Annotated in this window: 50 protein-coding genes and 1 pseudogene (1 of these 51 cut by a window edge); 28 read left to right on the top strand and 23 right to left on the bottom strand. The window is 68.7% G+C overall.

Going from position 1 to position 56929, the window contains the following annotated elements:
• Nucleotides 1-99: pseudogene (locus tag L0977_RS01900) on the top strand (IS110 family transposase); the annotation flags it as partial.
• Nucleotides 100-115: 16 nt separating this feature from the next.
• Here the strand turns inward: L0977_RS01900 and msrA are convergent.
• A complete protein-coding gene (gene msrA / locus L0977_RS01905) occupies nucleotides 116-652 on the bottom strand; it encodes a peptide-methionine (S)-S-oxide reductase MsrA (protein WP_234262960.1) in 537 nt (178 codons plus the stop codon).
• Complete coding sequence (locus L0977_RS01910) at nucleotides 649-1797, bottom strand: substrate-binding domain-containing protein (RefSeq protein WP_234262962.1); 1149 nt, start codon at nucleotides 1795-1797, stop codon at nucleotides 649-651. The genes msrA and L0977_RS01910 overlap by 4 nt, the downstream gene beginning before the upstream one ends.
• A 203-nt stretch (nucleotides 1798-2000) precedes the next feature.
• Between L0977_RS01910 and L0977_RS01915 the strand changes: the two genes are divergently transcribed.
• The 6 genes from L0977_RS01915 (at nucleotide 2001) to L0977_RS01940 (ending at nucleotide 9670) form a co-directional block, all read left to right on the top strand.
• Nucleotides 2001-3674 carry an OFA family MFS transporter gene (locus L0977_RS01915; RefSeq protein WP_234262963.1) on the top strand — a complete coding sequence of 558 codons (1674 nt, stop codon included), beginning with the start codon at nucleotides 2001-2003 and terminating at the stop codon, nucleotides 3672-3674.
• A 37-nt stretch (nucleotides 3675-3711) separates the two neighbouring features.
• A complete protein-coding gene (locus tag L0977_RS01920; RefSeq protein WP_234262964.1) occupies nucleotides 3712-4209 on the top strand; it encodes a formate dehydrogenase subunit gamma in 498 nt (165 codons plus the stop codon).
• Nucleotides 4206-5837, top strand: coding sequence for a formate dehydrogenase beta subunit (locus L0977_RS01925; RefSeq protein ID WP_234262965.1), 1632 nt, complete (start codon nucleotides 4206-4208; stop codon nucleotides 5835-5837). The genes L0977_RS01920 and L0977_RS01925 overlap by 4 nt, the downstream gene beginning before the upstream one ends.
• 22 nt (nucleotides 5838-5859) lie before the next feature.
• Nucleotides 5860-8757, top strand: a complete 2898-nt coding sequence (gene fdhF / locus L0977_RS01930) for a formate dehydrogenase subunit alpha (RefSeq protein WP_234262967.1) — start codon at nucleotides 5860-5862, stop codon at nucleotides 8755-8757.
• Nucleotides 8758-8819: 62 nt separating this feature from the next.
• Nucleotides 8820-9065: a formate dehydrogenase subunit delta gene (locus tag L0977_RS01935; protein WP_234262968.1), complete on the top strand. Its 246-nt coding sequence runs from the start codon at nucleotides 8820-8822 to the stop codon at nucleotides 9063-9065.
• Entirely contained in the window at nucleotides 9062-9670 is a 609-nt protein-coding gene (locus L0977_RS01940; RefSeq protein ID WP_234262969.1) for a nitroreductase family protein, read from the top strand. The genes L0977_RS01935 and L0977_RS01940 overlap by 4 nt, the downstream gene beginning before the upstream one ends.
• Nucleotides 9671-9686: 16 nt before the next feature.
• On the opposite strand, the gene L0977_RS01945 is transcribed toward L0977_RS01940, so the two are convergent.
• Entirely contained in the window at nucleotides 9687-10586 is a 900-nt protein-coding gene (locus L0977_RS01945; protein WP_234262970.1) for a LysR family transcriptional regulator, read from the bottom strand.
• A gap of 110 nt (nucleotides 10587-10696) precedes the next feature.
• Between L0977_RS01945 and L0977_RS01950 the strand changes: the two genes are divergently transcribed.
• From L0977_RS01950 to L0977_RS02005, 12 genes are all read left to right on the top strand, one after another.
• Nucleotides 10697-11896, top strand: coding sequence for an acyl-CoA dehydrogenase (locus L0977_RS01950; protein WP_234262971.1), 1200 nt, complete (start codon nucleotides 10697-10699; stop codon nucleotides 11894-11896).
• A gap of 210 nt (nucleotides 11897-12106) precedes the next feature.
• The gene (locus tag L0977_RS01955; RefSeq protein ID WP_370465316.1) at nucleotides 12107-13378 is read left to right on the top strand and encodes an MFS transporter; all 1272 of its coding nucleotides are present in this window, start codon (nucleotides 12107-12109) and stop codon (nucleotides 13376-13378) included.
• A 38-nt stretch (nucleotides 13379-13416) separates the two neighbouring features.
• On the top strand, nucleotides 13417-14085 hold the full coding sequence (locus tag L0977_RS01960) for a TetR/AcrR family transcriptional regulator (RefSeq protein ID WP_234262972.1): 669 nt from the start codon (nucleotides 13417-13419) through the stop codon (nucleotides 14083-14085).
• On the top strand, nucleotides 14082-15254 hold the full coding sequence (locus tag L0977_RS01965) for an efflux RND transporter periplasmic adaptor subunit (protein ID WP_234262973.1): 1173 nt from the start codon (nucleotides 14082-14084) through the stop codon (nucleotides 15252-15254). The genes L0977_RS01960 and L0977_RS01965 overlap by 4 nt, the downstream gene beginning before the upstream one ends.
• 15 nt (nucleotides 15255-15269) lie before the next feature.
• The gene (locus L0977_RS01970) at nucleotides 15270-18542 is read left to right on the top strand and encodes an efflux RND transporter permease subunit (protein ID WP_234262974.1); all 3273 of its coding nucleotides are present in this window, start codon (nucleotides 15270-15272) and stop codon (nucleotides 18540-18542) included.
• Nucleotides 18543-18582: 40 nt separating this feature from the next.
• Entirely contained in the window at nucleotides 18583-19278 is a 696-nt protein-coding gene (locus L0977_RS01975; RefSeq protein WP_234262975.1) for a protein-L-isoaspartate O-methyltransferase family protein, read from the top strand.
• A 2-nt stretch (nucleotides 19279-19280) separates the two neighbouring features.
• On the top strand, nucleotides 19281-19631 hold the full coding sequence (locus tag L0977_RS01980; RefSeq protein WP_234262976.1) for a rhodanese-like domain-containing protein: 351 nt from the start codon (nucleotides 19281-19283) through the stop codon (nucleotides 19629-19631).
• Between the two features lie 53 nt (nucleotides 19632-19684).
• A complete protein-coding gene (locus tag L0977_RS01985) occupies nucleotides 19685-21037 on the top strand; it encodes a TolC family outer membrane protein (RefSeq protein WP_234262977.1) in 1353 nt (450 codons plus the stop codon).
• Nucleotides 21038-21129: 92 nt separating this feature from the next.
• Complete coding sequence (locus L0977_RS01990) at nucleotides 21130-21873, top strand: glycosyltransferase (RefSeq protein ID WP_234262978.1); 744 nt, start codon at nucleotides 21130-21132, stop codon at nucleotides 21871-21873.
• 82 nt (nucleotides 21874-21955) lie between these two features.
• On the top strand, nucleotides 21956-23950 hold the full coding sequence (locus L0977_RS01995; protein ID WP_234262979.1) for a 3-deoxy-D-manno-octulosonic acid kinase: 1995 nt from the start codon (nucleotides 21956-21958) through the stop codon (nucleotides 23948-23950).
• A 39-nt stretch (nucleotides 23951-23989) separates the two neighbouring features.
• Nucleotides 23990-25024: a ligase-associated DNA damage response exonuclease gene (locus L0977_RS02000; RefSeq protein ID WP_234262980.1), complete on the top strand. Its 1035-nt coding sequence runs from the start codon at nucleotides 23990-23992 to the stop codon at nucleotides 25022-25024.
• Nucleotides 25025-25082: 58 nt separating this feature from the next.
• Complete coding sequence (locus L0977_RS02005) at nucleotides 25083-26786, top strand: ATP-dependent DNA ligase (RefSeq protein WP_234262981.1); 1704 nt, start codon at nucleotides 25083-25085, stop codon at nucleotides 26784-26786.
• Here L0977_RS02005 and L0977_RS02010 read toward each other — a convergent pair.
• Nucleotides 26774-27700 carry a LysR family transcriptional regulator gene (locus L0977_RS02010; RefSeq protein WP_234262982.1) on the bottom strand — a complete coding sequence of 309 codons (927 nt, stop codon included), beginning with the start codon at nucleotides 27698-27700 and terminating at the stop codon, nucleotides 26774-26776. The genes L0977_RS02005 and L0977_RS02010 overlap by 13 nt on opposite strands.
• Before the next feature lie 65 nt (nucleotides 27701-27765).
• Here L0977_RS02010 and L0977_RS02015 point away from each other — a divergent pair, with 65 nt between their 5' ends.
• On the top strand, nucleotides 27766-28674 hold the full coding sequence (locus L0977_RS02015) for a DMT family transporter (RefSeq protein WP_234262983.1): 909 nt from the start codon (nucleotides 27766-27768) through the stop codon (nucleotides 28672-28674).
• A gap of 88 nt (nucleotides 28675-28762) precedes the next feature.
• A complete protein-coding gene (locus tag L0977_RS02020; protein WP_234262984.1) occupies nucleotides 28763-29386 on the top strand; it encodes a glutathione S-transferase family protein in 624 nt (207 codons plus the stop codon).
• A 6-nt stretch (nucleotides 29387-29392) separates the two neighbouring features.
• Here the strand turns inward: L0977_RS02020 and L0977_RS02025 are convergent, their stop codons facing one another.
• Complete coding sequence (locus tag L0977_RS02025; protein WP_234262985.1) at nucleotides 29393-30562, bottom strand: iron-containing alcohol dehydrogenase; 1170 nt, start codon at nucleotides 30560-30562, stop codon at nucleotides 29393-29395.
• A 177-nt stretch (nucleotides 30563-30739) separates the two neighbouring features.
• On the opposite strand from L0977_RS02025, the gene L0977_RS02030 reads away from it, so the two are divergent.
• Complete coding sequence (locus tag L0977_RS02030) at nucleotides 30740-32365, top strand: gamma-glutamyltransferase family protein (protein WP_234262986.1); 1626 nt, start codon at nucleotides 30740-30742, stop codon at nucleotides 32363-32365.
• Nucleotides 32366-32384: 19 nt separating this feature from the next.
• Here the strand turns inward: L0977_RS02030 and L0977_RS02035 are convergent, their stop codons facing one another.
• Both L0977_RS02035 and L0977_RS02040 read right to left on the bottom strand, forming a co-directional pair.
• On the bottom strand, nucleotides 32385-33311 hold the full coding sequence (locus tag L0977_RS02035) for a bifunctional helix-turn-helix transcriptional regulator/GNAT family N-acetyltransferase (RefSeq protein WP_234262987.1): 927 nt from the start codon (nucleotides 33309-33311) through the stop codon (nucleotides 32385-32387).
• A 65-nt stretch (nucleotides 33312-33376) separates the two neighbouring features.
• The gene (locus tag L0977_RS02040) at nucleotides 33377-33787 is read right to left on the bottom strand and encodes an MAPEG family protein (RefSeq protein ID WP_234262988.1); all 411 of its coding nucleotides are present in this window, start codon (nucleotides 33785-33787) and stop codon (nucleotides 33377-33379) included.
• Between the two features lie 105 nt (nucleotides 33788-33892).
• Between L0977_RS02040 and L0977_RS02045 the strand changes: the two genes are divergently transcribed.
• A complete protein-coding gene (locus L0977_RS02045; RefSeq protein ID WP_234262989.1) occupies nucleotides 33893-34765 on the top strand; it encodes a plasmid replication/partition related protein in 873 nt (290 codons plus the stop codon).
• 560 nt (nucleotides 34766-35325) lie between these two features.
• Here the strand turns inward: L0977_RS02045 and L0977_RS02050 are convergent.
• The 14 genes from L0977_RS02050 to L0977_RS02120 all read right to left on the bottom strand — a co-directional run bounded on the left by L0977_RS02050 (nucleotide 35326) and on the right by L0977_RS02120 (nucleotide 50578).
• Entirely contained in the window at nucleotides 35326-35760 is a 435-nt protein-coding gene (locus L0977_RS02050; protein WP_234262990.1) for a hypothetical protein, read from the bottom strand.
• 595 nt (nucleotides 35761-36355) lie between these two features.
• The gene (locus L0977_RS02060) at nucleotides 36356-37402 is read right to left on the bottom strand and encodes a pirin family protein (protein WP_234262992.1); all 1047 of its coding nucleotides are present in this window, start codon (nucleotides 37400-37402) and stop codon (nucleotides 36356-36358) included.
• A gap of 115 nt (nucleotides 37403-37517) precedes the next feature.
• Complete coding sequence (locus tag L0977_RS02065) at nucleotides 37518-38864, bottom strand: FAD-dependent oxidoreductase (RefSeq protein ID WP_234262993.1); 1347 nt, start codon at nucleotides 38862-38864, stop codon at nucleotides 37518-37520.
• A gap of 82 nt (nucleotides 38865-38946) precedes the next feature.
• Nucleotides 38947-40047, bottom strand: a complete 1101-nt coding sequence (locus L0977_RS02070; RefSeq protein ID WP_234262994.1) for a sulfate/molybdate ABC transporter ATP-binding protein — start codon at nucleotides 40045-40047, stop codon at nucleotides 38947-38949.
• 14 nt (nucleotides 40048-40061) lie between these two features.
• Nucleotides 40062-41021, bottom strand: coding sequence for a sulfate ABC transporter permease subunit CysW (cysW, locus tag L0977_RS02075; protein WP_234262995.1), 960 nt, complete (start codon nucleotides 41019-41021; stop codon nucleotides 40062-40064).
• The gene (gene cysT, locus L0977_RS02080; RefSeq protein WP_234262996.1) at nucleotides 41021-41899 is read right to left on the bottom strand and encodes a sulfate ABC transporter permease subunit CysT; all 879 of its coding nucleotides are present in this window, start codon (nucleotides 41897-41899) and stop codon (nucleotides 41021-41023) included. The genes cysW and cysT overlap by 1 nt, the downstream gene beginning before the upstream one ends.
• 266 nt (nucleotides 41900-42165) lie before the next feature.
• Nucleotides 42166-43161, bottom strand: coding sequence for a sulfate ABC transporter substrate-binding protein (locus L0977_RS02085; protein ID WP_234262997.1), 996 nt, complete (start codon nucleotides 43159-43161; stop codon nucleotides 42166-42168).
• 169 nt (nucleotides 43162-43330) lie between these two features.
• Complete coding sequence (locus tag L0977_RS02090) at nucleotides 43331-44677, bottom strand: sulfatase family protein (protein ID WP_234262999.1); 1347 nt, start codon at nucleotides 44675-44677, stop codon at nucleotides 43331-43333.
• Nucleotides 44674-45768 carry an ABC transporter substrate-binding protein gene (locus L0977_RS02095; protein ID WP_234263000.1) on the bottom strand — a complete coding sequence of 365 codons (1095 nt, stop codon included), beginning with the start codon at nucleotides 45766-45768 and terminating at the stop codon, nucleotides 44674-44676. The genes L0977_RS02090 and L0977_RS02095 overlap by 4 nt, the downstream gene beginning before the upstream one ends.
• Nucleotides 45769-45802: 34 nt before the next feature.
• The gene (locus L0977_RS02100) at nucleotides 45803-46639 is read right to left on the bottom strand and encodes an ABC transporter ATP-binding protein (RefSeq protein WP_234263001.1); all 837 of its coding nucleotides are present in this window, start codon (nucleotides 46637-46639) and stop codon (nucleotides 45803-45805) included.
• A gap of 42 nt (nucleotides 46640-46681) precedes the next feature.
• Entirely contained in the window at nucleotides 46682-47482 is an 801-nt protein-coding gene (locus tag L0977_RS02105; protein ID WP_234263002.1) for an ABC transporter permease, read from the bottom strand.
• A gap of 24 nt (nucleotides 47483-47506) precedes the next feature.
• Nucleotides 47507-48334 (bottom strand): ABC transporter permease, encoded by an 828-nt coding sequence (locus tag L0977_RS02110; protein ID WP_234263003.1) that lies wholly within the window; start codon nucleotides 48332-48334, stop codon nucleotides 47507-47509.
• 176 nt (nucleotides 48335-48510) lie between these two features.
• Entirely contained in the window at nucleotides 48511-49449 is a 939-nt protein-coding gene (locus L0977_RS02115) for a TauD/TfdA dioxygenase family protein (protein ID WP_234263005.1), read from the bottom strand.
• A gap of 40 nt (nucleotides 49450-49489) precedes the next feature.
• A complete protein-coding gene (locus L0977_RS02120; RefSeq protein WP_234263006.1) occupies nucleotides 49490-50578 on the bottom strand; it encodes an ABC transporter substrate-binding protein in 1089 nt (362 codons plus the stop codon).
• 237 nt (nucleotides 50579-50815) lie between these two features.
• On the opposite strand from L0977_RS02120, the gene L0977_RS02125 reads away from it, so the two are divergent.
• Genes L0977_RS02125 through L0977_RS02135 form a run of 3 tightly spaced genes read left to right on the top strand, consistent with a single transcriptional unit; the run spans nucleotide 50816 to nucleotide 54276 of the window.
• Complete coding sequence (locus L0977_RS02125; RefSeq protein ID WP_234263007.1) at nucleotides 50816-51685, top strand: TauD/TfdA dioxygenase family protein; 870 nt, start codon at nucleotides 50816-50818, stop codon at nucleotides 51683-51685.
• Between the two features lie 26 nt (nucleotides 51686-51711).
• The gene (locus tag L0977_RS02130; protein ID WP_234263008.1) at nucleotides 51712-53064 is read left to right on the top strand and encodes an LLM class flavin-dependent oxidoreductase; all 1353 of its coding nucleotides are present in this window, start codon (nucleotides 51712-51714) and stop codon (nucleotides 53062-53064) included.
• Nucleotides 53065-54276: an MFS transporter gene (locus tag L0977_RS02135; RefSeq protein ID WP_234263010.1), complete on the top strand. Its 1212-nt coding sequence runs from the start codon at nucleotides 53065-53067 to the stop codon at nucleotides 54274-54276.
• Here L0977_RS02135 and L0977_RS02140 read toward each other — a convergent pair.
• Both L0977_RS02140 and cysK read right to left on the bottom strand, forming a co-directional pair.
• Nucleotides 54255-54818 (bottom strand): RBBP9/YdeN family alpha/beta hydrolase, encoded by a 564-nt coding sequence (locus L0977_RS02140; protein ID WP_234263011.1) that lies wholly within the window; start codon nucleotides 54816-54818, stop codon nucleotides 54255-54257. The two genes, L0977_RS02135 and L0977_RS02140, sit on opposite strands and share 22 nt — an antisense overlap.
• Before the next feature lie 78 nt (nucleotides 54819-54896).
• The gene (gene cysK, locus L0977_RS02145; protein ID WP_234263012.1) at nucleotides 54897-55874 is read right to left on the bottom strand and encodes a cysteine synthase A; all 978 of its coding nucleotides are present in this window, start codon (nucleotides 55872-55874) and stop codon (nucleotides 54897-54899) included.
• 166 nt (nucleotides 55875-56040) lie between these two features.
• Between cysK and L0977_RS02150 the strand changes: the two genes are divergently transcribed.
• Both L0977_RS02150 and L0977_RS02155 read left to right on the top strand, forming a co-directional pair.
• Complete coding sequence (locus tag L0977_RS02150; protein WP_234263013.1) at nucleotides 56041-56649, top strand: cysteine dioxygenase; 609 nt, start codon at nucleotides 56041-56043, stop codon at nucleotides 56647-56649.
• 27 nt (nucleotides 56650-56676) lie between these two features.
• Nucleotides 56677-56929, top strand: partial view of a rhodanese homology domain-containing protein gene (locus tag L0977_RS02155; protein ID WP_234263014.1) — the start only. It continues 1346 nt past the right edge of the window; only the first 253 of its 1599 coding nucleotides appear in the window; it begins with the start codon at nucleotides 56677-56679; its stop codon lies beyond the right edge, outside the window.

Genomic DNA, 56929 nt, shown 5'->3' on the forward strand with positions numbered 1-56929 from the left:
AAGGTCGCCTTGGTCGCTTGCATGCGCAAGCTGCTGACCACGCTCAATGCCATGGTCCGAACTGGCAAACCTTGGGACAAATCGCTTCACAGCGCTTGACTTCCAAGACGGTTACTCAGTCCTTGGCCAGCGCCGCGAAGGTCTTGCGGAATTTCGCCACCTTGGGCGCCGCCACCGCCATGCAGTAACCCTGGTACGGGTTGCGTTCGAAGAAGTCCTGGTGGTAGTCCTCGGCCGGCCAGTAATTCGCCAGCGGCAGCAGCTCGGTCACGATCGGCGCGCCGAAGGCGTTGTCGGCCGTCAGCTCGTCGATCAGTGCCTGCGCGGTGGCGCGCTGCTCCTCGGTGGTGAAGTAGATGCCGCTGCGGTACTGCGTGCCCACGTCGTTGCCCTGGCGGTTGAGCGTGGTCGGGTCGTGGACCACGAAAAAGATTTCCAGCAACTGGCGGGTGCTGACCTGGGCCGGGTCGTACACCAGCCTGACCACTTCGTTGCAACCGGTGCGCCCGGTGCACACGGCCTCGTAACTGGGCTGGGCCGCCTGCCCGTTGCTATAGCCGGATTCCACGTCCAGCACGCCGCGCACGGCTTTGTAGACGCTTTCCGTGCACCAGAAGCAACCGCCTCCGAGCACCAGGGTGGATGGATTCATGCCGATTTCCTTGAAGCCGAGGGAGTTCTTGGAGTCACCACCGAGAGCGCGGGTTCCGCGACCTCCACAGGCTCGGCCAGGGCCGGATACGCCTGGGCCAGCGGCATCGCCGTGCCGGCGGCACTGGGGTCGTAGCCGGGCAGGCTGGCCAGCGTCGCCTGGAAGCTCGGGTCGCGCAGCACCGCAAACACCTTCTGCGCCGCGGCGGTGGGCACCACATCGTTGCGGCAGAGCAGAAAGTAGCGCTCGGTCGCCACGGGCACGAAGTCGAGCCGGAAGTGGCGCGCTGGCGGCTCCAGCCCGAAGCCCACGTCGGCCATGCCGCTGGCCACGTAGGCGGCCACGGCCGCGTGGGTGTATTCCCCGTGTTCGAAGCCCGAAATCTGCATCGGGTCGACGTCCTGCGCCTGCAGCAGGCCTTCGAGCAGCAGCCGCGTGCCCGAACCGGACTGGCGGTTGATGAAGCGCACCTGCGGCCGCGCCAGATCGGCCAGCGCAAACAGTTCCTTGGGATTGCCGGGCCGCACCATCAGCCCCTGGCGCCGGGTGGCGATGTGGACCAGCGTCAGGCCCATGCCCTGCAGCCAGGGCCGGTAGTGCTGCACGGCCATGGCTTCCATGGCGCCGATGGGCAGGTGCATGCCCACCATGTCGCACTCGCCTTCGCGCAGCGCGGCGGCGGCGGCGGAACAACTGGCGTAGCTGAAGTTGAGCTTGAGGCCATCGTGCTCCAGCCGCTCGATCAGGCGCTCGATGGCGAAACCGTGGCTGGCGTGCAGGCGCAGCGCCGCCGGCGCTTCCTGCAGGGCGCTGCGCAGCTCCTCGGCCAGTTCGGACGACAGGCTCTCCAGCACCGGCCGCAGACGCGCGTGGATGCGCCGGTCGGCCCAGACGATGCGGGCCCCGAGATCGGTCAGGGTCGAGCCCCGGCCGCGCTCCATCAGCAGCAGCGGGGTGTGGAATTGCGCTTCCCCGTCGCGCACCAGGTCCCAGGCGCGGCGGTACGACAGCCCCAGTTGCCGCGCCGCCAGCAGCAGGCTGCCGGTTTCCGACACCTGCACCAGCAGTTCGATGAGCCGGGACGGCAGCGAAGGCCCGTCGGGGTCCTGGATGGTCCAGACCGGGCGAATGGAAACCTGCTTCATCGTGGGTCTATCTGTCAAAGTCGTGGATCGTGTCATTGCTGGGCTGGCGCACCTTACCGGGTTATCACTTAGGAAGTGGACTGCCATTGCACAGGGCGTCGGACTTCATATTGAGCAAACGCGCGACCCTTGCCAATATGCGCCCGCCGGCAGATACCGGCCGCATTCCCTCCCGAATGACGAACCCTTCAGCAGGAGACAAGATGTCAACAGTGAACATCCCCGGGGCTGGCACCCTGGACCATCCCGATGGCGGACTCCTTTCCAAGGAACGCATCATCGCAGCACCCGGCTTCAACCGCTGGCTCGTACCGCCGGCGGCCCTGGCCATCCACCTGTGCATCGGCATGGCCTACGGCTTTTCGGTGTTCTGGCTGCCGCTGTCCAAGGCGCTGGGCATCAAGGAATCGATCAAGTGCGGGCCGGAGGTCGGCTTCTTCGGCCAGTTGTTCACCACCCAGTGCGACTGGACCATCTCCACCCTGGGCTGGATGTACACCCTGTTCTTCGTGTTCCTGGGCCTGTCGGCCGCCATCTGGGGCGGCTGGCTCGAACGGGTCGGTCCGCGCAAGGTGGGCGTGCTGGCGGCCTTCTGCTGGGGCGGCGGCATGCTGTTCTCGGCCCTGGGCGTGTACCTGCACCAGTTCTGGATGATGATCCTCGGCTCGGGGATCATCGGCGGCATCGGGCTCGGACTGGGCTACATCTCGCCGGTGAGCACCCTCATCAAGTGGTTCCCCGACAAGCGCGGCATGGCCACCGGCATGGCCATCATGGGCTTTGGCGGCGGCGCCATGATCGGCTCGCCGCTGGCGGCCGAGCTGATGAAGCACTTTGCCACCCCGACCAGTGTCGGCGTGTGGGAAACCTTCGTCGTCATGGGCGTCCTCTACATCGTGGCGATGCTGATCGGCGCCTTCGGCTACCGCATCCCGGCCCACGGCTGGAAGCCCGCCGGCTGGACGCCGCCGGTGCAGGGCCAGAGCAAGGCCATGATCACCCACGGCCACGTGCACGTGAAGAAGGTCTGGGGCATTCCGCAGTTCTGGCTGGTGTGGATGGTGCTGTGCATGAACGTGTCGGCCGGCATCGGCGTGATCGGCATGGCCAGCCCCATGCTGCAGGAAGTGTTCGGCGGCTCGCTCATCGGTGAGGCCGCCAAGTTCGGCGAGCTCGACAAGGCCCAGCTCACCGCCATCGCGGGCGTGGCCGCCGGTTTCACCGCGCTGCTGAGCCTGTTCAACATCGGCGGCCGCTTTTTCTGGGCCAGCCTGTCCGACCGCTTCGGCCGCAAGATGACGTATTCGATCTTCTTCGTCCTCGGCGGCCTGCTGTACTTCAGCATCCCGGCCAGCGCCGGTGCCGGCAGCCAGCTGCTGTTCGTGGCCGCGTTCTGCATCATCCTGAGCATGTACGGCGGCGGCTTCGCCACGGTGCCGGCCTACCTGGCCGACCTGTTCGGCACGCAGATGGTGGGCGCTATCCACGGTCGCCTGTTGACCGCGTGGGCGACCGCAGGCATTCTGGGCCCCGTGGTGGTGAACTACATGCGCGACTATCAGCTCGGTCTGGGCATCCCCCGCGAACAGGTCTACAACCAGACCATGTACATCCTGGTCGGGATGCTGGTGCTCGGCCTGATCTGCAACCTGCTGATCCGCCCGGTGGCCGACAAGCATTTCATGACCGAGGCCGAACTCGCGCAGGAAAACCGCAAAGCCCGGGAACGCGCCGCCGCCAACGAGGTCGGAGAAAGCCATGCGGCCTACCACGCCACCAACCCGGTGTTCGTCTGGCTGGCCTGGGCCGCCATCGGCGTCCCGCTGGCCTGGGGCGTCTACCGCACCCTGCTGAGCGCCGCCAAGTTCTTCCACTGACCCCGACCACAGGCCGCCCCACGAGGCCCCGCATCGCATGAAGCTCATTCCCAGTTCCGCCCAAGACCTGGCCACGGTGTCCGCGCTGATCGCCGAACACCGCGACCAGCCTGGCGCCCTCCTGCCCCTGCTGCACGCGGTGCAGGACGCGCTGGGCCACGTGCCCGACGACGTGGTGCCCGCCATCGCGCGCGCGCTCGGCCTCTCGCGAGCCGAGGTGCACGGCGTCATCACCTACTACCACTTCTTCCGCCGCGAAGCGCCCGGGCGGCAGGTGGTGCAGGTATGCCGCGCCGAAGCCTGCCAGGCCTGTGGCGGGGAAGAACTGCTGGCACTGGCCGAACGCGTGCTGGGCTGCGAACGCCACAGCACCCGCGCCGACGGCGCGGTGACGCTGGAGCCGGTGTACTGCCTGGGCCTGTGCGCCTCGTCGCCGGCGGTGCAGATCGGCGAGAAGCTGCACGCGCGGGTGACCCCCGCGCGCCTGCAAAGCCTGCTGGCCCATGTGGCCGACACGGCGGAGGTGGCACCATGACGGCCGTGACCTTCTACGTGCCCTGCGACTCTGCGGCCCTGGCCGTGGGGGCCGACGAGGTGGCCGCCGCCATCGCGGCCGAAGCGCGGCAGCGCGGCCTGGCGGTGAGCATCGTGCGCAACGGCTCGCGCGGCCTGTTCTGGCTGGAGCCGCTGGTCGAGGTGGCCACACCGGCCGGCCGCGTGGCCTACGGCCCCGTGGCGCCTGAAGACGTGCCCGCCCTGTTCGATGCCGGCTGGCAGGACGGCGGCGCGCATGCGCTGCGCCACGGCGTCACCGAACAGATTCCCTTCCTGGCGCTGCAGGAGCGCCTGACCTTCCGCCGCATGGGCGTGACCGACCCGCTGTCGCTGGCCGATTACGAAGCCCACGACGGCTGGGCCGGCCTGCGGCGGGCGTCGGGCATGACCCCCGAAGCCATCGTCAACGAGGTCACGCACTCGGGCCTGCGCGGCCGCGGCGGCGCAGCCTTCCCGGCCGGCATCAAGTGGAAGACCGTGGCCGGTGCGACCGCGGCGCAGAAGTACGTGGTCTGCAACGCCGACGAAGGCGATTCGGGCACCTTCTCCGACCGCATGACGATGGAGGGCGACCCCTACATGCTGATCGAAGGCATGGCGATCGCCGGGCTGGCGGTGGGTGCCACCATGGGCTACGTCTACATCCGCAGCGAATACCCGCACGCGGTGGCCACCATGCGCGAAGCGATCCGGCGCGCGACCGCCGCCGGTTTCCTGGGCGACAACGTCTGCGGCCATGGCCGCGCCTTCCGCCTGGAAGTGCGCAAGGCCGCCGGCGCCTACGTGTGTGGCGAAGAAACCGCCATGCTCGAAAGCATCGAAGGCAAGCGCGGTGTGGTGCGCGCCAAGCCACCCTTGCCAGCGCTGGAAGGCCTGTTCGGCCAGCCGACGGTGATCAACAACGTCATCACGCTGGCCACCGTCCCGGTGGTGCTGGCGCGCGGCGCCGATTTCTACCGCCACTTCGGCGTCGGCCGCTCGCACGGCACGCTGCCCTTCCAGTTGGCGGGCAACGTGAAACAGGGCGGCCTGGTCGAAAAGGCCTTCGGCCTCACGCTGCGCGAGCTGCTCTACGGTTTCGGCGCGGGCACCCGCAGCGGCCGGCCCGTCAAGGCGGTGCAGGTGGGCGGCCCGCTGGGCGCCTACGTGCCCGAATCGAAATGGGACGAACCGCTGGATTACGAAGCCTATGCCGCCTTCGGCGCGGTGGTAGGCCATGGCGGCATCGTGGTGCACGACGACACCGCCGACATGGCGGCGCTGGCCCGCTACGCCATGGAGTTCTGCGCGCTGGAGAGCTGCGGCAAGTGCACACCCTGCCGCATCGGCAGCACGCGCGGCGTCGAGGTGATCGACCGCATCACCCAAGGCCAGAACAAGGCTGCCGCGCCGGGCCGCTCCCAAGCGGCAGCGTCCTCCTTGGGGGGAGAAGCGTCAGCTGCAGGGGGCAAGATGGCACAGGTGCACCTGCTGCGCGACCTGTGCGACACCATGCTGGGCGGCAGCCTCTGCGCCATGGGCGGCATGACGCCCTACCCCGTGCTCTCCGCACTGGACCATTACCCCGAGGACTTCGGCATCGCCCCACCGAGCGAAAAAGCCGCCTGACACGACCGGAAGGAGCCCCACGATGTTGCACCACCACACCCCCGAGATCGACCACGGCACGCCGCCGAGCCGCTCCCTTGAGACCGTGTCGCTGACCATCGACGGCAACCGCGTCGACGTGCCCAAGGGCACGTCGCTGATGCGCGCCGCCGTGGACGCCGGCATCCAGGTGCCCAAGCTGTGCGCCACCGACAGCCTGGAGCCGTTCGGTTCCTGCCGCCTGTGCCTGGTGGAAATCGACGGCCGCCGCGGCTTTCCCGCCAGTTGCACCACACCGGCCGAAGCCGGCATGGTGGTGCGCACGCAGACGCCCAAACTGCAGCAGTTGCGCAAGGGCGTGATGGAGCTCTACATCAGCGACCACCCGCTGGACTGCCTGACCTGCGCCGCCAACGGCGACTGCGAGCTGCAGGACATGGCCGGCGTGACCGGCCTGCGCAACGTGCGCTACGGCGTCGCGGGCGAGGCGGTGGACGGCGTGTGCGGCGCCCACCACACGAAAGCGAAGCCGGACGAGTCCAACCCCTACTTCACCTACGACGCGAGCAAGTGCATCGTCTGCAACCGCTGCGTGCGCGCCTGCGAAGAAACGCAGGGCACCTTCGCGCTGACGATCTCGGGCCGGGGCTTCGAGAGCCGCGTCTCGCCCGGCCAGGACCAGCCCTTCATGGACAGCGACTGCGTGAGCTGCGGCGCCTGCGTGCAGGCCTGCCCCACGGCCACGCTGCAGGAAAAGACCGTCATCGAACTCGGCCAGCCCGAGCACAGCGTCATCACCACCTGCGCCTACTGCGGCGTGGGCTGCGGCTTCAAGGCCGAGATGAAGGGCAACACGGTGGTGCGCATGGTGCCGTGGAAGGACGGCAAGGCCAACGAGGGCCATTCCTGCGTGAAGGGCCGCTTCGCCTGGGGCTACGCCACCCACAAGGACCGCATCACCAAGCCCATGGTGCGCGAGAAGATCACCGACGCCTGGCGCGAAGTGAGCTGGGACGAAGCCATCGGCTTCGCCGCCGAGCGCTTCAAGGCCATCCAGGCGCAGCACGGCAAGGACTCGGTGGGCGGCATCACGTCCAGCCGCTGCACCAACGAAGAGGTCTACCTGGTCCAGAAGTTGATCCGGGCCGCCTTCAACACCAACAACGTCGACACCTGCGCCCGGGTCTGCCACTCGCCCACCGGCTACGGCATGGGCCAGACCTTCGGCACCTCGGCCGGCACGCAGACCTTCAAGTCGGTGGAGCAGGCCGACGTGATCATGGTCATCGGCGCCAACCCCACCGACGCCCACCCGGTGTTCGGCTCGCGCATGAAGAAGCGTCTGCGCGAAGGGGCGAAGCTGATCGTGGTCGACCCGCGCCGCATCGAGCTGGTCGACTCCGCCCACATCCGCGCCGACCACCACCTGGCGCTGCGGCCGGGCACCAACGTCGCGGTCATCACCGCCATGGCGCACGTGGTCGTGACCGAAGGCCTGGTCAACGAGGCCTACGTGGCCGAACGCTGCGACACCAAGAGCTTCCAGGAGTGGCGCGAATTCGTGGCACGCCCGGAGAACTCGCCCGAGGCCTTTGAGGCCGTCACCGGCGTGCCGGCAGCCGACGTGCGGCGCGCCGCGCGGCTGTTCGCCAGCGGCCCGAATTCGGCCATCTACTACGGCCTGGGCGTGACCGAGCACGCACAGGGCAGCACCATGGTCATCGGCATCTGCAACCTGGCCATGGCCTGCGGCATGGTCGGGCGCGAAGGCGTGGGCGTGAACCCGCTGCGCGGCCAGAACAACGTGCAGGGCAGTTGCGACATGGGCAGCTTCCCGCACGAGCTGCCGGGCTACCGCCACATCAGCGACACCACGGTGCGCAGCCAGTTCGAGGCCGCCTGGGGCGTGGACATCAGCCCCGAACCGGGCCTGCGCATACCCAACATGTTCGAAGCCGCGCTGGCCGGCAGCTTCCGCGGCTTGTACTGCGTCGGCGAAGACATCGTGCAGAGCGACCCCAACACGCAGCACGTGGCCGCGGCGTTGTCGGCCATGGACTGCATCGTGGTGCAGGACATCTTCCTCAACGAGACCGCCAAGTACGCGCACGTGCTGCTGCCGGGCAGTTCCTTCCTGGAAAAGGACGGCACCTTCACCAACGCCGAGCGCCGCATCAGCCGCGTGCGCCAGGTCATGCCGCCGCTCTCCGGCGTGGGCGACTGGGAAGCGACCATGAAGCTGTCCAACGCGCTGGGCTACCCCATGCACTACGCGCACCCCGAAGAGATCATGCGCGAGATCGCGCTGCTGACCCCCAGCTTTGCCGGTGTGAGCTACGAGAAGATCGAGCGCCTGGGCAGCGTGCAGTGGCCCTGCAACGAGACCACCGACGAGGCCGGCACGGCGATGATGCACATCGACCGCTTCGTGCGCGGCAAGGGGCGCTTCTTCAACACGCAGTACGTGCCCAGTGAAGAGAAGGTCAATGGCCGCTACCCGCTGCTGCTGACCACCGGCCGCATCCTGAGCCAGTACAACGTGGGCGCCCAGACTCGCCGCACGCCCAACAACCAGTGGCACGACGAAGACCGGCTGGAGATCCACGCACATGACGCCGAAGAGCGCGGCATCGCGCACGGCGACTGGGTTGGCGTGACCAGCCGCGCCGGCCAGACCGTGCTGCGCGCCGAGGTCAGCGACCGCATGCAGCCGGGCGTGGTCTACACCACCTTCCACTTCCCCGAGTCGGGCGCCAACGTCATCACCACCGACAGCTCCGACTGGGCCACCAACTGCCCCGAATACAAGGTCACGGCGGTGCAGGTGTCCAAGGTGATCCAGCCGTCGGAATGGCAGCAGCGCTACGCCGACTTCAACCGCCAGCAGCTCGACCTGCTGGCGCAGGGGCGCGGGCGCAAGACCGAGGCGGTCGGCCCATGACCCCCGCCCGCGTCTTCCGCCGCGGCCTGCCCGCCGTCCGCCCCCTTTCTGCCCGTTGACCCATGGACATCCACAACCTGCTGCACATGGCCAACCGGATCGGCCAGTTCTTCGAATCCATGCCCGACCAGGCAGAGGCGTCGAAAGAGATCGCCACGCACCTGCGCAAGTTCTGGGAACCGCGCATGCGGCGCGAACTGCTCGCCCACCTCGATGCGCATGACGGTGAAGGCCTGCTGCCCATCGTCAAGCAAGCGGTGATCGCGCACCGCGACACGCTCGAACCGGCGACTGCCGCCAGCCGATGACCGCCGCACCGGCCTTGCGGGACGACGCCCTGGCCGGCCTGCTCGGTCGGCGCTCGGTCTCGCCCAAACGGCTGGTCGCGCCCGGGCCGGATGCGGCCGCGCTCGAAGCCATGCTGCAGGCCGCCCTGCGTGCGCCCGACCACGGCGGCCTGCGGCCCTGGCGCGTGATCGAGTTCCCCGCGGCACTGCGCCCGGCGCTGGCCGACGCCTTCGAACAGGAAAAGCGCCGCCGCGACCCGATGGCCCCCGCGGAGGACCTGCGGCGCGCCCGCGAGCACGCCATCCTGCCCCCCGTGCTGCTGGGTTTCGTGGTCGCGCCCCAGCCGCGCAGCGCGGTGCCGGTGCGCGAGCAGTGGCTGGGTGCCGGCGCGGCCCTGGGCAACCTGCTCAACGCCGCGCACCAGTTGGGGTTCGGCGCCATCGTGCTGTCGGGTGAACGCTGCCACGACCCCGTGCTGCTGCGCACGCTGGGCCTGCGCCACCACGAATACCTGGCCGGCTTCGTGAGCCTGGGCACGGTGCGCGAAGCGCCGCCGCCGGCCCGGCCCGCATCGCCCCGCAGCGTGTGGTCGTGCTGGTCGCCGGCAACGGCGGCCGAGCGCTGAGCCCGCTGCCGTTGGCTCAACCGGGCCGGGCCGCCACCTCGCGCACCGCAGCCACCAGCGCACCCAGGGCGCCCTGCGCCGCGCCATCGCGCCCGGTGCGCCAGAGGCAGTGCGTGTCGTAAGGGGCCAGCGGCCGCTCCAACGGCACAAACACCACGCCCGGCAGGCCCGCCTGCTGCAGCGCCGCCGGCACCAGGCCCACGCCGAGGCCCTGCGCGATGACCGAGACCACGCTCAGCCAGTGCCGCAGCTCGAAGCCCAGCGCGGGCTCGAACCCCGCGTCGGCACAGGCGGCGAGGATGCGGTCGTGGTAGTCGGGCGAAACGTCGCGCATCACGATCGCAAACGACGCGTCCTTCAAGGCAGCCAGCGGCAAACGCTGGTGGCCGGCCAGCGCATGGCCCGCCGGCAGGCAGGCCATGAAGGGCTGGCTGGAGACAAGGATCTGCGAAAAGCCCGCCGGCACGCGCGTGGTGTGCACGAAGCCCAGGTCCAGCCGGTCGTGCACCAGTTCCACCAGCTGTTCGCTGCTGCTGAGCTCTCGCAGCGCCAGCCGCAGCCGGGGGTGCGCCGCCGCAAAGTCGCGCAGCACCTGCGGCAGCCCCCGGTACAGCACCGTGCCGGCAAAACCGATCTGCAACTGCCCTGCCAGCCCCTGCCCCACGTCGCGCGCCTCCCGCGCGGCCAGCGCCGCCTGCCCCAGCAGCGCTTGCGCGCGCGGCAGAAAAGCCCGGCCGGCGGCCGTGAGCGCCACGCCCCGGCTGTTTCGCTCGAACAGGCGCGCGCCCACGTCGGCTTCCAGCTGCTGGATGGCCATCGACAGCGGCGGTTGCGTCATCGCCAGACGCTGGGCCGCCCGGCTGAAGTGCAGCTCCTCGGCGAGCACGGTGAAACAGCGCAGGTGGCGGAATTCCATGAATCTGATACACATATTGATCAATCGGCAATCCATATTAGACAGCTATTCATGACGCCGCCACAATCTCGCCCAGCCCGAGACATTCCCGATTTCCAACGGAGACCCCCATGGCATCGAACCAAGCCCGCTTCAGCTGGGAAGACCCCTTCCAACTCAGCGCCCAGCTCACCGACGACGAGCGCCAGGTGCAGGAAGCCGCCCGCGCCTATTGCCAGGAAAAGCTGCTGCCACGCGTGCAGATGGCCTTCCGCAACGAAACCACCGATCCGGCCATCTTCCGCGAGATGGGCGAACTGGGCCTGCTGGGTCCGACCATCCCCGAGCAGTACGGCGGCGCCGGCCTGAACTACGTCTGCTACGGCCTGGTGGCGCGCGAAGTGGAGCGTGTGGACTCCGGCTACCGCAGCATGATGAGCGTGCAGAGCTCGCTGGTGATGGTGCCAATCAACGAATTCGGCAGCGAGGCACAGAAGCAGAAGTACCTGCCCAAGCTGGCCACCGGTGAATGGATCGGCTGCTTCGGCCTGACCGAACCCAACCACGGCAGCGACCCCGGCAGCATGATCACCCGCGCCAAGAAGGTCGACGGCGGCTACAGGCTGTCCGGGGCCAAGATGTGGATCACCAACAGCCCCATCGCCGACGTGTTCGTGGTCTGGGCCAAAGAGACCGATGACCACGGCGGCGGCCAGATCCGCGGCTTCATTCTGGAAAAGGGCTGGAAGGGCCTGAGCGCCCCGGCGGTGCACGGCAAGGTCGGCCTGCGCGCTTCCATCACCGGTGAAATCGTCATGGACGAGGTGTTCGTGCCGGAAGAAAACGCCTTCCCCGACGTGCGCGGCTTGAAGGGCCCGTTCACCTGCCTGAACAGCGCGCGCTACGGCATCGCCTGGGGGGCGTTGGGTGCCGCCGAAGACTGCTACTTCCGCGCCCGCCAGTACGTGCTGGACCGCCAGCAGTTCGGCCGCCCGCTGGCCGCCAACCAGCTGATCCAGAAGAAGCTGGCCGACATGCTGACCGACATCAGCCTGGGCCTGCAGGGCTGCCTGCGCCTGGGCCGCCTGAAGGACGAAGGCAGCGCCCCGGTGGAACTGACCTCCATCCTCAAGCGCAACAGCTGCGGCAAGGCGCTGGACATCGCCCGCATGAGCCGCGACATGATGGGCGGCAACGGGATCAGCGACGAATTCGGGGTCGCCCGCCACCTGGTGAACCTGGAGGTGGTGAACACCTACGAAGGCACGCACGATGTGCATGCACTGATCCTGGGCCGGGCGATCACCGGGATTGCGGCGTTCGCGAACTGATCCGCGGCTCGCTCGCCCTGAAAAACGCGCTGACCTCGCACGACGGCGCGGCACTGACGGTGGCCTCGGCCGGACTTTCTGACCCGTCGGCTCAACGCGACTGAATCGCCCATAGGAGCGCTCGGGCATGCGGAGTGGTCCGGCGGACCGCACATGCCGGCGTGGTGAAATGGCGCGCCCCGTCCGCCGGACACCACCGCCTTTCGCCCGTTGCCGCCTTCCACCCTTGCCGACACCGCGCCCGCAGACGCCCCTCCGGGCAGCGTCTACAGCCACCCCGGTTTTCTGGCCTTCCTGATCGCCCGCGCGGTGGCGGTGTTCGCCACCCAGGTGCAGGCCGTGGTCGTGGCCTGGCAGGTGTACGACCTCACGCGCGACCCCATGGCGCTGGCCTACGTGGGGCTGGCCCAGTTCCTGCCCATGCTGTGCCTGTTGCTGCCGGCCGGTGACGTGATCGACCGCTGGCCGCGCAAGCCCATCCTGGCGATCAGTTGGGCGGTGGGGGCGGTGTGCAGCGGCGGGTTGTGGTGGCTGTCGGGGCACGGTGCGGCCGGGGTCTCGGGCATCTATGCCGTGTTGGTGCTCTACGGTTGCGCGCGGGCATTTTCCGGGCCGGCACTGCAAAGCCTGCTGCCGCAGGTGGTGCCGCGCGCGCAGCTGGCGCAGGCGATCGCGGCCAACAGCATGCTGATGCGGGTGGCCGGCATCGGTGGGCCCCTGCTGGGTGGCGTGCTGTACGCGCTGGGCGGGGCCAGCCTGACCTATGCCGCCTGCCTCGCCAGCTTCTTGCTGGGCACGCTGCTGCTTGCGCGCGTGGCCGTCGCTCCGGTGGCCGCGGCCGCCCCAGCGACGGGCAGCCTGTGGACGCGTTTCGGTGCCGGCATCCGCTTCATCCGCTCGCGCCCCATCATCCTGGGCACGATTTCGCTGGACCTGTTCGCCGTGCTGCTGGGAGGCGTGGTCGCCCTGCTGCCGGTCTACGCGCAGGAGGTGCTGCACGTGGGGCCCGCCGGCCTGGGCGCATTGCGCAGCGCGATCGCACTGGGCGAGGTGGCCGCCGGGCTGTACCTGAGCCTGCGGCCGTTCAACCGCCGCGTCGGGCGCACCATGTTCGTGGCCGTCGGCCTGTTCGGCGTGGCCAATCTGGTGTTTGCCCTGTCGCCCTGGTTCTGGCTGTCGTTCTCGGCGCTGGTGGTGGCCGGCATGGCCGACATGGTCAGCGTCTACATCCGCAGCGCGCTGGTGCAGTTCGCCACGCCGGACGACATGCGCGGCCGCGTGCATTCGGTGAACATGCTGTTCATTGGCTCGTCCAACGAACTGGGCGAATTCCGCGCCGGCACCAGCGCCGCCTGGCTGGGCGTGGTGCCGGCAGCGGTGGCCGGTGGGCTGTGCACGCTGGTGGTGGTGGGCGCCTGGGCCTGGGCGTTCCGGCCGCTGCGGCTGGTCGACCGCTTCGAAGAGGCGGAGCCCCGGCCCTGAGGGGATTGGGGTATATTAATGACTGATTGGTCATTAATATGCCTACACTCCCGTCCCCCTCCGCCCGTCAGCGCCGCAAGGAAGCCCGCCCGGGCGAACTGCTGGACGCCGCGCTGGCGCTGTTTGTCGAAAAAGGCTTTGCGGCCACCCGCGTCGAAGAAGTCGCCGCGCGGGCCGGGGTGTCCAAAGGCACGCTGTTTCTCTACTTCCCCAGCAAGGAAGACCTGTTCAAGGCCGTGGTGCGCGAAACCATCGCCGGCCGGCTGGACGAATGGAACCAGGAACTCGACGCGTTCGAAGGCAGCAGCGCCGAGCTGCTGCGCTACGGCCTGCATTCGTGGTGGGAGCGCATCGGCATGACGCCGGCCTCGGGCATCACCAAGCTGATCATGAGCGAGGCGCGCAACTTCCCGGAAATCGCCGCCTTCTATGAACAAGAGGTCATCGAGCCCGGCGACCACCTGCTGCGCCGCGTGCTGCAGCATGGCATGGACAGCGGCGAGTTCCGACCGCTGAACCTGGAGCTCGCGGTCTACAGCCTGATCGCGCCCATGATCTTCCTGCTGATGTGGAAGCACTCCATGGCCGTGTGCCTCCCGGCCGACAAACAGTTTGACCCCAAAGCTTTCCTGGACAGCCAGATCGACCTGCTGCTGCGCGGCATGCTCGCCACCCCGGACACCCCCACCGAACGCACCGCCCCATGACGCACCCTCCCTCCCGATACCCCCGCTGGTTCAAATGGGCCCTGCTGGCGCTGCTGGTGGCCGCCATCGCCGTCGGCGTGGCCCGCGCACTGCAAAAGCGCGCCACGCAGCGCGAATCGGCGCAGGCCGCAGCCGCCACGCTCCAGCAGCCGCCCACCTACGAACTGGCCGCTGGCGACACCGTGGCCGTGCAGACGCTGGACCTGGTGCAGGCGGTGAACGTGTCCGGCGCCCTCAAGGCGATGCAAACCGCAGCCATCAAGGCGCGGGTCGCCGGCGAGGTGCAAGGCCTGACCAAGCGCGAAGGTGAAGCGGTGCGCGCGGGCGAGGTGCTGGCGCGCATCGACAGCACCGAAGCCCAGGCGCGCGTGCGCCAGGCGCTGGAGCAGGCGCGCTCGGCCGAAGCACAGGTCGCCATCGCCCGCCGCAACCTCGACAACAACCAGGCCCTGGTCAAACAGGGCTTCATCTCGGCGACCGCGCTCGACACCACCACCGCCAACCTGAACGCCGCCGAAGCCAGCCACCGCGCCGCGCTCGCGGCGCTGGACATCGCGCGCAAGGGGCTGGACGACACCTCGCTGCGCTCGCCGCTGACCGGCCAGATCGCCGCACGGCTGGTGCAGAACGGCGAACGCGTGGGGGTCGACGCCCGCGTGCTGGAAGTCGTGGACCTCTCCGCCTTCGAGGTGGAAGCCGCGCTGGCCCCCGCCGACGCCGCCGCGGTGCAGGCCGGGCAGCCGGCGCGCCTGACCGTGGAAGGCCTGGCACAGCCGGTGCCGGCCACCGTGACCCGCATCAACCCCAGCGTGCAGGCAGGCAGCCGCAGCGTGCTGGTCTACCTGCACGTGCCGGCCGTGGCCGGCATGCGCCAGGGCCTGTTCGTGCAAGGCCAGATCGAAACCCTGAAACTGCACGCCGCCGCACTGCCGCTGTCCACCGTCCGCAACGACCAGCCCACCCCGTACGTGCAGGCGCTGCGGCAAGCCGGCGAAAAGCAGCAGGTGGTGCACGTGCCCGTGCGGCTGGAGCGCCAGGCCAGCCTGGACGGCGAGCCCATGCTGGTGGTGCAGGACCAGCCCGGCCTCCAGGTCGGTGATCAGGTGCTGCGCGCCGGGGTGGGCGCCATCCGGAACGGCGTCACCGTGCGCCTGGGTACCCCCCGCTGACCGCCGCGCCGCACCATGTGGTTCACCCGCGTCTCCCTGCGCAATCCGGTCTTCGCGACCATGGTCATGCTGGCCTTCGTGGTGCTCGGGCTGTTCGCCCTGCAGCGCCTGAAGGTGGACCAGTTCCCCAACATCGACTTCCCGGTCGTGGTGGTCACCACCGAATACCCGGGCGCCTCGCCCGAGATCATCGAATCCGAGGTAACCAAGAAGGTCGAAGAATCGGTCAACACCATCGCCGGCATCAACAGCCTGAGCTCGCGCAGCTACGAGGGGCAGTCGGTGGTGATCATCGAGTTCCAGCTCCACATCGACGGGCGCAAGGCCGCCGAGGACGTGCGCGAAAAGATCGCCATCCTCAAGCCCACGCTGCGCGACGAGGTGAAAGAGCCCCGGGTGCTGCGCTTCGACCCGGCGGCGCGTGCCATCTGGTCGGTGGCGGTGGTGCCGGATATGGCCCCCACGCTCCCCGCTGCGCAGGGTTCGCTGCCCCCCGAGGGGGCTACCCCCGGCTTGGGGCGGCCCGGCGCCGGGGGTGATGCGGCCCCCACGCCTGCGGCGCTGACCACCTGGGCCGAGCAGACGCTCAAGAAGCGGCTGGAGAATGTGCGTGGCGTCGGTTCGGTGACCCTGGTCGGCGGCACGAGCCGGGCGATCAACATCGACCTCGACCCGGCCGCCATGGAGGCGCTGGGTGTGACGACCGACCAGGTGGTCGCCGCCGTGCGCAGCGAGAACCAGGACCTGCCCGTGGGCACGCTGCAGTCGGCCGAGCGCGAGCGCGTCGTGCAGGTGCTGGCGCGCCAGCAGCAGCCGCAGGACTTCGCGCAGATCATCGTCGCGCGGCGCGGCGGCAGCCCGGTGCGCCTGGGCCAACTGGCCCGGATCAGCGACGCCACCGAAGAGGTCGACAGCCTGGCGCTCTACAACGGCCAGCGCACGCTGCTGTTGCAGGTGCAGAAGGCGCAGGACGAAAACACCATCGCGGTGGTCGACGGCCTCAACGCCGTGCTCGCCCAGATGCAGGCCGAGCTGCCACCCGGCGTGCGGCTCGAACCCATCGGCGACGGTTCGCGCTCGATCCGCGTGTCGGTCAACAACGTCCGCCAGACCCTGATCGAAGGCGCCATCCTCACGGTGCTGATCGTCTTCCTGTTCCTCAACAGCTGGCGCTCCACGGTCATCACCGGGCTGACGCTGCCCATTGCGCTGGTCGGCACGTTCTTCTTCATGAACCTGTTCGGCTTCAGCATCAACATGATCACGCTGATGGCGCTGACGCTGTCGGTGGGGCTGCTGATCGACGACGCCATCGTGGTGCGCGAAAACATCGTGCGCCACGTGCAGATGGGCAAGACACCGCACGACGCGGCCATGGACGGCACGCAGGAGATCGGCCTGGCGGTGCTGGCGACCACGCTGTCCATCGTGGCGGTGTTCCTGCCCATCGGCTTCATGGGCGGCATCATCGGCAAGTTCTTCCACGAGTTCGGCATCACCATGGTGGCGGCCGTGCTGATCTCGATGTTCGTGAGCTTCACGCTCGACCCCATGCTCTCCAGCGTCTGGCACGACCCGGCCATCGAACACCACGGCCAGCCGGGCGGTGCGCGCCGCAGCCTCTACGACCGCAGCATCGGCCGCGTCACGGCCTGGTTCGACCGCGTGCAGGACGACCTGACCGAAACCTACCAGGGCGCGCTGCGCTGGTCGCTGCGCCACCAGCTCGCGACCCTGGCACTGGCGGCCGCCACGTTGGTGGGCAGCCTGTTCATGCTGCCGCTGCTGGGCACCGAATTCGTGCCCAAGGCCGACTTCTCGGAGGCCAGCATCAGTTTCCACACCCCGGTGGGTTCGTCGCTCGAAGCCACCGAGGCCAAGGCGCGCGAGGTGGAGGCGCTGCTGCGCGAATTCCCCGAAGTGCGCTACACGCTGACCACCATCAACACCGGCAACGCGCAGGGCAAGATGTACGCCAGCACCTATGTGCGCCTGGTCGACCGACAGCAGCGCCAGCTCAATGTGGACGCCATGGCGGCCAGGCTGCGCGAACGCCTGCGCAGCGTGCCGGGCGTGACCGTCACCCACGCCGGCCTGCTCGACCCGGTCGGCGGCGGCAAGCAGGTCGAATTTTCGATCCAGGGCGACGATCTGGACGAGCTCCAGCGCCTGTCGAGCCTGGTGCTGGAGCGCATCCGCACCATCCCCGGTCTGGTCGACCTCGATGCCAGCCTCAAGCCCGACAAGCCCACGGTCGACGTGGTGCTTCGGCGCGACCTGGCCTCCGACGCCGGGCTCAACAACGCCGCGCTGGCCGCCAGCCTGCGCACCCTGGTCGCCGGCCAGACCGTGGGCAACTGGCGCGCGCAGGACGGCGAAAGCTACGACGTGAACGTGCGCCTGGCCGCCACCCAGCGCGAGCGCACCAGCGATCTGGCCAGCCTGCCGCTGGTCGTGGGCAGCAACACCGACGGCTCGGCCCGCGTGGTGCGGCTGGCCCAGGTGGCCGACGTGATCGAGGGCACCGGCCCTAACCAGATCAACCGCCGCAACCTCAACCGCGAGGTCAGCATCAGCGCCAACGCCTACGGCCGCTCGGCCGGCGAAGTGTCGGCCGAGATCCGGCAGGTGCTCGACGGCATCGCCCTGCCCCCCGGCTACCGCACGGAATTCAGCGGTTCCACCAAGAACATGCAGGAGAGCTTCGGCTACGCCGTCTCGGCGCTGGCCATGGCCATCATCTTCATCTACATGATCCTGGCGAGCCAGTTCAAGAGCTTCGTACAGCCGCTGGCGCTCATGAGTTCGCTGCCGCTGACGCTGATCGGCGTGGTGCTGGCCCTGCTGATGTTCGGCTCCACCATGAGCATGTTCTCGGTCATCGGCATCGTGCTGCTCATGGGCCTGGTGACCAAAAACGCCATCCTGCTGGTGGATTTCGCCATCCGCGCGCGCCAGGGCCTGGACGGACAGCCGCCGATGGACCGTGAAAGCGCCCTGCTGCTGGCCGCCAAGGTGCGGCTGCGCCCCATCCTCATGACCACGCTGGCCATGGTCTTCGGCATGGTGCCGCTGGCTTTCGCGCTGTCCGAGGGCTCGGAACAGCGCGCGCCCATGGGCCAGGCGGTGATCGGTGGGGTCATCACCTCGTCGCTGCTCACGCTGGTGGTGGTGCCGGTGGTCTACGGCTACCTCGACGACCTGGCCGGCTGGCTGCGCCGCCGCCTGCGGCCGGCCGGTGCGCCACAACCCCGTTTGTCACAAGGCTTTGAGGAGCCCGGCCGCTAAAATGGCTGAGCATCGCATAATATACCCACCGGAGTATCAAATGACTTCTTCGTCCTCCCTGAGCCTGGACCACGCTCGCTTCAACATGATCGAACAGCAGATCCGCCCCTGGGATGTGCTGGACCCGGTGGTGCTGGCGCTGCTGGACCGCGTCCGGCGCGACCAGTTCGTGCCCGCCGGGCACCAGGCCCTGGCCTATGTCGACATGGAACTGCCCCTGGGCAGCCCCGCTGTCGACGGCGAGGTGATGCTGGCGCCGCGCGTCGAAGCCCGCCTGCTGCAGGACCTGGCGATCAAACCCACCGACAAGGTGCTGGAAATCGGCACCGGCAGCGGCTACCAGGCCGCCCTGCTGGCCAGCCTGGCCCAGCGCGTGGTGTCGCTGGAAATCAACGAGACCCTGGCCGCTGCGGCACGCACCCGCCTGCAACAGGCCGGCATCGGCAACGCCGAAGTGCGTGCGGCCGACGCCGCTGCCAGCGGTTTTGCCGCCTGTGCCACCGAAGCCCCGTGGGACGCGATCCTGCTCAGCGGTTCGGTCGCCGAGGTGCCCGCCGCCCTGCTGTCGCTGCTCGCCCCGGGCGGCCGCCTGGCGGCCGTGGTCGGCCAGGAGCCGATGATGCGCGCCACCTTCATCACCCGCACCGGTGACGCCAGCTTCGTGACCGCCCAGCCCTGGGACACCATCGCTCCCCGCCTGCGGAACTTCCCCGAACCCTCCCGGTTCAGCTTCTGACCATGAACGCCATCCGCCCTGCCCAATTCGACGACTGGCTGGCCCAGGCCGGCCAGGACCAGCCGGCCGCGCGCCCCGTGCTGCTGGACGTGCGCGAGCCCTGGGAATTCCAGACCGCCAGCGTCCCGCCGGCCGAGGGTTTCGATCTGGTGCACATGCCCATGCGCAGCGTGCCCGCGCGCTTTGCCGAACTGGACCGCGACCAGCCCATCGCCTGCCTGTGCCACCACGGCGCACGCAGCGCGCAGGTGGCCTATTTCCTGGCCGATCAGGGCTTTACCCGGGTGGTGAACGTGCAGGGCGGCATCGACGCCTGGTCGCACGAGCGCGACCGCTCGGTGCCGCAGTACTGAGCCTGTCTGCCGATCACCCGAACCGCACCGCCGACACCGAAGGACGCTTCTCCATGACCGCCGCCCCCACCCGCCGCCCCCGCCTTGTTCCCTCCCGGCGCCTTGCGCTGGCTGCGTTGCTGGCGTGGGCCGGCAGCAGCGGTGCACAGGCCCAGAGCCTGGTCGACCTGTACGAAGCCGCGCGCGGTTTCGACGCCACCTACCTGTCGGCCCGCTCCCAGTACGACGCCAACCTGGCCAAGGCCGAGCAGGCCCGCGCCGGGGTGCGCCCGCAGGTGGGCCTGGGCGGCAGCGCCACCTGGTCCGACCGCAACAGCTCGGCCAACGTGCTGGACGGCAGCTACAACAACCAGGCCGTCACGCTCTCGGCCAGCCAGCCGCTGTACCGCCCCGCCAACAGCGCTGCGGCCGAACAGGGCCGGCTGTCGGTGAGCGTGGCCGAAGCCCAGCTGCAGGCCGCCGAGCAGGAACTGATCGTGCGCACCACGCAGGCCTACTTCGATGTGCTGGCCGCGCAGGACACCGTGACCTTCGTGCAGGCGCAGAAAGCCGCCGTGGCCGAACAGCTCGCGGCCGCCAAGCGCAACTTCGAGGTCGGCACCTCCACCGTGACCGACTCGCGCGAAGCCCAAGCCCGTTACGACCTGGTGCTGGCGCAGGAAATCGCCGCCGAAAACGATCTGCGGGTCAAGAAGCTCGCGCTCGACCAGTTGGTCGGCCGCAGTGGCGTGGCGCCCAAGCCGCTGGCTGTGCCGGTGGCGCTGCCGGCCCTGGCACCCGCCGATCCGCAGGCCTGGGTGGGCCTGGCCGAGACCACGCACCCGAGCGTGCTGCAAGCCACGCAAGGCCTGGAAATCGCCCGCCTGGAGACCGAAAAGGCCAAGGCCGGCGAGAAGCCCACGCTGGACCTGATCGGCCAGTACCAGGTGGCCCGCGGCCCGTCGTCGAGCAGCGCGATCCCCGGTTACGTGCGCAACAACACCGGCACCGTGGGCCTGCAGTTCAACCTGCCGCTGTACGCCGGTGGTGCGCTGCAGAACCGCATCAAGGAAACCCTGGCGCTGGAAGACAAGGCCCGCACCGACCTCGAAGCCGCCCGGCGCGGCGTCGCGCAGGCCACCCGCAGCGCCTACTTTGGCGTGCTGTCGGGGCAGAGCCAGGTCAAGGCCCTGGAAGCGGCCGAAGCCTCCAGCCAGAGCGCCCTCGAAGCCAACCAGCTCGGCTACCAGGTGGGTGTGCGCATCAACATCGACGTGCTCAACGCCCAGAGCCAGCTGTTCCAGACCAAACGCGACCTGGCCGCCGCCCGCTACAACGTGCTGATCGGTGGCCTGCGCCTGAAGCAGGCCAGCGGCCAGCTCAAAGGCGAAGACCTGCAGGCCGTCAACGCCCTGCTGGTGCCCTGAGCCCGCGCCGGCCGGCGCCCGGGCTGCGCTAAACTGCCCACCCGCGCCGCGCGCCGTTTCCGGCCCGCGGCCGCCCAACAGCAGAGGTTTCCATGCAGCCAACGGTCAACGTGCTGTGCATCAAATGGGGCAAGAAGTACGGCCCCGAATACGTCAACAAACTGCACAGCATGGTCCGCCGCCACCTGCGGCGTCCGCACCGCTTCGTCTGCCTCACCGACGATGCCGACGGCATCGACTCGGCGGTCGAAGTGTTCCCCATCCCCGCCATCGGCTTTGACGAGTTCGACCAGCGCCAGCCCTGGAGCTTCGCGCACGGCTGGCTCAAGCTGACCAGCTTCGCCAGCCCGCTGTACGACCTGCAGGGCCGCACGCTGTTCCTGGATCTGGACATCGTCATCGTCGACAGCCTCGACCCGTTCTTCGATGCGCCCGGTGAATTCACCGTGATCCGCGAATGGGACAAGAACGACGGCACCGGCAACACCTCGGTCTACCTGTACACCATCGGCGCCCACGCGGACGCGCTGGCGTACCTGAAGAACGAGTACCCGAAGTGCACCCAGGCCGTGCGCAATGAGCAGGAATTCATCACCGGCTTCCTCGGCCGCCAGGGCAAGGTCAGCTTCTGGCCCGACGCCTGGTGCCGCAGCTTCAAGCGGCACTGCATGCGCCCGGGTCTGCGCGGCTGGTTCGAGCCGCCCATCATCCCCGACGGCGCGCGCGTGATCGCTTTCCACGGCAAACCCAACCCGCCCGATGCCATCCGGGGCGACAGCGGCAAGTGGTACCGCCGCGTCTTGCCGACCGCCTGGGTCGCCGAACACTGGCAATGAGCCGGTTGACCCTGCGCCGCTGCGCGGCGCCCGTGGCTCGGCCAGGCCGGCGCGCCGGCCGTCCCCTCTGAGCACGGCGCTCATGAGCGGCCCCGGCTGGCAGCACCACCTCTACCGCGCCGCGATGCGGCTGGCGCTGTGGCCCGCGCTCGGCTGGATCGCCTGGCGCGGCCTGCGCGAGCCCGGCTACCGGCGCCAGTTCGGCGAACGCCTGGGTTTCGTCGAAGCACGGCCGTCGTCCTTCGGCGGCCTGCTGATCCACGCGGCATCGGCCGGCGAATCGCAGGCCGCCATTCCGCTGATCGAAGCGCTGCGGCGCCAGTGGCCCGACCACACGATCACGCTCAGCACCACCACCCCCACCGGCGCCGACACGCTGCGCCGGCATTTCGGCGACGCCTTGCGCCACGTGCACCTGCCGCTGGACACGCCCGGCGCGGTGCGCCGCTTTCTGGACCGCCTGCAACCCGGCCGGGTGATCCTGCTGGAGCGCGAAATCTGGCCGGAACTGCTGCACCAGTGCCGACAGCGCGTGATCCCGGTGGCCCTGGTCAATGCCCGGCTGTCCGAACGCTCGGCCCGCGGGCACGCCAGGGCCCGGGGCCTGTTCGGCCCGATCTGGCCGCAACTGGCCCAGGTGATCGCGGCCGATGACGAGGTCCGCGACCGGTTCGCCCGGCTGGGCGTGCCGCCCGAGCGGCTGCACACCGCGGGCAACCTCAAGTTCGACCTGCCCGAACCGCCCGCCGCCACCCCGGCACCCGGGCTCGCCGGCCGCCACGTGGTCGTGGCAGGCAGCACGCACGCGGCCGAAGAAGCCGCCCTGCTGGCCGGCTGGCCAGCGCTGGCGCAGCGCCACCCCGGCGCACTGCTGGTGCTGGTGCCACGCCATCCCCAGCGCTTCGAGGCCGTGGCCCAGGACCTGCTGGCGCGCCGGATCGCCTTCGTGCGCCACAGCCGGGGCGAACATCCCGGCCCCGACACCGCGGTGCTGCTGGCCGACACCATGGGCGAACTGCCGCACTGGTACGCCCAGGCCGCCGTGTGTTTCGTCGGTGGCAGCCTGGCCCCCATCGGGGGCCACAACGCGCTGGAAGCCATGGCCGCCGGCAAGCCGGTGTTCTTCGGGCCGCACACCTTCAATTTCGACACGCTCTACCAGGCCGTGGTGGCCGCCGATGCCGGGCGCCGGGTGGCCGATGGTGCCGCGCTGCTGAGCGCCATCGACCACGGCCTGGCCGACCCGGACGGCATGCGCGCCCTGGGTGAACGCGCCCGCGCTTTCACCCGCGCGCACCGCGGCGCCACCGACCGCACGCTGCAATGGCTGGCCCCGCTGTGGGCCGGCGACGACCCTGCCGCCCTCACCCCGGTGGCGGTGCAAACCGGCGTGCGCAGCGTCGTCTGGCACGACGGCGTGCTGCTGCCCCAGGGCCTCGGCGCCGCGCAGTTCGTGCCCCCGCCCCAGGCCGATGCCCTGGCCACCGGCAGCGGCCGCGGCCAGGTGCACCGCCTGACGCAGGACGGGGTGCCGGTGTTGCTGCGCCACTACCGCCGCGGCGGCCTGATGGCCCGGCTGAGCGAAGACCGCTTCTGGCGCGAGCGCCCCGAAGCCAGCCGCGCCATGCGCGAATACGCCCTGCTGCGGCTGCTGCGCCACTGGCGCCTGCCCGTGCCCCGGCCGGTCGCGGCGCTGTTCACCCGCCGGGGTCCGCTGACCTACCAGGCCGACATCCAGGTCGGGCTGCTGCCGGGCACCCGCAACGTGGTGCAGCGGCTGGACGACGCCCCGCTGTCAGCCGCCGAATGGCAGGCCCTGGGCCGCGCCATCCGGCAACTGCACGACCGGCAGGTGTTCCACGCCGACCTGAACGCCCACAACCTGCTGCTCGATGCCGACGGCCAGCCCTGGATCGTCGACTTCGACAAATGCGGCCTGCGCCCGGGCACGGCCTGGAAAGCGCAGAACCTGGCGCGCCTGCAGCGCTCGCTGCGCAAGGAAGCCGGCCGCCGCCAGCCCTTCCACTGGCGCGAGGACGACTGGGCCCACCTGCAGCACGGTTACGGCGCGCCCTGAGCCTGGCCCTGCCGGACTTGCGGCACACTGCCGGGCACCATGGCCGCCCCTGCCGACCTCATCGTCGCCCGCCCCGAAGGCCTCTACTGCCCGGCGGGCGACTTCTTCATCGACCCCTGGCGGCCGGTGGATCGAGCGGTGATCACGCACGGCCATTCGGACCATGCGCGCACCGGCCATGCGCACTACCTGGCGCACATCCACAGCGCCGGCACGCTGCGCCAGCGGCTGGGCGACCACATCCCCCTGCAGACGCTGGACTACGGCGAGGTGATCGAACACCACGGCGTGCGCCTGTCGCTGCACCCGGCAGGCCACGTGCTGGGCTCGGCCCAGGTGCGGCTGGAACAGGGCGGCCGGGTGTGGGTGGCCTCTGGCGACTACAAGACCGAGGCCGACGGCACCTGCACGCCCTTCGAGCCGGTGCGCTGCGACACCTTCATCACCGAAAGCACCTTCGGCCTGCCCATCTACCGCTGGCCCGCGCAAGCGGTGTTGTTCGGGCAGATCAACGCCTGGTGGCGCCGCAATGCCGACGCGGGCCGCGCCTCGGTGCTGCTGTGTTACGCCTTCGGCAAGGCCCAACGCCTCCTGCACGGGGTGGACGCCAGCATCGGCCCCATCGTCGTGCACGGTGCGGTGGAGCCGCTGAACGCGGTGTACCGCGCGGCCGGTGTGGGTTTGCCGCCCACGCACCGCGTGACCGAACTGGACAAGACCGCGCTGCGGCGCGCGCTGGTGGTGGCCCCACCCTCGGCCCAGGGCACACCGTGGATGCAGCGCTTCGGCGCCGACGCGGTGGACGCCTTTGCCAGCGGCTGGATGCTGGTGCGCGGCACGCGGCGGCGGCGCGGGGTGGACCGGGGCTTTGTCATGTCGGACCACGCTGACTGGCCGGGGCTGATGAGCGCCATCAAAGCGACCGGGGCCGAACACATCCGTGTGACGCACGGCAGCGTGCCGGTGCTGGTGCGCTGGCTGACCGAACAGGGTCTGGACGCTCAGCCCTTCGAGACCGCCTACGGCGACGAGGACGCCGCCGACCAGGCCACACCCGAGGCGCCCGCACCGTGAAAGCGGCACCGTCGCACCCGGAAAGCCGCGCCACCGCCTGCCGGACGGAGGCTGGCTGATGCAGCGCTTCGCCGCCCTCTACCGCGAGCTGGACGCCAGCACCGCCATCCGCGACAAGCAGTCCGCACTGCAGCGCTACTTCCGCGAGGCGCCGGCCGAAGACGCGGCCTGGGCGGTGTACTTTCTGGCCGGCGGCAAACCGCGCCAGACCGTGCCCACCCGCGCGCTGCGCGAACTGGCACAAGGCGCCGCAGGCCTGCCCGAATGGCTGTTCGAAGAGAGCTACCAGACCGTGGGCGACCTGGCCGAAACCGTGTCGCTGCTGCTGCCCCCGGCCAGCACGCCGGTGGACCGGGGTCTGGCCGAATGGCTCACGCAGCACCTGCTGCCGCTGCGCGGCCTGCCCGCCGAGACACTGGCCGAGCGCCTGCAGGCGCAGTGGGCCACCCTGCCCGACGACCAGCGCTTCGTCTACTTCAAGCTCATCACCGGCGGTTTTCGCGTCGGAGTCTCGAAGCTGCAGGTGACGCAGGCGCTGGCCGCCGTGGCGGGCGTGGACGCCCAGCGCATGGCGCAGCGGCTGATGGGCTACACCGCCACCGGACGCACGCCCTCCGGCGATCACTACCGCGCCCTGATCGCCCCGGAGAACGCGCTCGAACAGCAGCGCGCCACCAGCGGCCAGCCCTACCCGTTCTTCCTGGCGCACCCGCTGGCCGAGCCCGTGGACCGCTTCGACGACCTGCTGGGGCCACCGGCCGACTGGCAGGTGGAATGGAAGTGGGACGGCATCCGTGCGCAGCTCGTCAAGCGCACGGGCCAGGTGTGGCTGTGGTCCCGCGGCGAAGAACTGGTGACCGAACGCTTTCCCGAACTCGCCGCCCTCGGCGAGGCCCTGCCCGATGGCACCGTGCTCGATGGCGAGATCGTGGTCTGGCACCGACCCGCGCAGGGGGCCACCCCCGACGGCCTGGGGACTCCGCAACCCTTTGCCGAGCTGCAAAAGCGCATCACCCGCAAGACCCTGGGCCCCAAGCTGCTGCGCGAACTGCTGGTCGTCCTGCTTGCCTACGACCTGATCGAACACGCCGGGCAGGACCTGCGCGAACAGCCGCTGCACGAGCGCCGTGCGGCGCTGGACGCGCTGGTGCAAGACCTCAACCACCCGCTGCTGATCGCCAGCCCGGTGCTGGCCGGCGCCACCTGGGCCGAGCTGGCCGCGCTGCGCGAACAGGCGCGCGAGCGCGGCACCGAAGGCTTCATGCTCAAGCCGCGCAGCAGCGCCTATGGCGTGGGCCGCACCAAGGCCGCCGGCACCTGGTGGAAGTGGAAGATCGACCCCATGAGCGTGGACGCGGTGCTGATCTACGCCCAGCGCGGCCACGGCCGCCGCGCCAGCGTGTACAGCGACTACACCTTTGCCGTGTGGAACGCGCCGCCCGGCACCGAGGGCCGGCAACTGGTGCCGTTCGCCAAGGCCTATTCGGGCCTGAGCGACGCCGAGATGGCGCGGGTCGACGCCATCATCCGCGCCACCACCATCGAAAGCTTCGGCCCGGTGCGCAGCGTGCGGCCGACGCTGGTCTTCGAGTTGGGCTTTGAAGGCATCGCGCACAGCCCGCGCCACAAGAGCGGCATCGCGGTGCGCTTTCCGCGCATGCTGCGCTGGCGCGAGGACAAACCGGTGGAGGAAGCCGACTCGCTGCAGACGCTGGCGGCGCTGCTGCCCGCTGCGCCGGGGGCCCCCGCTCAGCCGGGCTGAGCCGGCACCGCCAGCACGGCCACCAGGTGGTCGATCAGCGCGCGCACCTTGGGCGCGGTGTAGCGCGACGCCGCGAACAGCAGGTAGGCCGTGCCCTGGTAATGGGTGTCGAAGGCCCAGTCGGCCAGCAGGCGCACCACACGGCCTGCTGCCAGGGCCTCGCGGGCGCCGAAGTCGGGCATGCAGCCGATGCCCAGGCCCGCTTCCACCGCCGCCAGCCGCATCTCGCTGTGGTTGACGGTGTAGCGGCCGCTGACCGGCACCTCGGCCACATCGTCGCCCCGCACGAAGCGCCAGCGGCCGTCGCGCTCCTGCTCGCCCAGCGCGATGCAGCTGTGCGCCATCAGGTCTTCGGGCGTGTGCACCGGGGCGTGCGCCGCCAGGTAGGCCGGGCTGGCCAGCACCCACTGCTGCACCGGCATCAGGGCGCGCGCCACCATGCCAGGCGGCGGGTCGTCGGTCAGGCGCACCACCAGATCGACCCCTTCGCGCAGCGCGTCCACGGGCCGGTCCTGCACCAGAAAGTGCACGTCCACCTCGGGGAAACGCTGCAGGAAATCCAGCACCGGCCGGTGCAGCACCTGGCGCGCAAAGGCCTTGGGCGCGCTGATGCGCACGCGCCCACGCGGCGTGCCCACATGGCCTTCGGCCACTTCCAGCGTGGCGCGCGCGGCGGCCACCATGGCGCGGCCGTGTTCGAGCACGGCCAGGCCGGCATCGGTCAGCCGCAGTTGCCGCGTGGTGCGTTGCAGCAGGGCCAGGCCCAGGGCTTTTTCCAGCCGCGCCACCTGGCGGCTGATGGCCGAAGGCGTGACGCCCTGGCGCCGTGCGGCGGCCGAAAAGCTGCCTGCCTCGGCCACCCGCACGAAGGCCACCAGCTCCTGCATCACGTCCTGAAAGTCATTGGTTCCCACGGCGCACAACTCCTGTTCCAGCGGCCAGTCTAGTCGGCGCGGGACCGGTCCCGAACAATCGCCGCATGTCCACCACACTGGCTCCCACGCTCCCCGCCCCGTCCCGCTTCCTGCGCGTCGAATGGCTGCTGCTCCTGGTCGCCGCGATCTGGGGCGGCAGCTACAGCGCCACCAAGCTCGCCACCGCCCAGGTGCCCGTGCTGCCCTTTCTGGTGCTGCGCTTCGGCCTGACGTTCGTGCTTCTGCTGCCGGCCTTGCGCGGGCTGGCCGTGCCCGCGTGGCGGGCCGCGCTCGGCGGCGCGGCGCTGCTCGGGGTGAACCTGCTGGCCATCCTGGTTTGCGAAACCTTTGGCGTCTCACTCACCACCGCGTCCAACGCGGCCTTCCTCATCAGCCTGTGCGTGGCCTTCACGCCGTTGTGCGAATGGTGGCTGCTCAATGTCCGCCCCACGCGCACGGTGCTGGCGGCCGCTGCGGTCTCGCTGCTGGGCGCCGGCCTGCTGGCGTTCCAGCACGGCGGCGCTCTGCCGTCGCTCGCCTGGGGCGATGCGCTGGTGGTCGCAGCGGCCTTTCTGCGTGGCGTGATGGTGTGCCTGACACGGCGACACGGCCAGCGCCACGGTCTGCCAGCCTTGACGGTGACCGCGGTACAGATGGGCGTGATGACGCTGGGCGCGGCCCTGCTGTCGCTGGCGGTGCACGGCCCGGTGTGGGCACCGCTGCCGACCAGCCTGCCCTTCTGGGGCGCCATGGCCTTTCTGGTGCTGCTGTGCACGGTGCTGGCCTTCTTCGTGCAAAACCACGCCGCCGCGCGCACCAGCCCGTCGCGGGTGGCGCTGCTCATGGGCAGCGAGCCGCTGTGGGGCGCACTGATCGCCGCGCTCTGGCTGGGCGAGCAGCTCACGCTGCCAGGCTGGATCGGTGGCAGCCTGATCGTGGCCTCGGCCTGGTGGGTGGTGCGGCCACGCCCGTGAGAGCCGGCGGCACACCAGGCGCAAGCGGCTGCAGAAAACCCGCGCAGCCGCCACAATGCGGCCCTGTTCACCCCACCGTGCCGATACCATGCCGCTCACCGTCCACCACCTGAACAACTCCCGCTCGCAGCGCCTGCTGTGGATGCTCGAAGAGCTGGAACTGCCCTACGAGATCCGCTTCTACGAACGCGACAAGGCCACCATGCTCGCGCCGCCCGAATTGAAGCAAGTGCACCCGCTGGGCAAGTCGCCGGTGCTGGAAGACGGCGGCATCAAGCTGGTGGAAACCGGCGCCATCTGCGAATACCTGGTCGACAAGACCGGCCGCCTGGGGCCCACCGACCGCGACGAAGGCCTGCGCCAGTACCGCCAGTTCCTGCACTACGCCGAAGGCTCGGTCATGCCCACGCTGCTGCTGATGCTGGCCATGGGCAAGGTGCCGCTGCTGGGCCGGGTCGCGCTCAAGAAAGTGCAGCCCATGGTCGACGTGCACCTGGACTACATCGAGCAGGTGCTCGCCGCTCGCCCCTGGTTCGCGGGCGATGCGCTGACCGCGGCCGACATCATGATGAGCTTCCCGGTCGAGGCCGCCGTGGCGCGCGCCGGCCTGGGCCCGTCGCGCCCGGCCACCATGGCCTGGCTGAAAAAGATCCACGCCCGGCCGGCCTACCAGGCCGCCTTGAAAAAAGGCGGCCACTACGACTACGCCTGAGACCGATCAGGCCGCCAGCGCCGCCTCGAAGATGCCGACCACCTGCGCCAGCGTGGCAGTACGCGGGTTGGTGAGCTGGCAGGCGTCCTTCTGGGCATTGCCGGCCATGACCTCCAGGTCTTCGGCCTTCACCCCCAGCACCGCCAGATTCTTCGGAATGCCCACGTCACGCGCCAGGCGGCGGATGGCGGCGATGGCCTTCTCCGCCGCTTCCACCGTCGACAGGCCACGCACGTTTTCGCCCAACGCCACGGCAATGTCGGCATAACGCTCGGGGCAGGCGATCAGGTTGTAGGCGCAGACCTCGGGCAGCAGCACGGCATTGCACACCCCGTGCGGCAGGTTGTAGAAGCCGCCCAGTTGGTGCGCCATGGCGTGCACGTAGCCCAGGCTGGCGTTGTTGAACGCCATGCCGGCCAGGTACTCGGCATAGGCCATGCGGTCGCGCGCTTCCACGTTGCCGCCGTTGGCCACGGCCGGGCGCAGCCAGCGCGCGATCAGCTTGATAGCCTGCAGCGCGCAGGCGTCGGTGATGGGCGTCGCGATGGTCGAGACATAGGCCTCCACCGCGTGGGTCAGCGCGTCCATGCCGGTGGCGGCGGTGAGCGCGGGCGGCATGTCGACCATCAGCAACGGGTCGTTGATGGCCACGTCGGGCGTGCAGCGCCAGTCCACGATGGCCATCTTCACGTGCGTGCTGGTGTTGGTGATGATGCAAAAGCGCGTCATCTCGCTGGCGGTGCCGGCGGTGGTGTTGACCGCCAGGAACGGCGGCATCGGCTTGGTGGACTTGTCCAGGCCTTCAAAGTCGCGGATGTCGCCGCCGTTGCCGATCACCAGACCGATGCCCTTGGCGCAGTCGTGCGAGCTGCCGCCGCCGAGCGAGACGATGGCGTCGCAACCGCTGTCGCGGTAGAGCTTCACACCGTCGCGCACGTTGAGGTCGGTCGGGTTGGGCTCGGAGCCGCCGAACACCGTCACGGCCAGGCCAGCGGCGGCGATCATGGCGCTGACCTTGTCGGCGATGCCCAGCTTGACCATGCCCGCGTCGGTGCACAGGAACACATGGCTGGCACCCAGCGCCTTGGCCTGGGTGCCGGTGTCCTGGGCACAGCCCACGCCCATGAGGGCAACGGTGGGCGAGAAGAATCCGAAAGTCTGGGGGGCGAGTGCCATGGGGGTCTTTTTCCTGTCCTGAAGTGATGAACCCCAACACCGGGCTGCGCCGGCTGGCCGGTTGGGCCAGCACAGGCATGGCGGCCTGGGGTGGAGGGGACCGTTGCGGTCCGCCGCCATCGTAGGAAGGCCCCTGCCCCGATGGCTTGACTCAGGTCAAGGCGGCAGAATGCGGCCATGCACCTGCACACGCCCAACCCCTATCCCAGCACCCGCCTGCCCCTGTTTGCGCGCAACGTGGTCAGCACCTCGCACCCGCTGGCCGCGCAGGCGGGGCTGCGCATGATGCTGGCCGGCGGCAATGCGGTGGACGCCGCGATTGCGGCCGCCGCCGCCCTGACCATCACCGAGCCCGTGAGCAACGGTCTGGGTTCGGACGCCTTCTGCATCCTGTGGGACGGGCAGCAACTGCACGGCCTGAACGCCAGCGGCCATGCCCCCCAGGCCTGGACGCCGGCCTACTTCCGCGGCAAGTACGGCGCCGACGCGCTGACCCCGCCCAAACGCGGCGTCGACAGCGTGACCGTGCCCGGCGCCGTGGCCGGCTGGGTTGCGCTGAGCGAGCGTTTCGGCAAGCTGCCCTTTGCCGACCTGATGCAGCCCGCCATCGAGCTGGCCGAACGCGGCCACGCCGTGCCCTTCGTGGTGCAGCAGAAATGGGCCGCGGCCACGCCCGAACTGCAATCGCTGCCCGGCTTTGCGCAGGCCTTCCTGCCCTGGGGCCGCGCGCCGCAGGTGGGTGAACGCTTCCGCTTTCCGGCCGCCGCGCAGGGTCTGCGCGCGATTGCTGAATCGAAAGGCGAGGCTTTCTACCGCGGCGCCATCGCGCAGGCGCTGGCCCGCTTTGCCGCACAACACGGCGGTTCGCTGACCGAGGCCGACCTGGCCGCCTACCAGCCCGAGTGGGTCACGCCCATCGGCCAGGACTACCGGGGCTACACGCTGCACGAAATCCCGCCCAACGGCCAGGGCATCGCGGCGCTGATCGCGCTGGGCATCCTCTCGAACTTCGACGTGGCGGCGCTCAAGGTCGACAGCGTGCCCGCGCAGCACCTGCAGATCGAAGCCATGAAACTCGCCTTTGCCGACGTCTACCGCTACGTGGCCGAACCCGGCGCCATGGACCTCACGCCCACGCAGATGCTCGACCCCGCCTACCTGCGCCAGCGCGCCGCGCTGATCGACATGAAAAAGGCACAGGACTTCGGCGCCGGCAACCCGGCCAAGGGCGGCACGGTCTACCTGAGCGCGGCCGACGAAAACGGCATGATGGTCAGCTTCATCCAGAGCAACTACATGGGCTTCGGCTCGGGCACGGTCGAACCCAGCTTCGGCATCAGCCTGCAGAACCGCGGCCACGGCTTCAACCTGAGCACCGGCCCGGGCCGCAACACCGCCAACCTGGTAGCCCCGCGCAAGCGGCCCTTCCACACCATCATCCCGGCCTTCCTCACGAAAGACGGGCAACCGGTCATGAGCTACGGCGTGATGGGCGCCAACATGCAACCCCAGGGCCACATGCAGACCCTGGTGCGCCTGCTCGACCACGGCCAGAGCCTGCAGGCCGCCTGCGACGCGCCGCGCTGGCGCTACGACGCCGGCCTGCACATCAACGTGGAATCGGCCATGGACCCGGTCACGGTGCAGGGCCTGAAAGACCTGGGCCACCAGACCCGCCGCATCAACGACCCCTATCAGGACTTCGGCGCCGGCCAGTTCATCTGGCGCCTGGGTGACCCGGGTACCGAAGGCTACGTGGCCGCCAGCGATCCGCGCCGCGACGGTGCGGCGGTGGGCTTCTGATCGAAGGGGGCTGAACGCGCTACAGCGCCCGCTCCCACACCTCGCTCACCAGGTCCTTGCCGAAGCTGCGGTGCGGCGAGGACTCCACCAGTTGGAACCCGGCCGCCTGGTAGATGCGCCGTGCCGACACCAGGATGTCGTTGGTCCACAGCACCATGCGCTGATAGCCCCGTTCGGTGGCAAAACGCAAGCATTCGTCGACCAGGCGCCGCCCCAGGCCCAGGCCGCGCGCACCCGGTTCGACATACAGCATGCGCAGCTTGGCGGTCTGGTCGTCTTGCCACACCACAAAGGCCGAGCCGACGATCTCGCCCTCGCTTTCGGCCACCCAGCAGCGTTCGCGGTCCGGGCGGAACTCACGCACGAACTGGGCAGCGATCTCGGCCACCATGGCCTCGAAGCTCGCGTCCCACCCGTATTCGGTCGCGTACAGCCGGGCCTGGCGATGCACGATCCAGCCCATGTCACCCGGCACCGGATCGCGCAGGACGAAGGTGCGGCCCTCCGGCGCATCGCCCAGCAGGCGCCGGATGCGCGCCATCGCACCCACCAGCTCGTCGCGTTCGGCGGGTGACAAGGGTGCCAGCAGCGCCTCAATCTCCCGGGCCGAAGCCGCGCTGAGCTGCGCGTAGGCGTCACGCCCCTGCGGCGTCAGGCTCAAGCCAAGCCGCCGGGCATTGGTGTCCGAAAGCTGGCGCACCACCAGCCCATCGGCCTCCAGCCCCGCCAGCAGGCGGCTCAGATAGCCCGTATCCAGCCGCAGCCGCTGGCCGATGTCGCGCGCCGACAGAGGCCGGTCGCGCGGCGCGCTGGCAATCTCGTGCAGCACCCGCGCCTGCGGCAAGGCATGTCCCGAGCCGAGCAGCGACTCGTCGAGCGCACCGACCAGGCGGGTGTGAAAGCGGTTGAACGCGCGGAAAGCATCGGTCTGCTTCAATGTTGTCATCGCTGAATGATATTGCTTTTATCAACATTTTGCAGCCCACCATGACGATGGTGCGCAACGGAACGCTAGAACACGCCCATGCCCACCGCCCCCCACAGCGCCACCAGCACCCCGTTGCTCAGCACAAAGGCGGCGAAGCGGTGCATCACGTGGTTGTAGGTGATGTGGATCAGGCTGTGCACGATGCGCAGTGCCACATAGGCCCAGGCCAGCGGCACCACCAACGGCGCCACGGGCACGGCGACGAACGCGATCAGGCAGGCCACGTAAAACAGCACCGGCAGTTCCAGCAGGTTCATGTAGTTGCGGTTCGGCAGACAGACGGCCGGCGGCACGTTGGGCGCCTCGCCCTGCGTGTACACGGACGGCGGCAAACCCGCCGTGAGGCGGCGCACCGCCACCAGCAACAGCACCCCCGCCGTCCAGCCGGCCAGAACGAACACCGGAACGAGGACCGCCGTATCGCGCATGGTCATCAAAAAGCTCCTGCAAAAACGCTGCGGCGCAGCCTAACACCGGCCCACGGGGGCGGCCGTGCGCCCCACTACAATCGCGCCCTTTTTGCCCCGTCCGCGCGCGCCATGAACCAGCCCACCCCGAACATCGTCGTCAACGAAGAACTCAAGGCCTACATCGAACCGCTGACCCCCGACGAACACGCCGCGCTGGAACGCAGCCTGCTGGCCGAAGGCTGCCGCGACGCGCTGGTGCTCTGGGGCGACGTGCTGGTGGACGGGCACAACCGCTACGGCATCTGCCAGCAACACGGCATCCCCTTCCGCACCGTGCAGCACCCGCACTTCCGCTCGATGGAAGACGTGCACCTGTGGATGATCGACCAGCACCTGGGTCGCCGCAGCGTGTCCGACTACCAGCGCGGCGTGCTGGCGCTGCGCAAACGCGAGATCGTGGCCGAACGCCGGGCGCGCGCCCAGGCCGCCGCAGCCGAGCGCCGCGACACCGACGACGCAGGCACCGCGCCCGACGACGAAGCCACCCAGACGCAGGCGGCCCAGGCCGCCGTGCTGGAACCCAAACCCCTGCAAAGCCGCGAAGACATCGCCCGCGCCGCCCGCCTGAGCAGCAGCCAGGTCGGCATGATCGAAAAGATCCAGAAACAGGCCGCGCCCGAAGTGGTGGCCGCCGTCAAGGCCGGCGACCTCTCACTGAACGCGGCCGCCGTCGTCGCCACCCTGCCGGTGGAAGAACAGCAGGCCGCCGCCCAGGCCGGCAAGGACGAACTCAAACAGGTGGCCAAACGCGTGCGCGAATCGCGCCGCAAACCCAAGGCCGAAGAAGCCACCGACCAGACCGCCCCCGCCGAGGCCGACGGCGCCGCAGACATGGGCAACATCCCCGAAATGCAGGCCTTGCGCCAGCGTGTGGCGCAACTGGAGCGTGAAAACGCCGAACTGCGTCAGCAGGTGCAGATGCTGAGTGCGCAGTTGGTTTGAGGCGGTGATGTGACGGGCTGTTCCTGTTGAATCGGCTGTTCAGCAGGTTCGTCGGTCCCGCCCCATAGGCAGCTTACCCAACCGACCACCCGAACAAATCAACAAAATCATTAAAACAGGACCGACAGACCCAACGATAACGATCCTCTGTCGAGTACCCTGCGGCGAGCCCCCCCTTATGTTCGCCTGACATAAATTTCTCGCCACAAAATTCGCAATGGTCATGGTCGTTTCCAGGTGCCGGTTCGTATTTGCGCCAGAACAGGACCGCGCTTTTAAGGTACCTATCTTGACCAGATAACCGCCAATCATCGTGTGCCATTTCCATGGTTACCTCAGGAAGATTTACACAACATCTGCCGCAAGCAAACGCAGTTTGCAGCAGATCCGGTATGGGAAGCTGGCCATCAACCTACGACGTGCCACGGTAGTAGACCTTCCCTGAACGAATGAACCCTTCGACCTCACGCCATGCCTTTAGGTGTCGCATCCCGGATTATCATAGGGACGCTTGACTACCCAATTAGGTTAAATCTCGAAAACCGCCTATTCACCTGAACTCAAGAGCAGACAATGATTGCATTTTTATCCTTGCTTGTAAGTGCATGAAGAGCCAAAAAATCTTGGCTGCTTTCTGCGTGTAAAAAGGCATCACTTCTGATCTTTTCTCCGCTATAAACACCAGCCCAGCAGAGCACTGCATCACTAGCCAAGGTAAAGGTTCCAGTCAAGCCCTTTGGACCACGATATCTTTGGTTACTGATTTCGAATTTCAGCCGGTTTTTTTGCAAGATATAAAGCGTCTCTAAGTCTTTTGAATACGAAGCCCGACCGCGAGGTACATACTTCAACTCCACCATGCCAATGATTTGTTTTTGATTGCATATCAATAGATCTGGCCTCTTGTAAATTCTCGGCTCCAGCACTTGAACGGATGGCTCGACAAATATCCGCCGCACCCGATCCTTATCACAAAATCGATTCAGAAGTGCCATGCAAAAATGAACCTGGAGAGACGCTTCGGAGTCGATTTCTCGCCCATCATACTTATCTGATATGACCCTTTCCCAAGCGACTCTTAGGTCACTCCGTAATGCCAAGCGTCGATTCATATTACGCAATTTCTATTTAAATAAAAATTCCAAATACCCGACAGCTTAGCCATTACACAAAGCTCCATAGCATCCAAGAACTTTTGAAATCAACCCTACAACAAACCATCCCGGATGCATAAACAGACGCAGCAGATCCGACAACTCCGACTGGCTCCCGCCCAAGCCCCAACTGCTGGATCAGATGCGCGAACGGGTACTGCTACCTGCAATAAAGCCTACAGAAGTAAAGAGCCAACGTCTAGTGGGCCAAACCATTTATGTTGTGGGCCACCCGAAACGGCGACGGCTTCCGCCACCTGCGCGACATGGGGAAAACGAATGCGATGGCTTTCCTGAGCCTTTTGGGCCACAGAAAAGCACATATCGCCCGCCAGGCACCGCCAGGCATTGAATGCGCTGCTGTTTCTTTACCGGCAGGTATTGGGCATGGCGTTGCCGTGGATGCAGCAAATCGGCCATCCGCCGGAGCGCAGACTCAACCCGCCGGCTTCTCCACCCGCCCGTCCGGGTACTGCGCAAAGCGCTCCGCTTTTCCGTGCGTGTGCGAATGGCTGGGCCAGGGCCAGCCGCCGAACTGGGTGCGCTGGTAGTCGTGGACGGCCTGCACCAGTTCGGCCTGGGTGTTCATGACGAACGGGCCGTGCTGGGCCACGGGTTCGGCGATGGGTTTGCCTTGCAGCACCAGCACTTCCACCCAGGCGTCGCTGGGGTTGTGCAGCGGCGCGGTCTGGTTGGCGCGCACTTCGACCATCACGCGCTGGTCGAAGCGGTGCTCGCCCACCACCAGCGCGTTGCCGGTGGTCAGGTAGACGGCGCGGCGGGCCTCGGGCGTGGCGGCAGGCAGTGTGAGGCTGGCGCCGGGGGCGAGCCGCACGATCCAGATCGCCACGTCGGCCTCGGGCTCAGCCGCCCACGAATCGCCAGGCGGTGGCAGGGCTTTGACCACCGCGCTGCCGTCCACGGGCGCGAAGTCGCCGGCCACCACTTCCACCTCAACGCGGCGGCCGGCGGCGTCGGTGCCGGCCCAGTGCGGGATCTGGTCGGCCCAGAAGATGGTGAAGTCGGCCGGCACCATCTTCTTTCTGGCGGGCAGGTTCAGCCAGAGCTGGAACAGGTCGAGCGTGTTGGGCTGGTCCTGGTGCACCAGCGGGAACATTTCGGCGTGCTGCACACCCCGGCCGGTGGTGAGCCATTGCACGTCGCCCTGGCCGTAGCGCGCGGTGGCGCCCAGCGAGTCGGCATGGTCGACCAGCCCTTTGCGCACGATGGTCACGGTTTCAAAGCCGCGGTGCGGGTGCGTGGGAAAGCCCGGCACGGCTTCGCCGTGGTACATGCTCCAGCCGTCCTGGCCGCTGAAGTCCATGCCGATCTCGCGCCCGCGCAGCAGGGCTGGGTCGACACCCAGTTGGGCGTTGCCAGCGGGGTAATGGTCCTGGTGGTAGGCGCCGAAGATGAAGGGGTCGATGCCGGGCATCGGGCCTTGCAGGGCTTGGGCGCCCACGATCAAGGGGTCTCGGGACATGGCGGTTCTTTCGTGGGTTCGGAAGGGGTGGGCCCTGAAGATAGGGGCGCACGCAGCGTGCTCAAGCCATGGCCCTGCGCGGCGTGGGGGTGTCGGCCCACGCCGCCGCCATCGCTCAGCCCGAGATCATGTCCTTGATCTTCAGGCCGTACCAGCGCAGGTCTTCGTCCCAGAGTTCGGCGCGGCGTTCGTGGTCGTCCACCTGGGTCTGCACCAGCACGCCGTCGGGGCCCTTGGCGTAGTCGAACTGCACGCTGATGGCTTCGCGCGGTTCGGTGTTGACCAGCATGTAGCAAAGGTTGTCGATCAGCTCGGGCTCCAGCGCCTGGCCTTTGGCCTGGCGGCCGATGAAGCGCGCCACGCTGGCACCCATGCGGTTGGCCACGTGGCCGCTCTTGGGGTAGTGACCGAACTGGGGCGACACCGCGCCCACGCTGTCGCCGATGACGAAGGTCTGCGGGTCGTCGGGCAGGTTGTAGAACTCGGGATGCACGGCGGCCCAATTGTTGGGCTTGCCCTCGGCGGTCTTGCCGATGGCGCCGAGCTTCCACACCAGGTCGGCGGCCTGGTGGTGGCCCATGAAGATGGCGTCGTCAAAGGCCACGTCGCCCGCCGCGGTCTTGACCACGCGCCTGAACGGGTCCAGCTCCTTGACCCCGGCGTTGGGCACGTGGGTGATGATGTCGGGGTACAGCTCTTCGAAGGCCTTGCGGTAGCCCAGACCGATGGGCGCGATGCGCGGCTTCGGGTCGAGGATGAGCAGCTTGGCCGGGATCTTGTTGCGCTTGAAGTGCGCGGCGATCATGCAGGCGCGCTCGTAGGGCGACGGCGGGCAGCGGTGCGGCGGGGGCGGCAGCGTCATGACGAAGGTGCCGCCCTTGAAGGCCTGGATCTTCTGCTTGAGCGCGATGTGTTCGGCGCTGGGCACGTAGGCGCTGGCGTAGTTCGCGCGCGTGTGGTCGATGGCCTTGCGGTCGTTGCCGAACCAGGGTTCGTAGGCCACGCGGATGCCGGCGGCCACCACCAGCCAGTCGTAATCCAGATAGCCCTGCGCGGTGTGCACGCGGCGCTGGCTGCGGTCGATTTCGGTCACCTCGGTCTGCACATAGGTGTAGCCGAAGCGCTGTGCGGCGCCGGTGTAGGAATGCACCAGGGTGCTGGTGTCCACGATGTCGATGAGCCACTTGTTGCTCAGCGGGCAGGACCAGAACAGCGGGTTGCGTTCGAGCAGCACCACCTCCAGATCGGGCGCGGTGTCGCGCAGGTGGCGTGCGGTGGTCAGCCCGCCCCAGCCGCCGCCCAGGATCACCACACGGCGTTTGCCGCCCTTGGGCATCAGCGCGCTGCCCGGCGAACTCAGCAGGGGTTGGGCGATGGCCGCCGGAACGGCGCTGACGATGGCCGTGGCGGCCGCCGTTTTCAGCACGGCGCGGCGCGTGCTGCGAGGGTCGATGTCGGGCATGAACGTCCTCCTGAGGTCGTGAAAAGGCCCTCGATTATGAGGGCCTACCTTGACATCAGGGGGAAGGGTACTCCCGGGCGTTTCAGGCGGTTTCGGGCGCCAGGAACACGCGCGCCTTGCGCGGTGAGACCACCAGGGTGTCGCCTTCGCGGAAGCCCTGGTCGTGGAATTCCTGCGCCGGAATCTGCGCTTCGATCAGCGGGTCGTGGCCGGGTGCACCCGAGGCTTCCACCGGCACCAGTTCCAGCCGTGCGATCGGGCCGACGACGATGGCGCGCTCCAGCCGGGCGACGATGCCTTCGGCCCCGGCGGCGCCGGCCTGGTAGCGGCGCACCGCGAGGTCGTGCGGGCGCACATAGGCGAAGGCCTTGGCGTTCTGCGCGCCGGCGTGTTCGGGCGTGCGGATGGCCACACCGTCTTCCAGGTGCAGCAGGCCTTCGTGGGCGCGGCCGTGGAACAGGTTCACGTCGCCCAGGAAGCCGTAGACGAAGGGGCTGGCGGGGTGGTCCCACACTTCCTGCGGCGACCCGGCCTGCTCGATCACACCCTTGTTCATCAGCACCACACGGTCGGCCACTTCGAGCGCCTCTTCCTGGTCGTGCGTGACGAAGACCGAGGTGACGTGAAGTTCGTCGTGCAGGCGGCGCAGCCACCGGCGCAGTTCCTTGCGCACCTTGGCGTCGAGCGCGCCGAAGGGTTCGTCGAGCAGCAGCACCTGCGGCTCCACGGCCAGTGCGCGCGCCAGGGCAATGCGCTGGCGCTGGCCGCCGGAGAGCTGCGCCGGGTAGCGTTCGGCGATCCAGTCGAGCTGCACAAGCTTGAGCAGCTCGGTCACCTTGGCCTTGATCTGTGCTTCCGACGGGCGCTCGCCGCGCGGCTTGACGCGCAGGCCGAAGGCCACGTTCTCGAACACGGTCATGTGGCGGAACAGCGCGTAGTGCTGGAACACGAAGCCCACGTTGCGCTCGCGCACATGCACGTCGGTGGTGTCGGCGCCGCTGAAGAGGATGTTGCCGGTGTCGGGCGTTTCCAGGCCGGCGATGATGCGCAGCAGCGTGGTCTTGCCGCAGCCCGACGGGCCCAGCAGGGCGAGCAGTTCGCCCGAGGCGATGTCGAGGTTGACGTCGCGCAGCGCGTGGAAGCTGCCGAAATGTTTGTTGACGTTGCGGATTTCGATACTCATGGCTCGACAGTCCTTCAGATGGCCGCGCGCGATGCCAGCGGCACGTGCACGTAGGGTTCGGCGGGGTTCGACGGCGGCGCGGCCGGGGTGTCGCCCGGGCGCTCGGGCGGCAGTTCGGCGGTGGCCTGGAGCTCGCGCTCGCTGCGCCATTCGACGATGCTCTTGATCACCAGCGTGACCAGCGCCAGGATGGCCAGCAGCGAGGCCACCGCGAAGGCGGCCACCGACTGGTATTCGTTGTAGAGCACTTCCACGTGCAGCGGCATGGTGTTGGTCTGGCCGCGGATGTGGCCCGACACCACCGACACGGCGCCGAACTCGCCCATGGCGCGCGCGTTGCACAGGATCACGCCGTACAGCAGGCCCCACTTGATGTTGGGCAGCGTGACGTACCGGAAGGTCTGCCAGCCGGTGGCGCCGAGCACGATGGCGGCTTGCTCTTCTTCGTTGCCCTGCGCCTGCATCAGCGGGATCAATTCGCGCGCGATGAAGGGAAAGGTCACGAACACGGTGGCCAGCACGATGCCCGGCACGGCGAACACGATCTTGATGTCGTGTTCCATCAGCCAGGGGCCCAGCCAGCCCTGCGCGCCGAACACCAGCACATAGATCAGGCCGGCCACCACGGGCGAAACTGAAAACGGCAGGTCGATCAGCGTGGTCAGGAACGACTTGCCCTTGAACTCGTACTTGGCGATGCACCAGGCGGCGGCCACGCCAAACACCAGGTTCAGCGGCACGGCGATGGCGGCCGTGAGCAGGGTGAGGCGAATCGCCGCCCAGGCGTCGGGTTCCTTGAGCGCTTCCCAGTAGGCGTCCCAGCCGTTGCGCAGGGCTTCGGTGGCCACGGCAGCCAGGGGCAGCACCAGGAACAGGCCCATGAAGCCCAGGGCCAGGGCGGTCAGCAGGTAGCGCACCCAGGGGGCTTCGGTGGTGCCGCGCTGGGCGGTGCGGGGGGTCGGGCGGGCGGACATTATTGGGTGTTCCCTGCCGTGCGGCTGCGTTGCCAGGTCTGCAGGCCGTTGATGACCAGCAGGAGGACGAAGGAGATGACCAGCATGACGGTGGCCACGGCGGTGGCGCCAGCGTAGTCGTACTGTTCGAGCTTGCCGATGATGATCAGCGGCGTGATCTCGGACACCATGGGCATGTTGCCGGCGATGAAGATGACCGAGCCGTATTCGCCCACGGCGCGCGCGAAGGCCATGGCAAAGCCGGTCAGCAGCGCGGGCAGGATGGTCGGGAAGATCACCTTGCTGAAGGTCTGCCAGCGCGTGGCGCCCAGGCAGGTGGCGGCCTCTTCCAGCTCTTTTTCGGTGTCTTCCAGCACCGGCTGCACCGTGCGCACCACGAAAGGCAGACCGATGAAGATGAGCGCGATGACCACGCCGTTGGGGTTGAACGCGAGCTGGATGCCCAGCGGCTCCAGGTACTGGCCGATCCAGCCGTTGCCGGCCAGCAGCGCGGTCAGCGAAATGCCGGCCACGGCGGTGGGCAGGGCGAACGGCAGGTCCACCAGTGCGTCGACGATCTTCTTGCCGGGGAAGCTGTAGCGCACCAGCACCCAGGCCACCAGCAGGCCGGCAACCACGTTGACGCTGGCCGCGATGAGCGATGCGCCAAAGGTCAGGCGGTACGAGGCCAGCACGCGCGGCGAGGTGACCGCTTCCCAGAACTGCGGCCAGGTCAGCGTGAAGGTCTTGAACGCCAGCGCCGACAGCGGGATCAGCACGATCAGGCTCAGGTACAGCAGGGTGTAGCCGAGCGTGATGTTGAAGCCCGGCAGCACGCGCGCCGAGCGGCGTCGGCCAGAAGAAGGAGGCGTCCCGGAGGGCAGCGCGATGGAGGTCATGGTGGGCCTGGGTGGGCGGGCTGGAAGGGGTGCGGCTGGATTCCCGCCTGCGCGGGAATGACGTGCAGTGGTGCGGGAATGGCGCGCAGGCAGGTGGAACTCGACGAAGCGGTGAAGAAAGGCGGCAGGAGCCCAAGCGACCACCCGTCCAGTGGGCGCGGTGGAACCGGCTACGCCGGGCCACTCGCGCCGTCCCCCTGCCCAGCGCCGCAAAGCGGCGCGCCAGAGCGGGGGGAAGCCGCGTCAGCGGCGCAGGGGGGTGCCCCTCATTTCGTCGTGTACAGCTTGTCGAACTGGCCACCGTCGTTGAAGTGCACCTTCTGCGCTTCGGCCAGCGAACCGAAGTAGTCGCCCACGGTGAACAGCTTGATGGGCTTGAACGCGGCGCTGTACTTCTTCAGCACGGCTTCATTGCGCGGGCGGATGTTGTGCTTGGCGGCGATTTCCTGGCCTTCCGGGCTGTAGAGGAAGTCGAGGTAGGCCTTGGCCTGCTCGGCCGTGCCCTTCTTGGCCACGGTGCGCTCGACGATGGCCACCGGGTTTTCGGCCACGATGGAGGCGCTCGGGTGGATCGCGTCGACCTTGCCCTTGCCGAATTCGTTGTCGACCGACACCACTTCGGATTCGAAGGTCACCAGCACGTCGCCGATGTTGCGCTGCAGGAAGATGCCGGTGGCGTCACGGCCGCCGCGTGCCAGCACGGGCACGTTCTTGTAGAGCTTGCTCACGAAGTCGAGCGCGTCGGCGTCGGAGCCGCCCTTGCTGCGCACATAGCCCCAGGCGGCCAGGTAGGCCATGCGGCCGTTGCCGCCGGTCTTGGGGTTGACCACCACGACCTGCACGCCGGGCTTGATCAGGTCGTCCCAGTCCTTGATGCCCTTGGGGTTGCCGTTGCGCACCAGGAACAGCATGGTCGAGGTGGTCGGCGCAGCGCCGTTGGGGAATTTCTGGCGCCAGTCCTTGGCGACCACGCCCTTGTCGGCCAGGAAGTCGACGTCGGTGGTGGTGTTGAAGGTCACCACGTCGGCTTCCAGCCCGTCGGCCACGGCGCGCGCCTGGGCGCTGGAGCCGGCGTGCGACTGGTCGACCTTGATGTCCTTGCCGGTGGACTTCTTGTAATACGGCACGAAGGCGGCGTTGATGTCCTTGTAGAACTCGCGGGCCACGTCGTACGACACGTTGAGCAGCGTGGTCTGGGCCGAGGCCAGCGCCGAGGCGGCCAGTGCGATGGCGCCGAGGGTGAGCTTGATGGTGGTTTTCATGGGTACGGGTCTCCGCGATAGCTGATGTAAATCGGATTCTGGGGACTCGACCTTCATTCTCAAACGACTTTGTTTTTGTTTTCTTATTCGATAAAGGAATAAGAGGCCATTTTTTGCCCCCAAGAAACGCCCTGACGGGCGTTTTCTGCCGGTTGTGCTGCCGGCCGGATCACAGCGCCCGGGTGGCGCGCTCGGGCGCATAGCGGTCGGCCTGGATGTCGGGTGTCACCCCGTGGGTGAAGACCTCGTCGGTGATGGGCAGGAACTGTGCGTCCCATTCGGCCCAGGCCTGGCGCAGGCGCTGAAACACCTCGGGGTGCCGCTCGCGCAGGTTGGCGCGCTCGCGTGCGTCGGCCTCGATGTCGAACAGGAATTCGTGCTCGTTGATCTTCAGGTACTTCCAGCGGCCCTGGCGCGCGGCACGCTGGCGCTGGGCCTTGTAGCGCCAGAACAGCGTGCGCTCGTGCGCTGGCGCCTGGCCCTGCAGCACCGGCAGAAGGTTCTCGCCGTCGCTGGGGTAGTCCGGGTGCGGCTGCAGGCCGGCGGCCGCCAGCAGCGTGGGCAGCCAGTCCATGGTGATGGTGACCTGCTCGCTGACCTGCGGCGACAGACCGGCCGGCCAGCGCAGCAGCGTGGGCACGCGAATGCCGCCTTCGAGCAGCTCGGTCTTCTGCCCGGTGAAGGGCCAGGTCTTGGAAAAGCGCTCGCCGCCGTTGTCGCTGGTGAAAACGATGAGGGTGTTCTCGTCCAGCCCCTGCTCTTTGAGCGCCTGCACCACCTGGCCCACGGCCGCGTCGAGCGAACGCACCATCTTCGCGTAGGTGTGCAGGTTGCCGCCGTCGTAGTGGAACAGGTCGGTCAGGTCGCGCGAGATGTGTTCGTCTTCCGGCCCGACCCAGGGCCAGTGCGGCGCGGTGAAGTGCAGCGACAGAAAAAACGGCCGCGCGGCGCTTTGCTGGTGCAGCCAGGCCACCGCCTCGTCGGCCAGCAATTGCGTGTAGTAGCCCACGCGCTCCACCGGCACCTCGCCTTCGTACAGGTCGCGTGGCACGTCGGCGCCCACGCGCGGCTTGTGCGTGAAGTAGTCGATGGCGCCGCCGTAGTTGCCGAAAAAGCGGTTGTAGCCGCTCTTGAGCGGGCCGTAGTCGGGCAGGTTGCCCAGATGCCATTTGCCGATCAGCGCGGTGTCGTATCCGGCGTCGCGCAGCAGCGAAGGCAGTGTCGGGTGCGCGGGTGGCAGGCCGTGCAGATGCGCGGTGCGCACCAGCGGCTCTTCCAGCCCGCCACGCAGGCGGTACTGGTAGCGACCGGTGATGAGGCCGAAGCGCGTGGCCGAGCACACGGCCGAATTGGCGTAGGCCTGGTTGAAGCGCACGCCTTCGGCGGCCAGCGCGTCCAGGTTCGGCGTGGTGTAGTGCGTCTGGCCGTAGACGCTCAGGTCGGCCCAGCCGAGGTCGTCGGCCAGGATGAAGACGATGTTGGGCCGGCCGTCGGCCGGGGCGATGGCGGCGTTCATGCGTGGCCCTGCGCCTTGCCGGCGGCGTCGGTTTCCTTCCAGGCTTTTTCCAGCTTGAGCTCGCGCAGCGCCTGCTGCACGAACCGCGGCTCGAACCAGCTCTTGACGTCGTAGCCCTGGCGGATGAGGCCGAGCTTGAGGCCCTCGTCGTGCACGCCCTGGTAACCGGCGATGAGCCCGTCGTCGATCAGCGGCGAATAGCGCTGGCTCAGGTTGTCGCCGGCCAGTTCTTCGCGGAACGGCGTTTCGGGGTTGCCGCTGTTGCTGGCAAACAGCGCCACCAGCGCTTCCCGGTTGCCCTCCTGCGAGGCCCAGTGCGAGGCGCGCACCAGTTGCGTGACCACGCGCTGCACCAGCGGCGCCTGGTTCACCACGAAATCTTCGGTGGCCAGCGCACCGGCGTTGATGGCGAACGCGGGCCCGCGGCCGCGCGTGCTCAGCGGGATCTGCACGCCCTTGTCGCGCAGCACGAACAGGTCGGAGCCGCCGAAGGTGGCGTCGATCTGGCCGGCCACCACCGCCGCCTTGGAACTGGGCCAGTCCATGTTGATGAGCTTGACGTCTTTTTCCGTCAGGCCTGCTGTGGCCAGCAGGTTGTCGAACGGGCGCTGGTAGGCCGTGCCCTTGAGCACCGACACCCGCTTGCCCTTGAGGTCGGCCACGCTGCGGATGGGGGAGCCCGGCGCGGTGGCCAGGTAGCTGTTGGAGCCGCGCCCGGTGGGCACGATGTAGCGCGTGGGCAGGCCGCGCGCCTTGTGGATCACCGAGGCCAGGTCGCCCAGATAGACGATGTCGAGCTGCTTGGCCGCCAGTGCTTCGGCCACGGCCGGGCCGGCACCGCGGAAGAAGTTCCACTGCACCTCGATGCCGTCCTTGGCAAACGCTTCTTCCAGCCATTGGTGGGCCTGCACGACGGCCAGCGTGGACGCGCCCGGTGAGGACTTGCCGGCAGTGCCCAGGTCGGGCGAACCGATGCGGATGCGCTTGGCGGGCGCGGTCTGGGCGCGCAGCAACGCTGGGGCCAGCAGGCTGGCTCCGGCCAGGCCGGCCACGAACTGGCGGCGGCGAAGAGAAACGGCAACAGGGTTCATGGTGAAAGTGCGTGATGAAGGGAAAAAAAGGGGTTCAGACCGCGAACTGCCAGGTGCCGAGGTCCAGGGCGGCCGGCGCCCGCGCCGGCGCCAGCAGCGGCCCGGCCGCGGCCGAACCGTGTTCGCCCAGCTCGTGCAGCACGGCGTTGCGCACGGCGGCAAAGGCGGCGCTGGCGCGGTCGCGCGGGTGCGGCAGGGGCACGGGCAAGGTGCTGCGGATGCGACCGGGACGCGGCTCCATGACCACCACGCGGTCGCCCAGGTACACCGCCTCTTCCACGTCGTGCGTCACCAGGATCATGGTGATGCCCTCGGTGGCCCAGATGCGGTGCAGCTCCTGCTGCAGGTGGGCGCGCGTGAGCGCATCGAGCGCACCGAAGGGTTCGTCCAGCAGCAGGATGTCGGGCCGGCTGGCCAGGGCGCGCGCGATCGCCACGCGCTGCGACATGCCGCCCGAAAGCTGGTGCGGCCAGGCCTGCTCGAAGCCCTTGAGCCCCACCAGTTCGATGTGCTCGCGCACCGTCTCGCGCTTTTGCGCCTCGGTCAGGTCGGCATTGAGCACGCCCACCGCCACGTTCTTCTCGACGGTGAGCCAGGGGAACAGCCGGTGTTCCTGGAAGACGATGCCGCGGTCCAGGCTGGTGCCGGTGATGCGCTGACCGTTGAGCCGGATATCGCCCCGGTAGTCGCCCTCCAGGCCGATGATCAGCCGCAGCAGCGTGGACTTGCCGCAGCCGCTGCTGCCGACGATGCTGACGAACTCACCCGGCTCGATGGTCAGGTCAATGTCCTGCAGCACCGGCAGCGCCTGCCCTTTGACCTCGTACTGTTTGTTGAGCCCTGCAATGCTCAGGGTGCCTGCGTGTTCCATGGGGTTGCTCCGAAATCTGTCTGTGTCCCTGCGGGGCGCGGGTCAATAGCGCGCCACCGTGCGGTCGCGCCAGGCGAGCAGGCGCCGTTCGATGGCCACCGGCACCGCGTTGATGACGAAGCCGACCAGCCCCACCACCACCACCCCGAACAGCACCAGGTCCATCAAAAAGTGCTCGCGGCCGTCGATCAGCGTGTTGCCGATGCCCTGGCCCGAGGCCATGAGGTATTCCGCACCCAGCGTCGCCAGCCAGGTGTAGATGAGCGACAGCTGGATGCCCGTGAAGATCGACGGTGCGGCGGCCGGTGCCACCACCCGCACCAGCAGTTGCCCGAGGCCGAAGCGGTACACCCGCGCCACCTCGATGAATTCGCGCGGCACGCTGCGGATGCCTTCGCAGGTGTTGAGCACCACCGGAAAGAAGGCGGCCATGGCGACGAAGGCGATCTTGGCCGCATCGCCCAGCCCGAACCACATCGAGAGCATCGGGATCCAGGCGAACAGCGAGATCTGCTTGAGCGTGTGAAAGCTCGGCCCGATGAGCCGCTCGGCCCAGCGCGAAGCGCCCAGCAGCGCGCCCACCACCAGTCCGGCCAGCGAACCGATGAGAAACCCCCAGCCCCAGCGCCACAGGCTGGCCGACAGGGCCTGCCACAGCGCGCCGCTGCCCACCTGATCGACCGCGCGGTGCCACACCGCCGCGGGCGAGACCAGCAGCGGCGAATCGGACCAGCCGAAGGCCCGCGCCGCCCACCAGATGGCCAGCAACGCCAAGGGCAGCACCCAGCCGCGCAGCGGCCTGGGCACGCGCTGCCACACCGAAACCTGATCTTCAACCGCCATGCCGTCCTCCTGAAAACACCCGGCTCACAGGCCGGCCCGGCGCCAGCGCAGCAGCCGCGCTTCGGTCAGCGCCAGCAGCTTGTCGATGGCAAAACCGACGATGCCCACGGCGAGCACTGCGGCCAGCACCACGTCGAGCTGGAACAGCTGGCGGCCGTAGACGATGAGAAAACCGATGCCTTCCGACGACGCCAGCAGTTCCACCACCACCAGCGCCAGCCAGGCGTGGGTCAGGCCGTAGCGCACCCCGTTCCAGATCGGCGCGGTCGCGGCGGGCAGCACCACCTGGGTCAGCAACTGCCAGCGGTTGAAGCGGTACACCCGGGCCACTTCGACGAAGCGGTTCGACACCCCCTGGATGCCCTGGCAGGTGTTGATCGTGATGGGCACCAGCGCGGCCTTGGCGATGAGCAGGAACTTCAGCGATTCGTCGATGCCCACCAGCAGCATGAGCAGCGGCAGCCAGCCGATCACCGGCACCTGGGCAAAGGCCTTGAACAGCGGGAACAGGTAGTCGCGCACCGTGGGCGACAGGCCCATGGCCGTGCCCAGCGCCAGCCCCACCACCAGGCCGATACCGAAGCCGGTGAACACGCGCACCAGGCTGATCCAGAGGTTGTCCCACAGCTCGCCGCTCGCCAGCATGTCGCCAAAGGTCTGGAACACCTGGGCCGGCGGCGGCAGCACCTGTTCAGGCACCCAGCCGAGCACCGACGACAGTTGCCACAGCGCGAGCACCGCCAGGGGGAAGGGCCAGGCCCAGAGCCAGCTCCAGCCGGGGCGCCAGCGCGGCGCCCGCCAGGCAGGCAGGCCCAGCGGGGGCGCCAGGGAAACGGAACGGTCAGTGGACATGGTGGCTTCCTTGTTCTGCGGATTCTTCATTTCAGCCACGCATGAAGAACGCAGCGCTGAAAACCAGGATGAATGTAGGACGCACCGACCAACGCCCGAACGAACAAAAACCGATATCACCGTGCAAGGATTGTTCGGTCATGTGCTTATGCCGTCCGGCGGGTCGTCGGCCCCGGTCAGGCGGCGGCCTCGGCCTGTGCACGCTGCGCCAGCACCGCCTGCGGCAAGGTCTTGAGCGCCACCGAGGCCAGCCCGTCGACCCCGACCGGCACCTCGCCTTCGACGGTGACCCGGCGCACCACGCGGTGGGCATCGCCGTAGTCGGCAATCGCGTAGTGCTGGGTCGATCGGTTGTCCCAGATGGCCACGTCGCCTTCCTGCCACGACCAGCGCACCGTGTTTTCCAGCCGCGTGATGTGCGCCTGGAACACCGCCAGCAGGTGCTGGGAATCGGCGCTGTTCAGGCCCTGGAAGCGCTGCACGAAATGCCCCAGCACCAGCGAGCGCTCGCCGGTTTCCGGGTGCACGCGCACCACCGGGTGCTCGGTCTCCACTTCGTGCGCCGCGAACACCTCCCGGTAGCGGCGGGTGGCGTCGACGTCGGGCGGCGTCTCGCGGGCGTGCGCGTAGTCGTAGGTGTTGGTGTGCACCGCGCGCAGCCGGTCGGCCAGCGCCTGCAGCTCCGCCGGCAGCCGTTCGTAGGCGGCCACGGTGTTGGCCCAGACCGTGTCGCCGCCCACGGGCGGGATCACCACGCCGCGCAGCACCGACACCTTGGGATAGGCCAGGTCGAAGGTCACGTCGGTGTGCCAGGAATTGGCGCGCGCACCGTGGAAGGAATCGAGCTCCAGCACGTGCCGCGTGCCGTCTTTGGAGGGCACGGTCGGGTGGGCAACCAGTTCGCCCCAGAGGCGGGCCAGGGCCTGCTGGCCGGCGTCGTCCAGGTGGCGCTGGCCGCGGAAGAACAGCACCTTGTGGCGCAGCAGCGCCCGGTGGATGGCGGCAAAGGTCTCGGGCGCCAGATCGGCGCTGAGGCGCACGCCGCGCACTTCGGCGCCAAGGCGGCCTGCGCGCGGCGCCAGGTCGAGCGTGGGGTCTTGAATGTCGTGGCTCATGGGGATCTCCAGGTGCATTGAGAAGGTGTTCGGAAACCGGTCAATGGGTGAGCAAGCGGCCATCGGCGCCATAGGCCGGCCAGAAGCCCTTGAGGTTCAGCTCGGTCAGGGCGGCGTCGAGAAAGCGCGGGTCGAACCAGCCGTCGATCTGCGCCCGCCCCCGCACCAGCTTGAGCGCTTCGGCCGTGCGCGCCGAGGCGCGGTAGCTCTCGACCAGGAAGGGGTCGATCAGCGGTGACAGGCGCACCCGCAGCGGCTGGCCGATGTACTCGTTGCGCCAGATCGCGGCCGGGTATTCGGCCTTGCCCCACTGGTCGAACAGCGCCGCGCGCTGGCTTTCGTCCGAATAGCGGTGCGCCGCCTTCACGAAGGTGGTCACCACGCGCTGCACCGCCGCCGGGTGGCGCGTGGCGAAGTCGTCGGTTACCAGCAGCGCGGCCTGTCGCGTGAACTTGAAGCTGTCTTCGGCGGCCGACCAGACGATGCGCGCCAGGCCGCGGTCGCGCAGATCGAACAGGCCGACGTAGCCGAACGCGGCATCGACGTCCTTGTTGACCAGCGCCGCGTGCGAGGTGGCGAAGTCCAGGTTGACGAAGCGCACGTCGCGTTCGCGCACACCCTTGTCGGCCAACGCCCGCACCGCCGCCAGGTGCAGGTTGGTGCCCTTGAACAGCGCCACCTTCTTGCCCTTGAGGTCTTCCAGACCGCGGATGGACGACTCCGGCGGCACCGCCAGAAACAGGCCGCTGCGCACGCCGGTGCCGAGCAGGATGCGCGTCTTCACCCCGTTGGCGCGGTGCACCAGCGAAGGCAGGTCGCCCTGGTAGGCGAAGTCGAGCTGTTGGTTGACCAGCGCCTCGTTGACCGCCGGGCCCGCGCCTTTGAAGAAGATCCACTCCACCTTCACGCCGTCCGGGCGGAACGCTTCTTCCACCAGCCCTTCGGCGTGCGCGATCGAGGCGCTGCTGCCGCCAAAACGCACCGGATTGCCCGCGCCACCGGTGGCGACACCGATGCGGATGAGCTTGAGCGGCGCTGCCGCCGCCTCCTGTGCCCCAGCCTGCGGCGCCGCACCGACACCCCCCAGGGCCCACACCAGTGCGAGCGCCCGAAACCACCATTGCTTCATTGCGTGTTCTCCAGTCCAAAGTGATGCCGACATGGCATGAGCGACTGTAGGAACGGGGGGCGGCGGCGCGCCAATCATCCTTTGGCATGAGCTTCGGCGCCAACAAGATCCGCTGCCAGCGGCGGCGCCTGGAGGGCTGCCGATTTCCGGATGTGCTTATGCCAAAGCCTTCCTTGGAAAGCGGGCCCGGGCTGCCTAGATTCGACGCTCCATTCAGCCAACCCGGGAGTCCCCGCCATGTCTCAGCTCAACGACCTGCCCCGCCCCTTCACCCGCTTCGCGGCACAGCCCTACACGCCCAACATCGGCGCCGTGATCCACGGGCTCGACCTGAGCCAGCCGCTGGACGCGGCCACCCAGGAAGAACTGCGCCAGGCGCTGGCCCGGCACGAAGTGCTGTTCTTCCGCGACCAGCAGCTCACGCCCGCGCAGCAGGTGGCCTTCACCCGCACGTTCGGCCAGGTGGCCGAGGTCAAGGCCTTCTTCCCGCGCCTGGAAGCTCACCCCGAGATCGAGATCGTCGAGAGCACGGCCGAGCGCCCCAGCGCGGCCAGCAACTGGCACGCCGACATCACCTGGCGCGAGCAGCCGCCGCTGGGCACCAGCCTGTATGCGCAGGTGATTCCGGCCACGGGCGGCGACACGCTGTGGTCGAGCCAGACCCAGGCCTACGAGCGCCTGCCCGCCGGCCTCAAGACCTACCTGGAAACGCTGACCGCCGTGCACACCTGGGAAATCAGCGGCTGGACCGAGTACCTGCTGCGCAAAGACGCCAGCGGCGACGAGCTCAAGGCCACGCGCGCCAAGTACCCGCCGGTGGAACACCCGGTGGTGCGCGTGCACCCGATCACGGGCAAGAAGATCCTTTACGTCAACCCGACCTTCACCAGCCACATCAAGGGCCTCTCGCGCTCGCTGAGCGACGCCCTGCTGGCCGACCTGTTCACGCGCGCCCAGGTGCCCGAGGTGCAGGCGCGCCTGCAGTGGGCGCCCGGCACGCTGGCGGTGTGGGACAACCGCTCGACCCAGCACTACGCGGTGGGCGACTTCTTCCCGCAGCACCGCAAGCTGCACCGCATCACCATCACCGCCGACAAGACCTTCTGAACACCCGAGACGCCGGAGCAAACCGCATGAGCCAAAGAAAACTGCGCCTGGGCGCCTTCCTCATGGCCACCGGCCACCATGTGGCTGCCTGGCGCCACCCGGGGTCGCAAGCCGACGCGGGGGTCAACATCGACCACTACATCGCGCTGGCGAAGACCGCCGAACGCGGTCTGTTCGACCAGGTGTTCGTAGCCGACAGCCCGGGCGTGTGGCACCAGGGCGGGCGCGAATCGCTGAGCCGCCAGGGCCGCCTGTCGTACTTCGAGCCAGTGACGCTGTGGGCCGCGCTGTCGCAGGTCACTTCGCACATCGGTTTTGTCGCCACCGCCTCGACCACCTACGAAGACCCGTTCCTGCTGGCGCGCAAGTTCGCCTCGCTGGACCACATCAGCAAGGGCCGCGCGGCGTGGAACGTGGTCACCACCAGCGCCGAAAACGTGTTCGGCAATTTCGGGCTGGAGGCGCACCCGGACCCGGCCACCCGCTACGCCCGCGCGCACGAGTTCGTGGACGTGGTCAAGGGCCTGTGGGACAGCTTCGACGACGACGCCCTGCCGCGCGACCCGGCCAGCGGCGTGCACCTCGTTCCCGAGAAGCTGCACGAGCTCAACCACATCGGCCGCTTCCTCAAAGTCAAGGGACCGCTGAACATCGAGCGTCCGCCCCAGGGCCACCCGGTGATCGTGCAGGCCGGCTCGTCGGAAGACGGCAAGGAGCTGGCCGCCGCCACGGCCGAGGCGATCTTCACCGCCTGGACCAGCCTAGCCGAAGCGCAGGCCTTCTACAAGGATGTGAAGGGACGCCTGGCCAAATACGGTCGCCGCCCCGAGCAACTGCTGGTGCTGCCCGGCATCTCGCCCGTGATCGGCCGCACCGAAGCCGAGGCGCAGGCCAAATGGGCCGAGCTGCAGGCGCTCATCCACCCGGCCGTCGGCCTGGCCACGCTGGAGCCCTTCTGGCCCGGCGAAGACCTGACGAAGTGGGCGCTGGACGCGCCGCCGCCCTACATTCCCGAAGCGCCCCGGGGCATTCACAGCCGTGCGCAGGTGGTGCTGGAACTGGCGCGCCGCGAAGGCTATACGGTGCGCCAGCTCTACGAATACCTGGCCGGCGCCCGGGGCCACTGGGTGGTGGTGGGCACGCCGCAGACCATCGCCGACCGCATGCAGGAATGGTTCGAGAACGGCGCGGCCGATGGCTTCAACGTCATGCCGCCGGTGTTGCCGCAGTCGCTGGACGAGTTCGTCGACCTGGTGGTGCCCGAGCTGCAACGGCGTGGCCTTTTCCGCACCGCCTACGAAGGCCGGACCCTGCGCGAAAACCTGGGCCTGGAACGCCCGGCCAGCCGTTACGCCCAGCCGCAGGCCAAGGCGGCCTGAATGCCGGAGGCCCTGGCCGCAGCAGCGCCCTGGCATGTGCGGCACCGCTTCCTGCTCGGCTTCGCGCTGCTGTCGCTGCTCATGGGCACCAGCATCGGGCTGGCCAAGGTCACCACCAGCCTGTACGCCCTGGCGCTGGGCACCCGCGGCGGCTGGCTCGGCGCGATCGCCGCCGCGCAAAGCGTCGGCATCCTGCTCACCGCCCTGCCCATCGGCCTGTGGGCCGAGCGGCTCGGGCCGGCGCGCCTGTTCGTGGCCGGCAGCCTCGCCGGCGGCGCGCTCTACCTGGCCCTGCCCGCGGTGCCGGCCCCGGCCTACCTTCTGGTGCTGACGGCGCTGACCGGCGTGATCATGCCGGCCCGGTTCGTCTCGCTGCAGATGGTGTTCATGGCCATGCTGCAGCAGATCGGCTCCGCCCACGCGGGCTGGCAGCGCGCGGCCCACATGTCGGGCATGTTCCTGATCGGGCCGCTGGCCACGGCGGGCGTGATCGCCCACCTGGGCCACGCCGGCAGCTTCTGGCTGGTGGCGGCCCTGTTCGTGCTCACCGCCCTGCTCTCGCCCCCGGTGCTGCGACAGGCGCCCACCGCCGCACCGCGCGCGGCTTCCGGCCGCACGACCTGGCGCGAGGTGCTGCGGGAGCTTCTGCGCTCGCCGCAGGCCCGGTCGCTGGCGGCCATGGAGGCCAGCATCCAGGCGCTCAACATGTTCCACACCTTCTTCATCGTGGTGATTGCGGTGCAGTCGCTGCAAGCATCACCCGTGGCCGCTGGCGCGCTGGTGTCGCTGCAAGGCGGCAGCTTCATCGCCGCCCTGCTGTGCCTGGGCGGCTGGGTGGCGCGCCACGAGCGTCGGGGCACCCTAGCGGGCATCGGCCTGGTGCTGCTGGCGCTGCTGTGCCTGAGCCAGTCGCCGCATGCGGCCGGGCTGGCGGTGGGCAGCGTGCTGCAGGGGATCGGCCTGGGGCTGCTGGAGATCCAGGTGCTCACGCAGCTGGCGCGGCTGGGTCAGCAGATCGGCCTGGGCCGTGTGGCCGGCCTGAATGCCCTGGTCGGCCCGGGGGGCGCGCTGCTCGGTGGGTTGCTGGGCGGCGCCATCGGTGGCTGGCTGGGCCTGCAGCTCAGCTTCACCCTCTTCATGCCGCTGTTCGTGGCCCTGGGCTGGGCCAGCTGGCGGCGCCAGCGCCGCGATCAGGCGGCCTTTTCGAGCTGAGGCAGCGGCGTCACATCGGCCCCGAGCGACTGCAGCAGGGCCAGGCCGAGCGGCCATTCGCCGTGGCCGGATTCGATGTTGATGTGCCCGGCCTCGTTCAGGCGCACAAACTCGCTGCCCCAGGCCCGCGCATAGGCACCCGCCAGCCGCACCGGGCAATACGGGTCGTTGCTGCTGGCCACAAGAATGCTGCGGTAGGGCAGCTTCTGGTAGGGCACGGGCGCGAAGTCGGCCAGGATGCCGCGGCGCTCCGGGTCGGCCGGTGCCACGAGCAGAGCGCCGTCGATGCGCGCCACCGCTTCAGGGCCCAGGTGGGTGGTGGCGATGCAGCCCAGGCTGTGGGCCACCACGATCACCCGGCCCGGCGCGCGGGCGATGAGGTCGCTCAGACGGTCCACCCAGGCACGCTTGAGCGGCGTGATCCAGTCGTCCTGCTCGACCCGCCGCACGTTCGGCAGGCGATCGGCCCAGAGGCTTTGCCAGTGACCCGGTCCGGAATTGCGCCAGCCGGGCACGATGATGACGGTGGGAGAAGAAGCCATGAGGACCATTGTCCCCAGCCCTCCCCCGGGCACCAACTACTGTTAAGTAGTTTGCTTATGCGCCCGCTGGCGCTGCCCTCAGGCCGGTTGCCCGGCGTTGTCGAACACGCCTTCGAACAGCACGGAGCTGAGATAACGCTCGCCCGAATCCGGCAGGATCACCACGATGGTCTTGCCGGCGTTCTCGGGCTTGTGTGCCCAGCGCACGGCCGCGGCCACGGCGGCGCCGCTGGAGATGCCCGAGAGAATGCCCTCCTCGCGGGCCAGGCGGCGCGCATAGGCCACGGCGTCCTCGTTGCTCACCTGTTCAACGGCATCGATCAGCGACAGGTCCAGCACGTCGGGCACGAAGCCAGCGCCGATGCCCTGGATCTTGTGCGGCGCGGGCTTGAGCTCTTCGCCGTTGCGCGCCTGGGTGAGGATGGGGCTGGCCGTGGGCTCGACCGCCACCGAGGTGATGGCCTTGCCGCGGGTTTGCTTGAGATAGCGCGACACCCCGGTGATGGTGCCGCCCGTGCCGACGCCCGAGACGAAGACGTCGACCGCGCCTTCGGTGTCGTCCCAGATTTCGGGGCCCGTGGTGGCTTCGTGGATGGCCGGGTTGGCCGGGTTCTTGAACTGCTGCAGCAGCACGTACTTGCCCGGGTCGCTGGCGGCGATCTCTTCGGCCTTGGCCACCGCGCCCTTCATGCCCTTGGCGCCTTCGGTCAGCACCAGCTTGGCGCCGTAGGCCAGCAGCAGCTTGCGCCGCTCGATGCTCATGGTGTCGGGCATGGTCAGCGTGATCGGGATGCCCTTGGCCGCGGCCACGAAGGCCATCGCGATGCCGGTGTTGCCGCTGGTGGGCTCGACAATCTCCTTGCCCGGGCCGAGCACGCCGCGCTTCTCGGCATCCCAGATCAGGGCCGCGCCCAGCCGGCACTTGACCGAGTACGCCGGGTTGCGACCCTCGATCTTGGCCAGCACGGTGGCGGGCGCGCCGTCGGTGATGCGATTCAACCGCACGAGCGGGGTACGGCCGATGGATTGGGCGTTGTCTTCGTAAAAATGCGTCATGGCAGTCTCTTGAGTGACGTGTTGTCCGAGGATGGACGGGCATTGTCCCTCTTGCCGATATCCGGCGCCAAAGAATAAAAAATCAGAACCACATGCCGAAGGGTTCCGTGAACGGCCCGCCCGATCGGTTGCAATAGGGCCTCTGCCGGCCCCTTCAGGAAACCGCATGACCGTCCCTTACCAACCCGCCCGCCTGCGCCAGTTCCTCGCCGAGCTGACCCGCCTGGTGAACGACACCGCCGAAGAAGCACCGCTGCTCGCGCGCGGCCGCGCCCTGCTCGCCGACCTGGTCCGCCACGACGACTGGCTGGCCGAGCCCTACACCCTGCCTTCGCCCGTGCGCTACCAGCAGTACCTGCTCTACGCCGATCCGCTGGAGCGCTTCTCGGTGGTCAGTTTCGTCTGGGGCCCCGGCCAGCAGACGCCGATCCACAACCACACGGTGTGGGGCCTGATCGGCATGCTGCGCGGCGCCGAAATCTCGGAACCCTTCGTGCGCACGGCCGAGGGCTGGCGCGCTGGGGGCCCGTCGCACCGGCTGCGGCCGGGCATGGTGGAAGCCGTCTCGCCCACCCTGGGTGACGTGCACCGCGTCAGCAACGCGCTGGCCGATCAGGTGTCCATCAGCATCCACGTCTACGGCGCCAACATCGGCGCGGTGCGGCGCTCCGTGTTCCTGGCGGACGGCACCGAAAAGCCGTTCATCTCCGGCTACAGCAACGCCACCCTGCCCAACGTCTGGGACCGCTCCCAGGAAACCTCTGCGGCAGCCTGAACGGCCCCTCCTTTTTTCTCCGATCCCATGACCCTGCCTTTCACCACCCCGGCCGAGGTGCGCGAGCACCTGCTCCAGCGGCGCGAGATCGCCCTGCTCGACGTGCGCGAGGAAGACCCTTTCGCCCAGGCCCACCCGCTGTTCGCGGCCAACCTGCCCTTCGGGCGCATCGAACTCGACGCCTTCTGGCGCATTCCGCGGCGGGACACGCCCGTCGTGGTCTACGACAACGGCGAAGGGCTGGCCGGGCCGGCGGCCGCGCGCCTGCAGGCCCTGGGCT

The sequence above is a fragment of the Hydrogenophaga sp. NFH-34 genome, from assembly GCF_021401345.1.
GTDB lineage: Bacteria > Pseudomonadota > Gammaproteobacteria > Burkholderiales > Burkholderiaceae_C > Hydrogenophaga > Hydrogenophaga electricum.

Coding starts and splice junctions, on each gene's coding strand:
- L0977_RS01960 (WP_234262972.1), top strand. CDS start 13,417: ATGCCTACACTCCCGTCCCCCTCCGCCCGTCAGCGCCGCAAGGAAGCC.
- L0977_RS02135 (WP_234263010.1), top strand. CDS start 53,065: ATGCCGGAGGCCCTGGCCGCAGCAGCGCCCTGGCATGTGCGGCACCGC.
- L0977_RS01990 (WP_234262978.1), top strand. CDS start 21,130: ATGCAGCCAACGGTCAACGTGCTGTGCATCAAATGGGGCAAGAAGTAC.
- cysK (WP_234263012.1), bottom strand. CDS start 55,874: ATGACGCATTTTTACGAAGACAACGCCCAATCCATCGGCCGTACCCCG.
- L0977_RS02015 (WP_234262983.1), top strand. CDS start 27,766: ATGTCCACCACACTGGCTCCCACGCTCCCCGCCCCGTCCCGCTTCCTG.
- L0977_RS01945 (WP_234262970.1), bottom strand. CDS start 10,586: ATGGAATTCCGCCACCTGCGCTGTTTCACCGTGCTCGCCGAGGAGCTG.
- L0977_RS01975 (WP_234262975.1), top strand. CDS start 18,583: ATGACTTCTTCGTCCTCCCTGAGCCTGGACCACGCTCGCTTCAACATG.
- L0977_RS02005 (WP_234262981.1), top strand. CDS start 25,083: ATGCAGCGCTTCGCCGCCCTCTACCGCGAGCTGGACGCCAGCACCGCC.
- L0977_RS01915 (WP_234262963.1), top strand. CDS start 2,001: ATGTCAACAGTGAACATCCCCGGGGCTGGCACCCTGGACCATCCCGAT.
- L0977_RS02050 (WP_234262990.1), bottom strand. CDS start 35,760: ATGGCACTTCTGAATCGATTTTGTGATAAGGATCGGGTGCGGCGGATA.
- L0977_RS02120 (WP_234263006.1), bottom strand. CDS start 50,578: ATGAAGCAATGGTGGTTTCGGGCGCTCGCACTGGTGTGGGCCCTGGGG.
- L0977_RS02130 (WP_234263008.1), top strand. CDS start 51,712: ATGAGCCAAAGAAAACTGCGCCTGGGCGCCTTCCTCATGGCCACCGGC.
- L0977_RS01965 (WP_234262973.1), top strand. CDS start 14,082: ATGACGCACCCTCCCTCCCGATACCCCCGCTGGTTCAAATGGGCCCTG.
- L0977_RS02030 (WP_234262986.1), top strand. CDS start 30,740: ATGCACCTGCACACGCCCAACCCCTATCCCAGCACCCGCCTGCCCCTG.
- L0977_RS01940 (WP_234262969.1), top strand. CDS start 9,062: ATGACCGCCGCACCGGCCTTGCGGGACGACGCCCTGGCCGGCCTGCTC.
- L0977_RS01925 (WP_234262965.1), top strand. CDS start 4,206: ATGACGGCCGTGACCTTCTACGTGCCCTGCGACTCTGCGGCCCTGGCC.
- msrA (WP_234262960.1), bottom strand. CDS start 652: ATGAATCCATCCACCCTGGTGCTCGGAGGCGGTTGCTTCTGGTGCACG.
- cysW (WP_234262995.1), bottom strand. CDS start 41,021: ATGTCCGCCCGCCCGACCCCCCGCACCGCCCAGCGCGGCACCACCGAA.
- L0977_RS01970 (WP_234262974.1), top strand. CDS start 15,270: ATGTGGTTCACCCGCGTCTCCCTGCGCAATCCGGTCTTCGCGACCATG.
- L0977_RS02095 (WP_234263000.1), bottom strand. CDS start 45,768: ATGAACCCTGTTGCCGTTTCTCTTCGCCGCCGCCAGTTCGTGGCCGGC.
- L0977_RS01950 (WP_234262971.1), top strand. CDS start 10,697: ATGGCATCGAACCAAGCCCGCTTCAGCTGGGAAGACCCCTTCCAACTC.
- L0977_RS01920 (WP_234262964.1), top strand. CDS start 3,712: ATGAAGCTCATTCCCAGTTCCGCCCAAGACCTGGCCACGGTGTCCGCG.
- L0977_RS01985 (WP_234262977.1), top strand. CDS start 19,685: ATGACCGCCGCCCCCACCCGCCGCCCCCGCCTTGTTCCCTCCCGGCGC.
- L0977_RS01935 (WP_234262968.1), top strand. CDS start 8,820: ATGGACATCCACAACCTGCTGCACATGGCCAACCGGATCGGCCAGTTC.
- L0977_RS02090 (WP_234262999.1), bottom strand. CDS start 44,677: ATGAACGCCGCCATCGCCCCGGCCGACGGCCGGCCCAACATCGTCTTC.
- L0977_RS02150 (WP_234263013.1), top strand. CDS start 56,041: ATGACCGTCCCTTACCAACCCGCCCGCCTGCGCCAGTTCCTCGCCGAG.
- L0977_RS02040 (WP_234262988.1), bottom strand. CDS start 33,787: ATGACCATGCGCGATACGGCGGTCCTCGTTCCGGTGTTCGTTCTGGCC.
- L0977_RS02035 (WP_234262987.1), bottom strand. CDS start 33,311: ATGACAACATTGAAGCAGACCGATGCTTTCCGCGCGTTCAACCGCTTT.
- L0977_RS02105 (WP_234263002.1), bottom strand. CDS start 47,482: ATGGCGGTTGAAGATCAGGTTTCGGTGTGGCAGCGCGTGCCCAGGCCG.
- L0977_RS02020 (WP_234262984.1), top strand. CDS start 28,763: ATGCCGCTCACCGTCCACCACCTGAACAACTCCCGCTCGCAGCGCCTG.
- L0977_RS02060 (WP_234262992.1), bottom strand. CDS start 37,402: ATGTCCCGAGACCCCTTGATCGTGGGCGCCCAAGCCCTGCAAGGCCCG.
- L0977_RS02085 (WP_234262997.1), bottom strand. CDS start 43,161: ATGAAAACCACCATCAAGCTCACCCTCGGCGCCATCGCACTGGCCGCC.
- L0977_RS02100 (WP_234263001.1), bottom strand. CDS start 46,639: ATGGAACACGCAGGCACCCTGAGCATTGCAGGGCTCAACAAACAGTAC.
- L0977_RS01995 (WP_234262979.1), top strand. CDS start 21,956: ATGAGCGGCCCCGGCTGGCAGCACCACCTCTACCGCGCCGCGATGCGG.
- L0977_RS02070 (WP_234262994.1), bottom strand. CDS start 40,047: ATGAGTATCGAAATCCGCAACGTCAACAAACATTTCGGCAGCTTCCAC.
- L0977_RS02125 (WP_234263007.1), top strand. CDS start 50,816: ATGTCTCAGCTCAACGACCTGCCCCGCCCCTTCACCCGCTTCGCGGCA.
- L0977_RS02140 (WP_234263011.1), bottom strand. CDS start 54,818: ATGGCTTCTTCTCCCACCGTCATCATCGTGCCCGGCTGGCGCAATTCC.
- L0977_RS02115 (WP_234263005.1), bottom strand. CDS start 49,449: ATGAGCCACGACATTCAAGACCCCACGCTCGACCTGGCGCCGCGCGCA.
- L0977_RS02000 (WP_234262980.1), top strand. CDS start 23,990: ATGGCCGCCCCTGCCGACCTCATCGTCGCCCGCCCCGAAGGCCTCTAC.
- L0977_RS01910 (WP_234262962.1), bottom strand. CDS start 1,797: ATGAAGCAGGTTTCCATTCGCCCGGTCTGGACCATCCAGGACCCCGAC.
- L0977_RS02065 (WP_234262993.1), bottom strand. CDS start 38,864: ATGCCCGACATCGACCCTCGCAGCACGCGCCGCGCCGTGCTGAAAACG.
- L0977_RS02110 (WP_234263003.1), bottom strand. CDS start 48,334: ATGTCCACTGACCGTTCCGTTTCCCTGGCGCCCCCGCTGGGCCTGCCT.
- cysT (WP_234262996.1), bottom strand. CDS start 41,899: ATGACCTCCATCGCGCTGCCCTCCGGGACGCCTCCTTCTTCTGGCCGA.
- L0977_RS01980 (WP_234262976.1), top strand. CDS start 19,281: ATGAACGCCATCCGCCCTGCCCAATTCGACGACTGGCTGGCCCAGGCC.
- fdhF (WP_234262967.1), top strand. CDS start 5,860: ATGTTGCACCACCACACCCCCGAGATCGACCACGGCACGCCGCCGAGC.
- L0977_RS02045 (WP_234262989.1), top strand. CDS start 33,893: ATGAACCAGCCCACCCCGAACATCGTCGTCAACGAAGAACTCAAGGCC.
- L0977_RS02025 (WP_234262985.1), bottom strand. CDS start 30,562: ATGGCACTCGCCCCCCAGACTTTCGGATTCTTCTCGCCCACCGTTGCC.